This window comes from Amycolatopsis antarctica, assembly GCF_002262875.1.
Classification (GTDB): domain Bacteria; phylum Actinomycetota; class Actinomycetes; order Mycobacteriales; family Pseudonocardiaceae; genus Amycolatopsis; species Amycolatopsis antarctica.
The window spans coordinates 56,885-114,555 of the sequence record NZ_NKYE01000009.1; the positions used below are offsets into that span (position 1 = coordinate 56,885).

32 protein-coding genes and 2 pseudogenes (2 of these 34 running past the window's edge) are annotated in these 57,671 nt (G+C 69.4%); 23 read left to right on the forward strand and 11 right to left on the reverse strand.

The window, feature by feature from the left end; all coding sequences use genetic code 11:
* Positions 1-459: the 3' portion of a glycosyltransferase family 2 protein gene (locus tag CFN78_RS16275; RefSeq protein WP_094863668.1), read on the forward strand. The gene continues 231 nt to the left of window position 1, outside the view; only the last 459 of its 690 coding nucleotides appear in the window; the start codon falls outside the window, past its left edge; it ends in the stop codon at positions 457-459.
* 7 nt (positions 460-466) lie between these two features.
* Here the strand turns inward: CFN78_RS16275 and CFN78_RS16280 are convergent, their stop codons facing one another.
* Together CFN78_RS16280 and CFN78_RS16285 are read right to left on the reverse strand one after the other, a co-directional pair.
* Positions 467-1,396 (reverse strand): glycoside hydrolase family 43 protein, encoded by a 930-nt coding sequence (locus CFN78_RS16280; protein ID WP_094863669.1) that lies wholly within the window; start codon positions 1,394-1,396, stop codon positions 467-469.
* A 172-nt stretch (positions 1,397-1,568) separates the two neighbouring features.
* The gene (locus tag CFN78_RS16285) at positions 1,569-2,639 is read right to left on the reverse strand and encodes a class I SAM-dependent methyltransferase (RefSeq protein WP_094863670.1); all 1,071 of its coding nucleotides are present in this window, start codon (positions 2,637-2,639) and stop codon (positions 1,569-1,571) included.
* A gap of 233 nt (positions 2,640-2,872) precedes the next feature.
* Between CFN78_RS16285 and CFN78_RS16290 the strand changes: the two genes are divergently transcribed.
* Positions 2,873-4,423 carry a helix-turn-helix domain-containing protein gene (locus CFN78_RS16290; protein ID WP_094863671.1) on the forward strand — a complete coding sequence of 517 codons (1,551 nt, stop codon included), beginning with the start codon at positions 2,873-2,875 and terminating at the stop codon, positions 4,421-4,423.
* A 259-nt stretch (positions 4,424-4,682) separates the two neighbouring features.
* Here CFN78_RS16290 and CFN78_RS16295 read toward each other — a convergent pair whose 3' ends face one another.
* Positions 4,683-5,021, reverse strand: coding sequence for a DUF3817 domain-containing protein (locus CFN78_RS16295; protein WP_094863672.1), 339 nt, complete (start codon positions 5,019-5,021; stop codon positions 4,683-4,685).
* A gap of 172 nt (positions 5,022-5,193) precedes the next feature.
* On the opposite strand from CFN78_RS16295, the gene CFN78_RS16300 reads away from it, so the two are divergent.
* Entirely contained in the window at positions 5,194-5,730 is a 537-nt protein-coding gene (locus tag CFN78_RS16300) for a M23 family metallopeptidase (RefSeq protein WP_094863673.1), read from the forward strand.
* Between the two features lie 74 nt (positions 5,731-5,804).
* Here the strand turns inward: CFN78_RS16300 and CFN78_RS16305 are convergent, their stop codons facing one another.
* Positions 5,805-8,696, reverse strand: coding sequence for an AfsR/SARP family transcriptional regulator (locus CFN78_RS16305; RefSeq protein WP_476692355.1), 2,892 nt, complete (start codon positions 8,694-8,696; stop codon positions 5,805-5,807).
* Between the two features lie 746 nt (positions 8,697-9,442).
* On the opposite strand from CFN78_RS16305, the gene CFN78_RS16310 reads away from it, so the two are divergent.
* The 12 genes from CFN78_RS16310 to CFN78_RS16365 all read left to right on the forward strand — a co-directional run bounded on the left by CFN78_RS16310 (position 9,443) and on the right by CFN78_RS16365 (position 27,234).
* A complete protein-coding gene (locus CFN78_RS16310; protein WP_094863675.1) occupies positions 9,443-10,453 on the forward strand; it encodes a multicopper oxidase domain-containing protein in 1,011 nt (336 codons plus the stop codon).
* A 155-nt stretch (positions 10,454-10,608) separates the two neighbouring features.
* Positions 10,609-14,079 carry a ThuA domain-containing protein gene (locus CFN78_RS16315; RefSeq protein ID WP_420807894.1) on the forward strand — a complete coding sequence of 1,157 codons (3,471 nt, stop codon included), beginning with the start codon at positions 10,609-10,611 and terminating at the stop codon, positions 14,077-14,079.
* A gap of 76 nt (positions 14,080-14,155) precedes the next feature.
* The gene (locus tag CFN78_RS16320) at positions 14,156-15,478 is read left to right on the forward strand and encodes an OmpL47-type beta-barrel domain-containing protein (RefSeq protein WP_094863677.1); all 1,323 of its coding nucleotides are present in this window, start codon (positions 14,156-14,158) and stop codon (positions 15,476-15,478) included.
* 257 nt (positions 15,479-15,735) lie between these two features.
* Positions 15,736-16,443, forward strand: a complete 708-nt coding sequence (locus tag CFN78_RS16325) for a TetR/AcrR family transcriptional regulator (protein WP_094863678.1) — start codon at positions 15,736-15,738, stop codon at positions 16,441-16,443.
* A gap of 51 nt (positions 16,444-16,494) precedes the next feature.
* Positions 16,495-18,228: an ABC transporter ATP-binding protein gene (locus tag CFN78_RS16330; RefSeq protein ID WP_094863679.1), complete on the forward strand. Its 1,734-nt coding sequence runs from the start codon at positions 16,495-16,497 to the stop codon at positions 18,226-18,228.
* Positions 18,229-18,299: 71 nt separating this feature from the next.
* The gene (locus CFN78_RS16335) at positions 18,300-20,201 is read left to right on the forward strand and encodes an ABC transporter ATP-binding protein (protein WP_094863794.1); all 1,902 of its coding nucleotides are present in this window, start codon (positions 18,300-18,302) and stop codon (positions 20,199-20,201) included.
* Between the two features lie 180 nt (positions 20,202-20,381).
* Positions 20,382-21,437, forward strand: coding sequence for an RNA polymerase subunit sigma-70 (locus CFN78_RS16340; RefSeq protein WP_094863680.1), 1,056 nt, complete (start codon positions 20,382-20,384; stop codon positions 21,435-21,437).
* On the forward strand, positions 21,434-21,787 hold the full coding sequence (locus CFN78_RS16345; RefSeq protein ID WP_094863681.1) for a cupin domain-containing protein: 354 nt from the start codon (positions 21,434-21,436) through the stop codon (positions 21,785-21,787). The genes CFN78_RS16340 and CFN78_RS16345 overlap by 4 nt, the downstream gene beginning before the upstream one ends.
* Positions 21,754-22,590 (forward strand): alpha/beta fold hydrolase, encoded by an 837-nt coding sequence (locus tag CFN78_RS16350; RefSeq protein WP_094863682.1) that lies wholly within the window; start codon positions 21,754-21,756, stop codon positions 22,588-22,590. The genes CFN78_RS16345 and CFN78_RS16350 overlap by 34 nt, the downstream gene beginning before the upstream one ends.
* Positions 22,591-22,751: 161 nt before the next feature.
* Positions 22,752-23,675: a class A beta-lactamase gene (gene bla, locus CFN78_RS16355; protein ID WP_420807895.1), complete on the forward strand. Its 924-nt coding sequence runs from the start codon at positions 22,752-22,754 to the stop codon at positions 23,673-23,675.
* A 249-nt stretch (positions 23,676-23,924) separates the two neighbouring features.
* The gene (locus CFN78_RS16360) at positions 23,925-25,166 is read left to right on the forward strand and encodes an ATP-grasp domain-containing protein (protein WP_094863684.1); all 1,242 of its coding nucleotides are present in this window, start codon (positions 23,925-23,927) and stop codon (positions 25,164-25,166) included.
* Between the two features lie 40 nt (positions 25,167-25,206).
* Complete coding sequence (locus CFN78_RS16365) at positions 25,207-27,234, forward strand: hypothetical protein (protein ID WP_094863685.1); 2,028 nt, start codon at positions 25,207-25,209, stop codon at positions 27,232-27,234.
* Positions 27,235-27,292: 58 nt separating this feature from the next.
* Here the strand turns inward: CFN78_RS16365 and CFN78_RS16370 are convergent, their stop codons facing one another.
* Positions 27,293-28,195, reverse strand: a complete 903-nt coding sequence (locus CFN78_RS16370) for a trypsin-like serine peptidase (protein WP_240519495.1) — start codon at positions 28,193-28,195, stop codon at positions 27,293-27,295.
* A gap of 254 nt (positions 28,196-28,449) precedes the next feature.
* Between CFN78_RS16370 and CFN78_RS16375 the strand changes: the two genes are divergently transcribed.
* Positions 28,450-30,396: an alpha/beta hydrolase family protein gene (locus CFN78_RS16375; RefSeq protein WP_094863795.1), complete on the forward strand. Its 1,947-nt coding sequence runs from the start codon at positions 28,450-28,452 to the stop codon at positions 30,394-30,396.
* 450 nt (positions 30,397-30,846) lie between these two features.
* Here the strand turns inward: CFN78_RS16375 and CFN78_RS16380 are convergent.
* A pseudogene (locus tag CFN78_RS16380) lies at positions 30,847-31,809 on the reverse strand (IS3 family transposase); the annotation flags it as partial.
* On the opposite strand from CFN78_RS16380, the gene CFN78_RS16385 reads away from it, so the two are divergent.
* Positions 31,693-32,232 (forward strand): DsbA family protein, encoded by a 540-nt coding sequence (locus CFN78_RS16385; RefSeq protein WP_094863687.1) that lies wholly within the window; start codon positions 31,693-31,695, stop codon positions 32,230-32,232. The pseudogene CFN78_RS16380 and the gene CFN78_RS16385 sit on opposite strands and share 117 nt — an antisense overlap.
* Before the next feature lie 167 nt (positions 32,233-32,399).
* Here the strand turns inward: CFN78_RS16385 and CFN78_RS16395 are convergent, their stop codons facing one another.
* Genes CFN78_RS16395 through CFN78_RS16410 form a run of 4 tightly spaced genes read right to left on the reverse strand, consistent with a single transcriptional unit; the run spans position 32,400 to position 38,061 of the window.
* Positions 32,400-33,386, reverse strand: a complete 987-nt coding sequence (locus CFN78_RS16395) for a prenyltransferase/squalene oxidase repeat-containing protein (protein ID WP_094863688.1) — start codon at positions 33,384-33,386, stop codon at positions 32,400-32,402.
* On the reverse strand, positions 33,383-34,072 hold the full coding sequence (locus tag CFN78_RS16400) for a class I SAM-dependent methyltransferase (protein WP_094863689.1): 690 nt from the start codon (positions 34,070-34,072) through the stop codon (positions 33,383-33,385). Before CFN78_RS16400 ends, CFN78_RS16395 begins: the two co-directional genes overlap by 4 nt.
* Positions 34,066-35,349 carry a glycosyltransferase family 4 protein gene (locus tag CFN78_RS16405; RefSeq protein WP_094863690.1) on the reverse strand — a complete coding sequence of 428 codons (1,284 nt, stop codon included), beginning with the start codon at positions 35,347-35,349 and terminating at the stop codon, positions 34,066-34,068. Before CFN78_RS16405 ends, CFN78_RS16400 begins: the two co-directional genes overlap by 7 nt.
* A gap of 27 nt (positions 35,350-35,376) precedes the next feature.
* Positions 35,377-38,061 carry a tetratricopeptide repeat protein gene (locus CFN78_RS16410; protein ID WP_094863691.1) on the reverse strand — a complete coding sequence of 895 codons (2,685 nt, stop codon included), beginning with the start codon at positions 38,059-38,061 and terminating at the stop codon, positions 35,377-35,379.
* 89 nt (positions 38,062-38,150) lie between these two features.
* Here CFN78_RS16410 and CFN78_RS16415 point away from each other — a divergent pair, with 89 nt between their 5' ends.
* Positions 38,151-39,092, forward strand: a complete 942-nt coding sequence (locus tag CFN78_RS16415; protein ID WP_094863692.1) for a hypothetical protein — start codon at positions 38,151-38,153, stop codon at positions 39,090-39,092.
* Between the two features lie 114 nt (positions 39,093-39,206).
* On the opposite strand, the pseudogene CFN78_RS16420 reads toward CFN78_RS16415, so the two are convergent.
* A pseudogene (locus CFN78_RS16420) lies at positions 39,207-40,470 on the reverse strand (IS256 family transposase).
* A gap of 381 nt (positions 40,471-40,851) precedes the next feature.
* On the opposite strand from CFN78_RS16420, the gene CFN78_RS16425 reads away from it, so the two are divergent.
* The 5 genes from CFN78_RS16425 to CFN78_RS16445 all read left to right on the forward strand — a co-directional run.
* On the forward strand, positions 40,852-41,571 hold the full coding sequence (locus CFN78_RS16425; RefSeq protein ID WP_094863693.1) for a type VII secretion system-associated protein: 720 nt from the start codon (positions 40,852-40,854) through the stop codon (positions 41,569-41,571).
* 57 nt (positions 41,572-41,628) lie between these two features.
* Complete coding sequence (locus CFN78_RS16430; protein ID WP_094863694.1) at positions 41,629-42,264, forward strand: helix-turn-helix transcriptional regulator; 636 nt, start codon at positions 41,629-41,631, stop codon at positions 42,262-42,264.
* 149 nt (positions 42,265-42,413) lie between these two features.
* Complete coding sequence (locus tag CFN78_RS16435; RefSeq protein WP_094863695.1) at positions 42,414-42,878, forward strand: YbaB/EbfC family nucleoid-associated protein; 465 nt, start codon at positions 42,414-42,416, stop codon at positions 42,876-42,878.
* Entirely contained in the window at positions 42,863-43,252 is a 390-nt protein-coding gene (locus tag CFN78_RS16440; RefSeq protein WP_094863696.1) for a hypothetical protein, read from the forward strand. The genes CFN78_RS16435 and CFN78_RS16440 overlap by 16 nt, the downstream gene beginning before the upstream one ends.
* A gap of 1,817 nt (positions 43,253-45,069) precedes the next feature.
* Positions 45,070-57,671, forward strand: partial view of a hypothetical protein gene (locus tag CFN78_RS16445; RefSeq protein WP_133116367.1) — the start only. It continues 17,998 nt past the right edge of the window; the window shows 12,602 of its 30,600 coding nt (coding positions 1-12,602); it begins with the start codon at positions 45,070-45,072; the stop codon falls past the right edge of the window.

A 57,671-nucleotide genomic window follows, 5' to 3' on the forward strand; every position in this document is an offset into this window, starting at 1 on the left:
GTGAGCAGGCACGCCGGGATCGCGGCGGCGCTCGGCGGCGCGCGAGCACGAGGGGTGTGGCTGGCGAGCACCGACGCCGACAGCGAGGTTCCGCGCGATTGGCTGACCGCACACCTCGGGTTCGCGACCGCCGGCTGGGACGCCGTGGCCGGCACCGTGTTCGTCACCGACTGGGGGGTGCGGCCCGCCGGCGTGCGCACCCGGTTCCTGCGCGAGTACCACCCGGCCGACGGGCACCCGCACGCGCACGGGGCGAACCTGGGCCTCAGCGCCGAGGCATACGAGCGTGCGGGCGGATTCGCCCCGCTCCCCACCGGCGAGGACGTCGCCCTGCTGGCCGCGGTCGCCGCCGGGGGCGGCCGGGTTCTGCGCACCACCCGCGCCGCCGTCGGTACCAGCGCGCGGGTGCGCGGCCGCGCACCCGGCGGGTTCGCCGGCCACCTGTCCCTGCTGCGCTGACGCGCGGTCAGCCGAGGACCGGCGAGGTGCCCTCGAACCGGATGGGCAGCACGTACAGGCCCCTGGCCAGGCGCTGGCCACCGAGCCAGCCGTGGAAGAAGATGTGCCCGTCGACGACGTCCGCACCGCCGGGGCTCTCGACCGCGCCGCCGAGACCGTCCGTCGACAACAGCGGTGGCTCGGCCTTGACGAACGGGCCGGACAGATCGGGGCCCACGGCGTAGGACGTGTGGTAGCCGCGGCTGAGGAATTCGTCGGCGGAGTAGAACAGCACCGTTCCGCCGTCCACCCGCACCGGGGCGGGTGCCTCCACGACGGCCCGCTCCTCGGGCAGATCGGCCCGCAGCAACTCGGTCCGCGGGCCCGCCAGGGCGAGGCCGTCCGCGGTCAGCCCCTGTGACCAGATGGCCGACGGTGGACCGGGGGAGATGCCGTTGCTCTTGTAGAGCAGGTACCGGGTGCCGTCGGTGGTGAGATGCGTCTGCGGGTCGATGTCGCCGTTGTCCGCGGGATCGCAGATCAGCGGTGCGGTGCCGGTGGGAGTGAACGGCCCGGTCGCGGCGTCGGCGGTGGCCACGCCGACGCACATGAGGCCGATCTCGGTCGACACCGCGGAGAAGTACATCAGGAATCCGCCGCCGGGGCGGGGCGTCACGTCGGGCGCCCAGAATCCGCCGTCCGGATCGGCCCACGAAGGTGCCGCCCCGAGCGCGTCGCCCGCGATCGCCCACGGGCCCGCCGGGCTCGCCGCCTGCGCGACCGGGATCCTGCCGCTGGCGCTGCTGGTGGAGTACGCGGCGTATCCGGAGTCGGTGGCCACCACGTCGGGGTCGGCGAAGTCCTGGTCGATCAGCAGCACCGGTGCCGCCGCACCGGCGGCGGGGGCAACCGGTGCCAGCAGAATGAGCGCCACTGCCACGACGATGCCACGTCTCATCGGCCCCTCCAGTGCGCGTTACCGGTCCCTGGACCGGATGCACCGGACAAGGCGCGCCGAAACCCGCTGTCACCCGGCCGTGGCAGGGTGTCGCGTGCGGACCGAGGCGTGGCGGCCGAGATCAGTACACATGCGACTGTCGCATGTGTACCGACGGCCGGTGCCGGCGAGCTCAGCCGGGTTTGGTGGCGAGGAAGCGGTACGCGTTGGACATGCCGCGATCGCGCCCGATCGGCGCCACAGCCTTGTCGATGAGCATCGCCACCAGCAGCGCGGGCACGGCGAGCAACCACACGACGGTGCACAGCCGTTTTCGTGCGGCGCTGGGCGGCGCCTCGTGCCACGGCCGGTCGTCATCGCTGAACTTGGAGGCCAGCAGCAGGTACAGCGCGGCGACCAGGTCGGAGGACTCGTGCGCCTCCGAACGCTGCTCGGCCACCGGCGTCAGGCCGGAATCGATCGCCGCCCGACGGAGGTTGCGCAGCGGGATCATGTTCAGGTGCTGCGGCTGCAGCCACGGCATCCAGTACCGGCCGACCAGCCGGTTCCAGCGGCACTCCGGGTCGGGCAGTTCGATCAGCAGGTAGCCGCCGGGAGGCAACGCCGCGGCGGCCGCGGCCACCTCCGCGCGCGGGTCCGCGGTGTGCTCCAGGTAGTGGAACATGCTGATCACGTCGTACTCGCCGGCCAGATCCACCGAGCGGTCGACGAAATCGCCGCGATACGCCTTGCGTACCCAGCCCCGTTCCTGCGCCAGTTCCACTCCCGCGCTGATGTCGAGACCGTCGAACACGGTGTCCGGGTGGACCTCCTTCGCCTCCCGGCAGAAGTGCCCGTGCCCCATGCCGACGTCCAGCCAGCACACCGGCGTGTGGTGCGGACTGATCATCTCCGCCCTGGAACGGTAACCCCGCGCACTGGCCTCGAACATCGAGTTCATCTTGGCCTCGCCGAGGCCGTCGTAGATGTCGCGGTAATAGAACTCCAGTCCGTCGCCGTTCAACCGCGGATTCTGGAATATGTGCGCGCATTCCCCGCATTGTTCGAGGATGAAACGACCTGGCTTGTGCTGCAACAGATCCGTGGTGCGCAAGCGCACCGACAGGCGATCCGATCCGCACCACGGGCAGTCCGCTCGCCGCGGTTCGAAGAACCGTTCGACCCCCGCGGCGATCTCGGCGAGGTAGCGGGGCCTGCGTTCGGCCACGGCTGCGGTCACATCCGGCGATTGCTGGTCGGCCATTCGCGGTGCCCTTTCGTAGCGGATGCGCGATCGTAGCGTCTCCCGGTGGGCCGGCGATGCCCACCGAGGGCCCGAATCGGAACACGTTTCCGGTGGCCCGGTGCCGCACGCCGTCGTTCCGCCGACACGGTGCCGGCTCGCTACGGACAATTCGGTACTACGCGGGGGACCGTGCGGCGAGCCGGTCCGCGGCGCCGCTCTCCGGGTGACGGGCGTACTAGGATCTCGTGCCCATGGAACCCAGCGCGCACGGTTCCGCAGGCGGCGACCGGACGGACGACCTGCGCACCCTGACCCGGCTCGCCACCCGACCGGACGCGGTGGAGGCCATCCTCGGCTGGCTCGCCCGCCGGGTGGGCGGTGCGGTGACGCTGCTCGGAACGGACGGCGAGGTCGTGGCACCCGCACCGTCGCGTCCCGGCCGGCAGCCCCCGGCCGGTGCGGTGGACGCCGTCGCCGGGCTGTGCCGTGAGGGCACGCCGTCCACCGTGCTCATCGGTGACGGACAGGAGTACGCGGTGCATCTCGTCCGCCTCGGCCGGGAGGATTCCCCGCCGTATCTGGTCGCCCGGACCGGGGCGCGGGACTGTGGTGACCTGCTCGCCGACGCCGCCCGGGTGCTGGGACCGTGCAGTCAGGTCGCCGAGGCGGCGCGGGAGCGAGCCCGGGTGGAGACGGCGGATGCCCAAACCCGGGAGGCCGTGCTGCACCTGCTGATGATCGGCGCGGTGTCCGCGGCCCGGCGGATCGCCACCACGCTGCGCCCGTCGCTTCCGGACCCGGCCCGCGTGCACGTCGTCGAGGGGCCGCGCCGGGGGCTGTCCGCGGTCGCCTCGCGGATGCGGGACGCCACCGGGGCACGCGCGTGGATAGTGCCGTGTCCGGTCCGGCCGAGCCATCTCATCGCGCTGGCCCCCGTCGCCCGTGGTGACGCGGGGGACCCGGTGCGCCTGGCCAGGGCACTGGTCGCCGAGGCGCCGGGCTACCGGGTCGGCGTCAGCGACGTGGTGCCGCTGCGGGACGCCGCGACGGGCTACGAGCAGGCGTTCCACGCGCTCGCGGTGGCGCGGGGTGCGCCCGAGCGGTACGCCGGTGTCGGCGGGCGGGCGGATCTCGTGCCCTTCCTCGGCATGGCCGGGCACGGCTGGGCCCGCGAGGTACTGCACGCCTGCGTGAGCTTCACCCCCGCCCGGCGGGCCGATCCCGGTGGCGGGGAACTGCTGGACACCCTCAACTCCTGGCTCACCTTCGACAACGCCGCCAGCAGGCATCTCCGGATCCACCGCAACACCCTCGCCTCCCGGGTGCGCCTGCTCGGCCGTCTGCTCGGACTGGACCTGGACCGGGTCGGTGACCGGGCCGCCGCGTGGCTCGCCCTGCGCCTGTACGGCGAACGCGCGTCCCGCGAACTGCCCGGCCCGCTCGTCGCGGCCGAGGGCGCTGTCACCGCCGACACCACCGGTGACACCGCCGCCGACACCGCCGCGGCGGAGCGGATGGTGGTGCTGCGCGGCCTTCTCACCGAAGCGCCGGTGCGTGCCTGGGCCGGTGCGCGGCTGCGCCCGCTCGAACACGGCGGCCCGCCGGGCGGGCTCGACACGGTCCGCGCCTGGCTGGCCGCGGACACTCGGCTGCCCGGGACGGCCACCGCGCTCGGCCTGTCGCTGCCCGGCGTCCGCAAGCGGCTGGTGCGGGCCGAGGAGGTGCTGGGGTGCTCGCTGCTGCGCGCGCCGAGCTCCAAGTACGAGCTGTGGCTGGCCATGCGCGCACTGGGCCACCTCTGAGCGTTCCCGCCTGAACGGCGCGACGGTGCCGCTGTTCGAGCGGAAACCCCCGACGGCGGTCACTGTGCATTCTGGTCCTCGTCAGGCCCACTCGCCGTCACTAGGGTTTCCGCTGCTCCGTGCCGCGCGCGCGGGGGATGACCGGTCCATTCGCGTGCCTGCCACGCGGGGTACCGGCACCGTGCGCGACGGCGGGTGCCGTCCCGGTGCGGACGAGGGGGCCGCGCCGGGACGCTACCCGCGTATGCCGGACGGGCCCTCAGGCGTTCGCGTCCTGCTTCGCGGTGTCGCGCCTGGTGGCGTCCAGCCTGCCGGTGCGTGCGGCCCAGCGTTCGAACAGGGCGGTGCCGAACGGGGGGATGCTCGCCACCAGCGCGAGCACCGTCGTGCGCATGTCCCAGCGCAGTGGCGCGCGGGCCAGCAGCGAGACGAGGACGTAGCCGACGAAGACGGCACCGTGGATCGGGCCGAAGATCTTCACGCCGATCTCGTCGCCGACGGCGACGTACTTGAAGAACATGCCGATCAGCAGACCGGCCCAGGAGATCGCCTCGGCCACGGCGAGCAGGCGGAAGCGTCCGACGGGACTGGTGAGCACGGCGCTCTCCCTTCAGCGGTACGGAGATTCGTCCCATTGTGGCGTTTCTCCGGCCGCGGTCGTCCGCCGGGTGCCCGCACCACCTGGTTTGTACGACTCTTGTACATCCGGTGGGCAGGCTGTCGTGCGGAAATAACCGAACAGCTTCGTCGGCAGATTGTGAGAGATTGTCATGGCAGCTCTGACCACCAGAAGAACGCTTGTCGGACTGATGACCGGTGCCACGCTGATGGCGGGGGCGCTGGTGCCCGCCGCCGCGAGCGCGCAGGAGGCGCAGGCGATCAATTTCCGGACCCCGTTCGACTGCGGTCAGGTGTGGAACGCCAACACCCGGACCAACCACAACCCGCAGGCCTCGGTCGACTTCCAGCGCGACGGGGCACAGGGCAAGAACGTGCACGCGAGCGCCTCGGGCACGGTGAGCACGGTCAAGGACCTGGGGAACACGAGCTACGGCAAGTACATCGTGATCGACCACGGCAGCGGCTGGACCACCCTCTACGCGCACCTGGACTCGTTCAACACCAAGGTCGGCGCCAAGGTCACCACCAACAGCATCATCGGCAAGGTCGGCACCACCGGTGGATCGACCGGCCCCCACCTGCACTACGAACAGCGCTCCGGCGGCACCGTCAAGCGTGTGGTGCTGAACGGGCTGGCCATCAAGTACTACGGCAACACCACCGTCACCAGCAGCACCGCCTGCTGACGCGGATTCGGACAGGCTCGGCACGAACGCCTGCCGCCCCGGCGACGCTCCGGCCTCGCCGGGGCGGCAGGCGTTCAGGCGGGCAGGGCGGGCGAGCCGGCCGGAGGATCCACCCGCCGCGCGGTGCCCGGCCGCGGACGGCCGGCGAGCTCACCCCAAATGGTGCGGGCCCGTTCGCGGTAGGAACGCGAGCGACCTGGCTGGCCGAGGGCCGCGTGCAGCTCGCTCAACCGTTCCGAGACCTCCGCTTCGGAACGGCGGTCGCCGCTGCGCCGGTGCACGCTCAGCGAGTTCACCAGCAGCAGCTTGGCGTGCGGCAGGTCGCCGCTGCGCAGATAGAGCTCACCGAGGCTCTGGTGCGCGTAACCGACGCAGTGGTCGTCGCCGAGCTCGGCGAAGATCGCGATCGCCCGGTCGACGTTCTCCCGTGCCGCACCGAGGTTTCCGCGCCGCTGGTGCAGCATCGCCAGCCACTTCAGTGCGTGCGCCTCCCGATGACGGTCCCCGATGGCCGCGCACAGCTCGTAGGCATCGGTGAACCAGCGGCCCGCCGTGCCGTGGCAGCCCTGGTGCAGCCGGGCGGTGCCGACGGCGATCCGGGCGGCGGCCTCGCCCGCCCGGTCCCCGGCGCCGGTGAACAGCGCGAGCGCGTGGCAGGCGCGGTCGATGGAACGCTCGTGGTGACCCTGGAAGCGCAGGGCCGTTGCCACCCCGGACAGGGCGATCGCGGTGCCGCGCTCGTCGCCGATCCGGTGGAACAGCCGTTGCGCCTGTTCGAAGGCGGCCAGCGAGGCGGCGTAGTCGTCCTGGTAGATGTGCACCTGCCCGAGATTGCGCAGCAGAATCGCCTGCCCGCGCTCGTCCCCCTCCCGCCGGGCGGACTCCAGTGCCACCGCGTGCGTGTGCAGCCAGTCCTCCTGGTGACTGCGCAGGTCGAAGAACGGGGTGTAGACCCCGGTCAGCCGCCAGGCCAGGTCGTCGATGCGATGCCGCGCGGCGAGCGCCACGAGAGCGGTCACGGTGGTTCGTTCGGCGGTGAACCAGTCGGCGGGATCGAGGCGCTCCTCGCCCGCGTCGGCGGGCCGCCTGCACCCGTCCACCTCGTCCGGAACCACGCCGAAGAACCGCACCGGCAGCCGGGCGCCCATCTCGGCGGCCAGCGAGAGGTAGCCCTCGACGACCCTGCGCAGGGCGTCATGGTGTTCGCCGGGGTCGTCCAGGGAGGCCCGTTCGACGGCGTAACAGCGAAGCAGGTCGTGCAGCCGGTAACGCGGCTGCCCGGCCACGTCGGCACCGACGGGTTCCACCAGGTGCGCGTCGACCAGCGCGTCGAGCACCGCGCCCCCGTCCTGGGCGTCGATCAGCGCGGACACCACCCAGCCGGGGAACCGGAGCTGACCGAGCAGGCCGAGTCCGCGGAACGCGAGCGCCGCCTCGGCCGGGAGCTGGTCATAGCTCAGGGTCACGCTCGCGTCGACCGCGAGATCGCCGGCACGCAGCTCGCCGAGGCGCCTGCTCTCGTCGCGCAGCCGATCGGCCATCATCGGCAACGGCCAGCTCGGCCGGTGCGCCAGCCGGGCACCGGCGATCCGGATCGCCAGCGGCAGGTGGCCGCAGGAGCGCACGATGGCGGCGGCGCTGTCCGGTTCCGCCGCGGTCCGTTCGGCGCCCGCCACCTCGGACAACAGCCGGAGCGCCTCGGATTCGCTCAGCAGCCCCACGTCCACCGCGTGTGCCCCGGCGAGGTCCGGCATCCGTACCCGTGCGGTCACCAGTACCGCGCATCCGCCCGTGCCGGGTAGCAGCGGCCGTACCTGTGCGGCGTTCGCGGCGTCGTCGAGTACGAGGCAGATCCGGCGGGGGGCCAGCCGGGAGCGCAGCAGCGCGGCGCGCTCGGCCGGTGTACGGGGCAGGGCGCCGTCCGGCTCACCCAGCGCCCGCAGCAGTTCCGCGAGTACGTCTCCGGACGGCCGCGGCTCCGCCGAGGTGCCACGGAGATCGACGTGCAGCTGGCCGTCCGGGAATCGTTCACGCACCGCGTGGGCCACCCGCACGGCGGTCGCGGACTTGCCGACCCCCGGCGGACCGGAGAGCGCGACGAGCGCGGGTGCGGACCGGTCCCGCCGCAGCAGGCCCACCAGTTCGGCGACCAGACGGTCGCGGCCGGTGAAGTCCGGCAGGTCCAGTGGAAGCTGGCACACCGGGAACACCGGGGCCGCGGCCGCCGGCGAGGCGGGTTCCTCCCGGCCGGCGAGCAGGCGGGAGCGCAGCTCGCGCAACGGTGGCCCCGGCGCGGTGCCGAGTTCGGCCGCCAGAATCCGTTCGGCCTGCCCACAGGCGTCCAGCGCCTCGGTCGTGCGGCCGTCGATCTCCAGTGCCCGCACCAGTTGTTGCCACAGTTCCTCCCGCAGCGGATGGGCGGCGACCAGTCCGCGCAGCTCGGCCACGGCCGTCGGGATGTCACCGAGCGCGACCAGAGCATGTGCTCGTTCCGCCTGCACGGACAGTCTCAGTTCGGCGAGCCGGGCCAGTACCGAGCCCCAGGCGGGACTGTGTGGCAGACCGTCCAGCACCTCGCCGCGCCACAGCGCGTCCGCCTCGTCCAGCAGTGCCAGGGCGGTGCCGGGGTTGCCCTCGCGCGCGGCCCTCCGTGCGGCCGTCGCACGCTCCTCGAACACTTCCGCGTCCAGCTCGCCCGATGCGGTCGCGACCAGGTAACCGGTGGGGCAGCTCCGGATCCGGTCGGGCAGTTCCCGTCGCAGTGCGTGCACATAGGTGCGCAGGTTCGCCGCGGCCGAGCGCGGGGCACCGTCGGGCCACAGTACGTCGACGAGGTGGTCGGCCGGCACCGGATCGTTGGCACGCAACAGAAGCGCGGCCAGCAGCAGGCGCGGTTTCCGGCCACCCAGCGGTACCGCTCGTCCGGCCGTGGTGACCTCGAGCGGGCCGAGAACGCGAAAAGACACCGTTGCCACAGTTACCGCCAGTACGCAGGGACCCGGGTGGCGACCCCGCTGGCGTGGAGGCGCCCTGCCCGCGTCGCGGCGCGGGTCCGGCCACGGTAACCGTTCCGGTTTCCTCCGCGCAGCCGAATCGGGCATTTCGCCGGGAGCCTTCGGTGTGGGATCGGTTGTGACGCAGTGGTTCCGCGGTCCTTTCGCGGCGGCTCGCGGTCGCGGCCGGTGACGAGCCGCTACCGAGCGCACCGACGCGCCCGGTGGTGCCGCGGGGTGCGTTCGACACCGTGCGTTACCGGCGCGAGGTGAGAAATCGTTGTCCCCACTGGGAAATATCGACGAAAACCGGCATCGGGGGCGTTCCGGACGGCGGAGGTACGTAAGTCCGCAAACGGCGGAAGATACTCCAATTGGCCGCTAGCTTAAGTACGCGAGAAGCATAAGCTCGTTCCGAAGTAACCAAAAGAAGCTCCGTCCACGTCAAAGGTGACCGCCCGGTGCTCGACGGCCCGGGCCGAAAGGCGCGGCAGCGTGACACGGGTTCGCATCGTGGCGGCGAGAGCGGTGGTGGTGCGCATCGGCGACCCGGTCCGTGCGGCGATCCGCGTCCGCGACCTGCCGGTGTCCGCCCGTGTCCGCGTTGGATCCGTCGCCGCGGTCCCCGTCCCTCGCACGGAAAGTTCCGTCCCCACCCCGGAGCCCCGTCGTGCTCCCGCTCTTCCTCGCTCACTCGTGGCCAGAATTGGAGATCCACCATGCACGAGCGTCCTCCGGCCGGGCGGTTGTCCCGGCGCTCGATTCTCGCCGGCGCCGCCGCCGGGGTCGTCGCACCGATCGCGGTCTCGGCCCTCGCCCCGCCCGTCGCGTCCGCGGCTCCGCGCGTGGCCGGTGTCGGCGGGACGACCCGGCAGATCACCATCTACGCGGAGGCCCTGCCCAACGGCGAGGTGGCGTACGGCCTGAATCCCGGACAGGCCACCATTCCCGGTCCACTGCTGGAGATCTGGGAGGGCGACACCCTCGAGATCGAACTGGTCAACACCACCGACCAGCGGCTGTCGATCCACCCGCACGGCGTGAACTACGACGTGGTCTCGGACGGCAGCCCGCACAACGACTCGTACAACGAGCCCTACGAGACCCGTACCTACATCTGGCGCAGCCAGACCGCGTACCAGGCCGACGGCCGCTGGATGCCGGGCAGCGCGGGGTACTGGCACTACCACGACCACGCACTCGGCACCGACCACGGCACGGGCGGTGTCACCAAAGGACTCTACGGCGGCCTGATCGTCCGCCGGGCCGGGGATCTGTTGCCGGACAAGCAGTTCACCGTCGTCTTCAACGACATGGCGATCAACAACCGGATGGTGCCCGACACACCCATGTTCGAGGCGCGGCAGGGGGAACGGGTCGAGTTCCTCTGTGTCGGCCACGGAAACAACCCGCACACCTTCCACCTGCACGCGCATCGCTGGGCCGACAACCGGACCGGCATGTTGCAGGGACCCGACGACCCGAGTCACGTCGTCGACAACAAGAACCTCGATCCCGGCAACTCGTTCGGTTTCCAGGTGATCGCGGGCCAGGAGGTCGGCCCGGGCGCGTGGATGTACCACTGCCACGTCCAGTTCCACGCCGACGGCGGCATGGCCGGGCTTTTCCTGGTCCGCAATCCCGACGGCAGCATGCCGCCCGGCGCGCAGGAAGCGATCGACCGCTTCAACAACCACCAGCACCACCCGCATACCGGCGCCCACGGCTGATCCGCAGGCTGATCCGCCGCCGGCAGCCGAGGAAACCACCGCAGAAGGAGTGAGGGATGAGACCACGAGTGTCCGCACGCTCGTACGGATCCAGAACCAGACGAGGGGCGTGGGTGGTGGCCGTCTGTGCCGCGCTCACGCTCGGCCAGAGCATGATGCCGGTGTCGGCGGCGCCCGTCGAACCCGTGGCGCAGCAGCCTTCGGACGCCCAGCTCACCGCCGCCGCCGGTGTCTCGGTGCTGGTGTTCCACGGCGACGCGGCGGCCCAGCAGGACCCGGTCGCCAGGGCCGCCGAGGAACTCCGGCGGATCGGTGAGGCGAACGGGATCGCCGTCGAGGTCTCCTCGGACCCGGCCGTGTTCACCGCGGAGAAACTCTCCGCCCACCGGGCCGTCGCCTTCCTCGCCGCGGACGGGGTCACCCTGAGCGAGCCGCAGGAAGCGGCCCTGCAGAAGTACATGCGCGCGGGCGGCGGCTTCGTCGGCATCTCCGACGCGGCCCGCGCCCAGCTCGACTCCGAGTGGTTCACCGGCCTGATCGGCACCCGCCCCGCCGGTGAGCGGCCGGCGGAACCGGCCGAGGCGGTGGTCGACCTCGTCGACCGGCAGCACCCCGCCAACGACGGCCTGCCGTTGAACTGGAAGCGTTCGGACCGCTGGCAGAACTGGGAACCAAACCCGGTCGGCACGGTGCACACGGTCGCGCAGGTCGAGGAACGCCACTACGAGCCGGGGGAGACGGCCAACGGGCCGTTCCACCCGATCTCCTGGTGCCACGACTACGACGGCGGACGCTCCTTCTACACCGGCATGGGCGGAACCGAGGGCAGCTACGGCGAAGCCGGGTTCCGCAACCACCTGCTCGGTGCGCTCAAGTGGACGACCGGCCTGGTGCGCGGCGACTGCCAGGCGACCATCGCGGCCAACTACAAGGTCGAACGGCTCACCACCGAGAACAAGGAAGGTGAGCTGGACCAGATCGGTGAGCCGCACGGGATGACCATCGCGCCGGACGGCGGGGTGTTCTACGTGGGCAAGGGTGCCTGCCCGAGCGGTCCGGTCGCGGACTGGGAGGACCCGAACGTCGGCCTCGGCTGCGGCACGATCCACCGCTGGGACCCGGCCACCAAGCAGACCACACTGCTCAGCACCCTCGAGGTGATGGGCAACCGGGGCAGCGGCAGCGAACTGGTCAAGAACGAGGAGGGCCTGCTCGGCATCGCGCTCGACCCGGCGTTCGCCGACAACGGCAGGATCTACGTCTACTGGATGCCGCACGAGAACATCGACCGGGAGAACCGGATCGGCAAGCGGACCATCTCGCGGCTGACCTACGACGCGGCCGCGCAGTCGATCGACCTGGCCTCGCGCACCGACCTGCTGTCCTGGGACGCACAGATCCACAGTTGCTGTCACGCGGGTGGCGGCATGACGTTCGACTCCAAGGGCAACCTCTACATCGGTTCCGGTGACAACAACTCCTCGCAGGGGTCGGACGGTTACTCCGGCAACAACTGGACCGAGGCCTACAACGGCGTCTCGTTCCAGGACGCCAGGGCCACCTCCGGCAACACCAACAGCCTCAACGGCAAGATCCTGCGGATTCACCCGGAGGACGACGGGTCCTACACGATCCCGGACGGCAACCTGTTCCCGGAGGAATCCGACCCGGCGAACAAGACGCTGCCGGAGATCTACGTGATGGGCGTACGCAATATTTCGCGCCTGGCCATCGATCCGGCCACCGACTGGCTCACCGCCGCGTGGGTCGGCCCGGACGCGACCTCGCCGAGCCCGGAACTCGGGCCGGCGAAGTACGAGACGGCCACCGTCATCACCTCGGCGGGCAACCAGGGCTGGCCGTACTGCATGGGCAACCGGCAGCCCTACCGCGACCGCAGCAACACCGACGCCGAGATCCTCACCGGCTGGTACGACTGCGACAAGCCGCAGAACACCTCGCCGCGCAACACCGGGCTGGTGGACCTGCCTCCGGTGCGGGACAACATGATCTGGTATTCGCCGGACGGTGGCGGGCCCGTCTTCCCCGACCGGCTCGACGGTACCGACGTCCCGACCTACAACGCGGACGACGCCACCTACACCCAGCCGTACCTGACCGGCGGCGGGCAGGCCGTGATGTCCGGGCCGACATATCACCGGGACCGGGTGAACACCAACAGCGGTGTCGCCTGGCCGGAGTACTGGAACGACAAGTGGTTCATCGGTGACCAGAGCAATTCGGACAACCGGATCGCGGTGACCGTCGACCCGACCGGGGTGGAGCGGCAGGCGCCCCCGGCGTTCGCGGAGACCCTGAGCCGGATAATCCCGGCGGGCTCCGGTGAAGGGCAGTTGCAAAGCTGGATGGACGCCAAGTTCGGTCCGGACGGCGCCCTCTACATGCTCGACTACGCGGGAGGCTTCTTCAGTCTCGATCCGAACCAGAAGCTGATCAGGATCACTTATCAGGGCGGCCAGGCGTCCCCGGCCCCGACCGCGTCCTCGGTCGCGGTCCAGGACGAGGCGCTGACCTACGCCTTCAACGGTGCCAGGTCCGGTGGACGTTCGTACCAGTGGGACTTCGGCGACGGTGGCACGTCGACGGAGATGAACCCCCGGCACCGGTACGACCGGGCGGGCACCTACACCGCCCGGCTGACGGTGACCTATGCCGACGGCGAGCAGGCGACCACGCGGACGGCCGTGCAGGCCGGCTGTGCCGTGCCGGACACCGCGGACACCGTCCACTTTGACGAGTCCGACACGACGGTGCCCAACCGGCAGACGGGTGGCGGCTGCACGGTCGACGACCTGATCGACGACGAGAGCACCTGGCCGAGCAACGAGGCCTTCACCGCGCATGTCGGTGAGGTGACCGGCGGACTGGTCGAGCTGGGCCTGATCACCCCGGAGCAGCGCGACACGCTGAACCGGGCGGCCGCGGACTCGGCGATCGGCACCCCCGGGCACACCGGGTACGAGTCGATCTTCAACGGCACCGCCGACTCGCTGGACGGCTGGTCGCAGGCGCCCTCGGGTGAGTTCTCGATCCAGGGCGACGGTTCGCTGCGATCCGGTGGCGGTCTCGGCATGCTGTGGTACGCGGACAAGAACTTCGGGAACTTCTCGATGAAGCTGAAGTTCCGCGACGTGGCCCCGGAGGGCGCACGGTCGAACAGCGGTGTCTTCGTCCGTTTCCCGAACCCGGACACCCCGCTGGACCAGCGTCCGCCAGGATGCGGGACGACCGGGTCGGCGAGGACCTCGGCCGCGTGGGTCGCGATCTACTGTGGACACGAGATCCAGATGTACGACGGGGACACCGGTGAGACGCAGAAGACCGGCTCTGTCTACAACTTCGACCCGGTGACGCTGGACCAGTCGGGCGCCACCCCGAAGGGCACCTGGAACGAGTACGAGATCCGTGTCGTCGGCCAGCACTACACGATCATCCGCAACGGCGTGGTGATCAACGAGTTCGACAACACCCCGGGTATCGAGTCGTCCCGCGAGGGCGACCCGCCGACCGATCTGCGGCAGTTCGCCGACGGGTTCGTCGGGTTGCAGAACCACAGCGACACCGACCTGACCGAGTTCCGCGACATCCGGGTGCGCGAACTGTAATTCCCTCCGGACGGCAGGCGCCCGCACACCGCGGGCGCCTGCCCACCGGGGTTCCCCGACTTCAGGAAGGCAAATCGTGTCCAGATCTCTGGTCGCCGCGCTGGCCGCGGCGTTGACGATGCTGGGGCTGGTCCTCGCCCCGGTGTCCGTCTCGGCGAACACCGGGACAGCGAACACCGAGGCGGCGGCACAGGTGCTGACCTGGACCGCGGGCAACAGCGTCACCGAGTACACCTCGGCGCCCACCGAGGCGGTGGCGGGCGAGACGACGATCGTGTTCGAGAACAGCGAGGCCACCGGCAACACCACGAGCATGCCGCACACCTTGACCTTCGACACCACCACGCCCGGCTACAACCACGACGTCGACACCGACCTCCTAGCCAACCCCTCCGACGCCAATGGCGGCAGGCACGAGACGACGGTGACCCTGACGCCGGGCAAGTACCGCTACTACTGCGCGATTCCCGGTCACCTGCAGATGACCGGCGAGTTCGTGGTGACCGAGGACGGCGGTGGCGGCGAGGACACCACGCCGCCGACCGTCTCCGCCGAGGCCGCCGGCGAACAGGACGCGGACGGCAACTACATCGGCAGCGCCTCGGTGACGGTGAACGCCACCGATCAGGGGTCCGGTGTGGACAGTGTGGAGTACCAGCTCGACGGTGGGGAGTTCCTGCCGTACAGCGAGCCGGTGGTGGTGGATTCGGTGGGTGAGCACATGGTGCACTTCCGGGCCACCGATGTGGCGGGCAACGTGTCCGAGGAGGGCATGCTCTCGTTCGCCGTGGTCGAGGGCGATGCCGGCGACGTCACCCCGCCGACCGTCTCCGCGGAGGTGACCGGGAACCAGGACGGCGAGGGCAACTACCTCGACGCCGCCACGGTCGCCATCACCGCGCAGGACGAGGGGTCCGGTGTGGACAGTGTGGAGTACCAGCTCGACGGTGGGGAGTTCCTGCCGTACAGCGAGCCGGTGGTGGTGGATTCGGTGGGTGAGCACATGGTGCACTTCCGGGCCACCGATGTGGCGGGCAACGTGTCCGAGGAGGGCATGTCCTCGTTCGCCGTGGTCGAGGGCCCCGACATCGAGGGACCCACGGTGACGGCCGTGGTGTCCGGCGACCAGAACGCGAACTGGGAGTACCTGGGCCGGGCGTTCCTCTCGCTCTCGGCGGTGGACGACAAGTCCGAGGTCGCCGTCCTGGAGTACGCGCTCGACGGGGGTACGTGGACGAGCTACACGAAGCCGGTCATGGTGAACACGCTCGGCAAGCACATCGTCCGGTACCGGGCCTTCGACAGCGAGGGCAACGCCTCCGAGCAGTCGAGCGGTTCCTTCACCATCGTCGCGGCGGGTTCCGCCGCCGTGCACACGAGGGCGGTGCGGGTGCTCTAGAAGCGCGACCGATCATCGAGGTCATCACCGTCTCCGCCGCCGCGCGGGGGTCTCCGGAACCCGGAGCCCCCGCGCGGCGTTCTTGTCTGGTGGCGCGCGGGTCGGCCCGATCATCCGGGTGACGCGAGCCGGACGGCATGCCGTGCGGGGTTCGCGGGCATACCGTGGTCTCAGTCGGCTCGCCCGATCTCACCCAAAATTCTGCTGAATGAGAAACGGTTTGCGGATTCCGCAAGTTTTTCACTACAGTGCGGCAGATGAACCTCCCATCGGCTTCCGGGGCGGGCAAGCCGGAACTCGGTCTGCGGGAGTCCAAGAAACGGGCCGCCCGGCACGCGCTGAGCTGGGCCGCCGTACGCCTGGCCACCGAGCACGGGCTGGACCGCGTCCGCGTCGACGACATCGCGGCCGAGGTCGGGGTCTCCCCGCGGACCTTCAACAACTACTTCTCCAGCAAGGAGGAGGCGATCTGCTCGTTCAGCATCGAACGACAGGAACGGCTCCGCGACGCGCTGCTGGCCCGGCCACGGAGCGAGCCGCTGTGGACCGCCGTCGTCAACGCCGTGGCCGAGGAGCACTCGGCGGACGGAACCCCGCCGAAGGAGTACATCGCGCGGATCCGGCTGCTGGTGCAGCATCCCTCGCTGCGGGGCGAGTTTCTGAAGGCGCACTCCGTGGTGGAGGCCATCCTCGCCGACGCGATCTCCGAGCGCGCCGGACTCGACCCCGGTGACCCCGCCGACGCGACGGACCACCTGCACGCACGCATGATGGCCGCCGTCGTCGGCAACGCGATCCGGCTGGCGATGGAGCACTGGCTCGCCACCGAGGGCGTGACCTCCTTCGTCCCGGTGCTACTGGAGATGCTGAACCAGGCCGCCCGCGGACTGCCCTCGCTGACCGCGCGGGCCGATCGCACCACCGGCGAGCGGGGTGCGGTGCCCGCGCCGTCGCACGCGCACTGAGCCCGGCCCCCTACCCGAACTCCGAACAGACCACCACTGGGAGACGACGTCGTGCTGGTTCGCCTGCTACGCACCTATCTTCGGCCGTACAGCCGGGACCTGGGCCTGATCGTCCTGCTGCAGCTCGTGCAGACGCTGGCCGCGCTCTACCTGCCGACCCTGAACGCCGACATCGTCGACAACGGCCTGGTCAAGGGGGACACCGGGTACATCGTGCGGATCGGCATGGTGATGCTGCTGGGGACCCTCGCCCAGATCGTCTGCTCCATCGGCGCGGTCTACTACGGCGCGCGGACCGCCATGGCACTCGGCCGGGACCTGCGGGGAGCCGTCTTCCATCGTGTCCAGGACTTCTCCGCGCGCGAGGTCGGCCAGTTCGGCACGCCGTCGCTGATCACCCGCACCACCAACGACGTTCAGCAGGTGCAGATGCTGGCGCTGATGAGTTTCATCCTGATGGTGTCGGCGCCGATCATGTGCGTCGGCGGCATCCTGATGGCGCTCAACCAGGACGTGCCGCTGTCCTCGCTGCTGCTGGTCGTGGTGCCGGTGCTGGCCGTGTCGGTGGGGCTGATCATCGCCCGGATGCACCCGGCGTTCCGGCTGATGCAGGAACGCATCGACAAGATCAACCAGGTGCTGCGCGAGCAGATCATGGGCATCCGCGTCATCCGCGCGTTCGTCCGGGACACCCAGGAACGGGCACGCTTCACCGACGCCAACCAGCGCCTGCTCACGGTGTCGCTCCGGGTGGGCAGGCTGATGGCGTTGATGCTCCCCATCGTGATGCTGGTGATGAACGCCTCCAGCGTCGCGGTGCTGTGGTTCGGCGGGCAGCGGATCGACAGCGGCAGCATGCAGATCGGTGCGCTGACGGCGTTTCTGGCGTATCTGATGCAGATCCTGATGTCGGTCATGATGGCCACCTTCATGTTCATGACGGTGCCCCGGGCCGAGGTCTGTGCCGAACGCATCTGCGAGGTGCTGGACACCGAGTCGAGCGTGACCCTGCCGGAGAACCCGGTGCGCCCGGGCGAAGTCCGCGGCACGCTGGAACTGTCCGGAGTGGAGTTCCGCTACCCCGGTGCGGAGGAGCCCGTGCTGCAGGGAATCGACCTGCTGGCCAGGCCGGGCGAGACCACCGCCGTCATCGGCAGCACCGGCAGCGGGAAGACCACCCTGCTGAACCTGATCCCACGTCTGATGGACGCCACGGACGGCACCGTGCGGGTGGACGACGTGGACGTCCGGCTGCTCGATCCCGTGGTGCTCTCCGGCGCGGTGGGACTGGTCCCGCAGAAGCCGTACCTGTTCGCCGGCACGATCGCGACCAACCTGCGCTACGGCAATCCGGACGCCACCGAGGAGCAGCTCTGGCACGTGCTGGACGTGGCGCAGGCCAGGGACTTCGTCGAACGGATGCCGGAGGGCCTGGACGCGCCGATAGCCCAGGGCGGCACCAACGTCTCCGGCGGACAGCGTCAGCGGCTCGCGATCGCGCGGATGCTGGTCAGCCGCCCGGAGGTCTACCTGTTCGACGACTCGTTCTCCGCGCTCGACTACGCCACCGACGCCGCGCTGCGCCGGGCGCTGGCGGCCGAGACCGCCGAGGCGACCGTGGTCATCGTCGCCCAGCGGGTCAGCACCATCCGGACCGCGGACCGCATCATCGTCCTGGACGCGGGCCGGGTGGTCGGATCCGGCACCCACACCGAACTCATGGACACCAACGACACCTACCGGGAGATCGTGCTCTCCCAGTTGACCGAGCAGGAGGCGGCGTGAGTACCTCGACACCGACCGCCGGGGAACGCTCCGTTCCCGCACGCGGACCGAGCCCGCAGGCGCGCGGTCCGATGTCGAGCGGCGTGCCGGCGGAGAAACCACTGGACTTCCGCGGCTCGATGCGCCGCCTGCTCGGTCTCCTGCGACCGCAACGGCTGGTCCTGGCCGGCGTTCTGGTCCTCGGTGCCGCGAGCGTGGCGCTGACCGTCATCGGACCGAAAATTCTCGGCAAGGCAACCGACCTGATCTTCGCGGGTGTGGCGAGCAGCGGGCTGCCCGCCGGGGCGTCGAAGGAGCAGGTAATCGCCGGCCTGCGCGCCGATGGCCAGGACACGCTGGCGGACATGTTCACCCCGATGCAGATCGTGCCCGGCAGCGGGATCGACTTCGACGCCGTCGGCCAGGTGCTGATGCTCGTCCTCGCGCTGTACATCGGCGCGTCCTTCTTCGCGCTGGCACAGGCAAGGCTGACCACTAACCTGGTCCAGCGGGCCGTTTTCGACCTGCGCGAACAGGTGGAGGCGAAGTTCGCCCGGCTGCCGCTGAGTTACTTCGACCGCCAGCCGCGCGGCGAGGTGCTGAGCCGGGTCACCAACGACATCGACAACCTGGCGCAGTCGTTGCAGCAGACCCTGCAGCAGATCGTCACCTCACTGCTCACGATCACCGGTGTGCTGGCGATGATGTTCGTCATCTCGCCGCTGCTGGCGCTGGTGGCGCTGTTGTCGGTGCCCGCGTCGGTGTTCATCGCGGCGAAGATCGGCAAAAGGGCGCAACCGCAGTTCATTCGGCAGTGGGCGACCACCGGAACGCTCAACGCGCACATCGAGGAGATGTACACCGGTCACTCGCTGGTCAAGGTCTTCGGCCGCCGCGAGGAGGCCGAGAAGACGTTCGCCGAGCACAACGAGACCCTGTACACCGCCAGCTTCAAGGCGCAGTTCATCTCCGGGCTCATCCAGCCCGCCATGATGTTCGTCGGCAACCTCAGCTACGTACTCGTGGCGGTGATCGGCGCGCTGCGGGTCGCCTCCGGAAACCTGTCACTGGGCGACGTGCAGGCGTTCATCCAGTACTCCCGGCAGTTCAGCCAGCCGGTCACCCAGATCGCCGCGATGGCGAACCTGTTGCAGTCCGGTGTGGCCTCCGCGGAGCGTGTCTTCGCCCTGCTCGACGCCGAGGAGCAGGAGCCCGAACCGGCCACCCCGGCGCGGATCGACCGGGTTCGCGGCCAGGTCGGCTTCCACGACGTGTCCTTCCGCTACCTCGAGGACACCCCGCTCATCGACGACCTGACGCTGGACGTCGACCCGGGTCAGACGGTGGCCATCGTCGGCCCGACAGGTGCGGGCAAGACGACGCTGGTGAACCTGCTGATGCGGTTCTACGACCTCGACGGCGGGCGGATCACCCTCGACGGCGTGGACATCGCCGAGATGGACCGGGAGGACCTGCGCGCCAAGACCGGCATGGTGCTGCAGGACGCCTGGCTCTTCGGCGGCACCGTCGCGGAGAACATCGCCTACGGCGCGGACGGCGCCACCCGCGAGGAGATCATCGCCGCCGCCGAGGCCATGCACGTGGACCGGTTCGTGCGCACCCTGCCGGACGGCTACGACACGGTGATCGACGACGAGGGCGGCACGGTCAGCGCCGGGGAGAAACAGTTGATCACCGTCGCCAGGGCGTTCCTGGCGAAACCGGCGATCCTGATCCTCGACGAGGCGACCAGTTCGGTCGACACCCGAACCGAGGTGCTGATCCAGCGGGCGATGAACTCCCTGCGACAGGGAAGGACCAGCTTCGTCATCGCACACCGGCTCTCCACGATCCGCGGCGCCGACGTCATCCTGGTGATGGACTCCGGACGGATCGTCGAACAGGGCGACCACGAGACCTTGCTGCGTTCCGGCGGGGCCTACTCGCGCCTGTACGCCGCCCAGTTCGCGGAGGCGTTCGCCGAGACGGACTGACCGCGAGCCGACTTCTCCCATTGTGCTCAGTGGCCGCCGGACCGGTGCCCGAACCGGTGGCTCGTGGCTACGCTTTCCTCGACGGGCTCCGGATCGGCCTGCGGAAACAGTTCGATTCCTTTCGCCGGCGCCGCCCGTCTCACCACTGTCGGTGGTGCCAGGGACGCGAAGGAGGCGGCGGTGGCGGACGACGAGGGCGCCGTGCTGGTGGCGGCGGCGCGCGAGGGCGACGAACGGGCGTTCGCCGAACTCGCCGAGCGGTACCGGTGGGAGCTGCGCGTGCACTGCTACCGGATGCTCGGCTCGTACGACGACGCCGAGGACGTGGTGCAGGAGACCTTTCTGCGGGCGTGGCGGCGGCGTGAGACATACCAGGGACGCTCCACTTTCCGCGCCTGGCTGTACCGGATCGCGACCAACGGCTGCCTGGACCTGATCGAGCGGAACAAGCGCACACCGGGCCCGTACCGGGTGCCGCCGCTGGCGGAGGCCGCCTCGGGTGTCCGCCCGCCGCCGGAGGTGTCCTGGCTGCAACCCGTTCCGGACGGCCTGCTGGACCCGGCCGCGGATCTCGCCTGCGAGCCCGCCGCGGCGGCCGTCGCCAGGGAGACGATCGAACTGGCGTTCCTGGTGGCGATCCAGCAGTTGCCCGCGCGGCAGCGGGCGGTGCTGATCACCCGGGACGTGCTGGGCTGGCCCGCCACCGAGACGGCCGCGCTGCTGGGCGCCAGCGTCGCGTCGGTGAAGAGCGCGCTGCAACGGGCCAGAGCCACACTGAAGGAGCACCTGCCGCCGCGGCGCGAGGACTGGGCACCCGCGGGCGAGCCGAGCGCGAGCGAACGGGTGCTGCTGCGCCGGTACGTCGACGCGCACCAGAACGCCGACCTCGGTGCGCTCACCGGGCTGCTGGCCGAGGACGTGCGGGTGACGATGCCGCCCTACCCGGCGTGGCTGGTGGGAAAGCAAGCGCTGCTGAACCTGACCGAGCAGGTTTTCGACCCGGAATCCGAGTGGTACCACGGGAACTGGCGCAGCGTCGTCACCGGCGCGAACCTGCAACCGGCCGTCGCGCACTACGTCGCGCACCCCACCGCCGAGGAGACGAGGGACCTCTCGGGAGAGTTCCGCGCGCAGGTACTCGACGTGCTCACCATCGACCGTGGCCGGATCACCGCGGTCACCTCGTTCAGCCCGCGGCACTTCGCCGCGTTCGGGCTCCCGCTGGTGCTGTCGTGAACGCCGGCTTCCGCCGTCGCGAGATCGTGCTCGGGCCGGGCGAGTACCGCGCCTACCGGGCGGCCGAGTGGCGGGACGCGATGATCGTGGTGGCCGAAGGCGAGCTGGAACTCGAGACCACGGACGGCGCGTCGCGCGGCTTCGGCCGCGGCGCGATGCTGTGTTTCGCCGGGCTTTCACTGCGCGTGCTGCGCAACACCGGCCACGAGCCGGTCACGCTGATCGTGATCAGCCGGGACGCGACCGATTCCTTTTCGGCGGAGACGCCGTCTCATGACCAACCAGACCGCGAAACATCGGAAACGGAGCAAAGATCATGTCTGCAACCAGTCACACGGCGACACCGGTGAACACGACGGTCGTCTCGGCGGACGGAACGAAGATCGCGTTCGAGCAGCACGGTTCCGGGCCCGCGGTCATCCTGGTCGCCTCGGCACTGGCGGACCGGTCCGACACCAAGAAACTCACCGCGCTGCTGGCCGAACAGTTCACCGTCATCAACTACGACCGCCGCGGCCGGGGTGCCAGCGGAGACGCCGCCGCCTACGCGGTCGATCGCGAGATCGAGGACATCGCGGCGCTTATCGAGCACGCGGGCGGTTCGGCGTCGGTTTTCGGCAGCTCGTCCGGTGCGGTGCTCGCACTGCGGGCCACGGCCGCCGGGCTGAACGTCGGGCGGCTGGCCCTTTACGAGCCACCGTTCGTCGTCGGCGACGGCGATTTCGGGCCCCCCAAGGGTTTCGCGAGCCACATCGGTTCGCTGCTCGCCGACGGCAAGCGCGGCGACGCGGTCAAGTACTTCATGACGAAGGCACAGGGAATGCCCGCCTTCATGGTGAACATGATGCGGATCGTCCCGGGGGAGTGGTCGAAGCTCAAGCAGCTCGCGCACACGCTGCCGTACGACATCGCCGTCATGGGCGACACCCAGCAGGGCGCACCGCTGCGGGCGGCCCAGTGGTCGGGCGCCGCCGTGCCCACCCTGGTACTGACCGGTGGCAAGAGCCCGGACGGATTCCACAACGCCGCGCGGGCGACCGTCGGTGTGCTGCCGAACGCCACCCACGACACGCTGCCCGGGCTGAACCACGGCGCCGTCGTGATGGCACCGAAGAAGATCGCTCCGGCGCTGAGCGCTTTCCTGCGCGGCTGATCCCCCGGTGGTGTGGCGGGGTGGGCCGGGAACCTCCGGCTCCGCCCCGCTTCCGGCTGCTTCCCGTTCACGTGTCGCGCTCGGCGAACGGCTTCTCCCGTGGGCTTGCTATCTTCGGCGAGGCACCGGGGAGGGAATCCTTGACACCAGAGCGTTCGGCGATCACCCGGCGTCGTTTCCTGACAGTGGCGGCACTTCTGCCGTTGGCCGGATGCTCGGCGCCCGGGCGTCCGGCGTCCGATGTTCCAGCCCCGGCCTCGTCGTCGAGCACCCCGTCCGCGCCGGCGTCCGTGCCAGAGCCAGGGAACGGCCGGGAACGGCTGGCCGAGCTGGAGCGGCGGTTCGACGCCAGGCTCGGGTTGTACGCGCTGGACACCGGCAGCGGGTCCGCCATCGAGTACCGCGCCGACGAGCGGTTCGCATTCTGCTCGACGTTCAAAGGCCTTGCGGTGGCGGCGGTGCTGAGCCGGAACCCGCCGTCGCATGTGGACACCGTGGTGACCTACACCGAGGATGATTTGCTGAAGAGCGCCGTGGTCACCGAAGAGCACGTGGCCACCGGGATGACGATCGGCGGGCTCTGCGACGCCGCGATCCGGTACAGCGACGGTACGGCGGCCAACCTGCTGGTCCGCGATCTCGGCGGCCCCGCCGAGCTGACCGAGTACGCGCGCGGTCTCGGCGACACGGTCACCCGGATGGACCGGATCGAGCCCGCCATCACCGAGGCCATCCCCGGCGATCCGCGTGACACGACCTCGCCGCGTGCCTTCGCCGCCGACTACCGGGCGATGGTGCTCGGCGAAGCGCTCCCGGCAGGCAGTCGCGACTTCCTGCGCGACCTGCTGGAACGCAACACCACCGGGGCGAAGCGCATCCGGGCCGGCGTACCGGACGACTGGGTGGTGGCCGACAAGACCGGGACCGGCGACTACGGCACCGTCAACGACATCGCGATCGTGTGGCCGCCGGGCTCCGCCCCGCTCGTCATCGCGGCCATGTCCAGCAAGGCCACCAGGGACGCCGGGTACGAGGAGGCGCTACTGGCGGAAGCGGCCGCACACGTCGTGGCCACTCTCACCTGAGCGGGATCGGGCCCGATCGCTGGTCCGTCCGGGTGGCCACGCGGGAGGCTGTTCGCGACCCGGAACGGCCGAGGTGCCAGCTCTGGCGGTGCCACCGGGCTGACCGGTAGCGAAACCCTCGGTGCAGGGCCGGCAGCGGAACGTCATCACCCGGTTCCGGTCAGCACGCAGGGGAAACACCCCGGGGGTACGGTTGGTTCCGCCCGCGCCGCCGACACCGGACGCGCCCGAACGATGGAGGAACGGTCTATGCCGCAGCCCGAACCGGCCACCAAGAACCCGGACAAGGGATACGTAGCGCTTCTTGGCTGGAGTCTCAACGCGGTGGAGGCTCTGGACCGGTTCGACCGGCGATATGTCGTCGTGGCCCCGGACTGGGCCGAGGAGTACTGCTCCGAACACGGCATCCCGTACGTGCCGTGGAACTTCGAGCGGCTCAACGACCGCTCGATGGAGATCGCCGAGACGCTGCAGAAGGAGGGCGTCGACGTCGCGATCCCGTTGTTCGAGGAGACCGTGGAGTGGGCCGGGGCGATCAACTCCGTCCTGCTGGACAACCCGCGTCTGTTCGGCCAGGCGATGTTGCTGCGGGACAAGGCGCTGATGAAGCGCAGGGCACAGCTCGGCGGCATCCGGGTGGGCATCTTCGAGGAGGCCCACGACCGGGACGACGTGATCCGCTTCCTCAAGCGCGTCAACCAGACCCTGCTCAAGCTCGACGGCGACCCGAACGACCCGATCCATCTCAAGGCCTTCGACAAGGCAGGCTGCCTCGGGCACCGCGTCATCCGCACCCCGGACGAGGTCGACACGATCCCGGACGAGGAGTTCCCCGTCCTGATGGAGTCGCACCTCGACGGCTGGGAGTTCGCCGTCGAGGCCTGGGTGCACAACGGGAAGATCAAGTTCCTGAACATCTCCGAGTACGTCACCCTCGGGTACTCGGTGTTCGTGCCCGCCACCCCGGAACTGGAGAGGTACCGGCCGCAGATCACCGCGCAGATCGAGAAGCTCATCAAGACCTTCGACATCGAGTTCGGCTTCGTGCACCCGGAGTACTTCGTCACCAGCGACGGGGAGATGTACTTCGGCGAGGTCGCCTACCGGCCGCCGGGCTTCAAGGTTTTCGAACTGCTCGAACGGGCATACGGTTTCAATGCCTATCAGGGGCTGGTGCTGGCCTTCGACCCGAAGACCACGGAGGAGGAGATCGACGCCTTCTTCCCGCAGGAGGTCGTCGGCGCGTCCGGGGTCGCGGGCTGTTTCGGCGTCTACCCGCGCCGCCGGGTGGTCAGCGAACTGCAGATCCCGGAGGAGACCGAGGACGACGACTACTACGATTCGCACGACCTCTCCGCGCCACTGGAGGAGACGGTCACGAAGAGGACCGCGTTCGGCACTCACTGGGGTCTGCTGTACTTCTTCGGCGACGACCCCTACCGGATGCGTGACCTGCTGAAGAAGCAGGAAGAGCTCGACTTCTACGTCTGACGCCCGGCGTGGACGCAGGAGACCTACCCGAGGAAAGCCTTTGAAACCGACCGCCGACGTCACCACCGAGGCCACCACCCTGGACAAGAGGGTGGTCTCGCTCGACGACGCGACCCGGGCCATGGCCGAGACCCGCGACTTCGGCAAGCACGCGAAGCTGCGACGGGTACTGGAGGCTCTGCGCCGGGTGCTGTTGCAGCCGGGTGGCGCCGCGGCGGTGCAGGCGCGGGCGCAGGCGCTGGAGGAGGCCGGTCTCTTCCAGGAGACGGACTGGGCCTCGCCGGAGATCCTCATCCCCGCGCTGGTCGGCCCCGGGCTGCGCAGCGGTGACGCGGACACCGTCGTGATGGAGGCGACGAGCGAACTGCGGATGCTCGCCGTCGCCCGGGGCGACTTCGCCCACCCGACGCTGTCCGCCGAGGACGCTCGCCAGTTCCTGTCCCAGGTGCTGGCGATGAACCTGGAACTGCTGTTCACCCCGCCCAACGAGGCGGAGCGGACCCGGCAGGGCCGGATCGCGCAGCTCATCCGCGACCTGTTCCGCCACCTCGCCGACGAGATCGGCTACGACACCGTCCTGGACAAGCTGGTCGACGAGATCTGGCGGATCCTGCGCCAGCGTCCGATCCAGGTCGAGGCGGTGCAGTCGCTGATCACCCGGATCGCGATCTACCGCGGCGATCCCGACATCGATCTGGGCGCGTCGTCCGGGCAGGGCATCGACCGGCTCATCACCAGCCTGTTCGGGACCACCGAGGCGTGCCGGGAGGACCCCGGCATGGAGGTCTTCCGTTCCCGGCTGGAGGCGATGGACACCGGTGGCCTGCAGTACGAGGCCACCGGGTTCGCCAGGGCGATGCACGACACCGGTCTGGTGTCGCCGTACCACGCGGAGCTGCTCCGGTTCCTGCGCGGCGAGAGCGACTATCTGCTCGGCGAGGCGCTCGGCCTTTCCGACACCGGCCGGAACTGCCTGCTGCGCTTCAGCGATCTCGTGCACCGGCTGATCGAGGAGGCCGTGCATCCGGAGACGGCGCAGAGCGTGTACGGCCTTGCCTTGCTGCTCGACCGCGGCATCCTGTACGAACCGCCGGTGGCGCCCGCCCTGTGGCGCCAGCTCGCCCTGAAACTGTCCCCGGCCGCGCGGGAGCGGTTGATCACCGGATTCGGCGACCAGCCGGGGCCGGAGGCACGGCTCATCGCGGGCGTGCTGTCGATGCTCGGGCAGCCGCTCGGCGTGGGGCAGGGCGACAACCCGACCTGCCAGTCCGCCCGCGCGCTGTCGATGTGGGCGTACAACGACCCGGACTACCTGCTGCAGATGGTGGTGTGGGCGGCCCGGGACGACGAGATCATCATGCACTTCGAAGGACAGCCGATCTCGTCGAAGGACAGCGCGGCCGGTGTCGCGACCTCCTTGCCGACGGATCTGGACCCCGTCTCGCTGCTGGTGGTGCCGCACCTGGACCGGATCTACGCCGAGATGGGACGGCGCTGCGTCGGCAGGCCGGGAGACCCGCACCGCTGGGTCAACCCCGAGTTCCACGGCTGGTGGGCCTCGCGTGGGTTCCGGATCAACGTCGACGTCGAGACCGGCAACCTGATCGACCTCGACGGGTTCCTCCGGGAGTTCCACGCGAGTTACCACCCGTCCTACAACGGTGGGCAACCGCTGGTCCATCCGCAGCCCGCCGGAGTCGCCGTCACCGACAGCGCGGCCCGTTACGTCGGCTGGCACGCGATCACGATCCTGCGCGTCGCGCCCGACCCGCAGGACGTCATGCGGGTGTACTTCTTCAACCCCAACAACGACAGCGGTCAGGACTGGGGCGACGGCGTGGTGGTCTCCACCGCGGGCAACGGCGAGCGGTTCGGCGAGGCATCGCTGCCGTTCGACCAGTTCGCCTCGCGGCTCTACATCTTCCATGTCGACCCGCTGGAACGGGCGGAACCGGAAAGCGTGCCCGCCGAGGACATTGCTCGGATCACCGGCTACATCGAGCGAAGCTGGGGCGCCGACCGGCTGCCCGCGGGAAGCCTGCAGGCCGCGAAGCAGCCGCAGGGCTGAACCGGCCGTCCCGGTGGAGGCCCCGCGGGCGGAGCCGCCGCGGAGCCTCCACAGCGGATCAGAGCTGTCCGGACCGTTCGTAGAGACCCCGCACGGCGTCGGTGAACGCGGCCGAGTTGAGATCCTCGGTGGTGCCGTCCGAGTTCACCGTCCCCTTGCTGGTGACGGAGAAGATCGTGCCCTTGCCGGTGGCCGGGTCGAAGTCGCGCAGCCACGGCCCGCCGCTCGAACCGCCCGCCATGTCGCAGTCGGACCTCCACGAGGAGTAGACCGAGTTCGACCTGAACGTGGCGGGCAGCGCACAGGACACCGGGGACTCGCCGCGGGCCAGCCGCGACACCGGGTAGCCCACGATGGTGCTGTCCACCGGCGAGGGCACCTCGTCGAAGGAGATGTCCTGGGTGCCGACGAGGTCGGCGACGTGCTTGCCGTCCACCGGATCGACGGCGATCACGGCGTCGTCGTCGGCCGATGCCATCGGGCCGCCGTAGGTGTCGGGCCAGGCGAACGCCCGCACCGGGAAGATGCCGTGCGGCGCGGTTCCGTCGTCGAAGGCGGGCGCGAACACGACGTTGGTGATGTTCACCGGTGTGTCGTCGGGCATCAGCCCGCCGTTGAGGCAGTGGCCAGCGGTGAAGGCCACGTCGTTCGTCGGGCTCGGCACGACGGTGGCGGTGCAGGACCCGTCGGCACCCGGCTCGGAGGTGTAGAGAAGCCGGCCGAGACCCGGGGGAGGGGCGCCCTCCCACTCCGTCGCGATCTTCTCCGCGGGAGCCAGACGCTCATCGGCGCCCAGTTGCTTGATTCGTTCCGGTGTCCAGTAGTCCACGGCGGCGGCCCGGTCGGCTTCGCTCACCTCGGTCACCACGTCGGCGTTCGCGCTCGCCGGGACGGCCGTCATCGCCAGTGCGGCACCGGCCGCCGCGATCGTCGCTGCTGAACGTACGAGTATCGATGTCATGTCCGGAAGGACGCGGCGACCCGAGGCGGCGTTGTGCCCGTTCGTCCAGGATCACCTGGCCGGGTAGCCGGAATCCCGGTGCACGTGCCGAAACGTGCCGTGTGGACGTCTGATCGCCGGCTTTGCGGACGACGAAACCACCTGTACGTGGCCGAGGTCACCGGGGCGCCACGGTTGACCCTGCCGCGACGGCAGGGTGTTCGATCGGTGATGAGAAGCGTGTGTGCCGGAGCCGAGTGGAGCGCAGAGTGAACATGACCGGACGACCGACCGACCAGCGACCGCCACTGATCGACCTCGAGGCGTTCTTCGCCGACCCGCGGTTCGCGAACGCGTCGATCTCGCCCGACGGCACCCGCATCGCCTACCTCGCCCCGCACCGGGGCCGGCGCAACGTCTGGATCCGCGGCATCGACCAGTCCCACGAGGACGCCGTCCCGGTCACCCACGACGCCCGCCGCGGGATCACCACGTATCACTGGACCGACGACCCCCGTTGGCTGCTCTACCTCCAGGACACCGACGGCAACGAGGACTGGCACCTCCACCGCGTCGACCTCGACGCCCCGGACGCACCCGCCGTCGACCTCACCCCGATGGACCCCGGTTCACGGGTGGTGGGTGCGGAGCCGCTGCCGTCGGTTCCGGGCACCGTGCTGGTCACGATGAACCAGCGACCGATGTTCTTCGACACCTTCCGGATCGACGTCGCCACCGGTCAGACGAGCCTGCACCGGGAGCAGGACGACCCGACGGCCGCTTTCCTGCTCGACCGTCGTGGTGAGCTCAGGTTCCGGACCGAGCTCGCCGCGGACGGCACCGTCGAGGTCTCCGCGATCGACGCCACCACCGGGCGGGCACGGCTGCTGCGCCGCCTCGGCGGGGCCGAACACCCGGTGGGCGTCCAGCCCCAGGAGGTCACCGCAGACGGGAAGGGCCTGCTCATCGGGTCCTACCAGGACGGCGACGACCTGCGACTGGTCCGCATCGACCACGAGACCGGCGAGGAGACCGTCGTCGCCGCCGTCGACGGTCACGACCTCGACATCAGCGGCACGGTGCTGCCCGGTGTGCTGCCGCCCCCGGTCTACACGCACCCGCACACCGGCGAGATCCTCGCCGCCCGCTTCGTCGCCGACCGCCCGCACATCGAGGTCCTGGACCCGCACTTCGCCGAGGTGTACGCCCGACTGCGGGAGCTCTCCGACGGCGTGCTCGACACCCTGTCCTGCGACGACTCGGGACAGCGCTGGATCGCCACCTTCACCCACGACCGCGACCCCGGCGTCACCTGGCTCTACGACCACACCACCGGGGACGCCAGGCTGCTGTTCCGCGCCCACCCGGACCGCGACCCGGAGACCATGGCAGCCATGGAACCCGTCGGTTTCCCCGCCCGCGACGGGCTGCCCCTGCACGGCTTCCTCACCCTGCCGGTCGGCGTCGAGCCGCGGAACCTGCCGCTCGTGCTGGTGGTGCACGGTGGGCCCTGGTGGTACGACGCGTGGGAGTACAGCAGCGAGGTGCAGTTTCTCGCCAATCGGGGCTACGCGGTGCTGCAGGTGAACTTCCGGGGTTCGCTGGGCTACGGGAGACGGCATGTCACCGCCGCGATCGGCGAGTTCGCAAGGGCGATGCACGACGACCTGATCGACGCCGTCGACTGGGCCGTGGCCCGTGGTTACGCCGATCCCGATCGCGTCGGCATCTTCGGCGGGTCCTACGGCGGGTACTCCGCTCTCGTCGGCGTCACCGTGACCCCGGACCGCTTCGCCGCCGCCGTCGACTACGTCGGCATCTCCGACCTCGCCAACTTCATGCGCACCCTGCCGCCGTTCACCCGCGCCTTCAACGTCAACAACTGGTACCGCTACGTCGGCGATCCCGACATTCCCGAGCAGGAGGCCGACATGCTGGCCCGGTCGCCGATCACCATGGTCGACCGGATCCGCACCCCGTTGCTCGTCGCACAGGGCGCCAACGACGTGCGCGTCGTGCAGGCCGAGTCCGACAACATCGTCGCCCGCCTGCGCGAGCGTGGCGTACCCGTCGAGTACCTGGTCGCGGAAGACGAGGGCCATGGTTTCGAGAACCCGGAGAACCAGATCCTGTTGCACCGCGCGATCGAACGGCACTTCGCCCGGCACCTCGGCGGCCGCAGCGCGGAGGTCTCCCTGACTGCGGACTCGCCGGTTAGCTGAGAACACGCGCCGCGGGGCGTGGTCCACCCGAAGGGCCGCGCCCCATCGAGCGCCGCCGATGCCACCCACCTCGCCAGTACTGTCCTGACAGGACTGGGTTCCCCGGAAGCTACGGCGGTCGCTCTGTCGTCGGCTACGACGCCAGGTCAACTTGGTGCCCCCGGTGCGACTCGAACAGCATCCGCACGAAACCGGGGGCTGCTGAATGACTCTGTGACAGCAGGTCAGGCCGCCGTTGTGGCGGTCTGGGTCATGATGGCTTTGTACTCGATGGGGGTCAATCTGCCGAGTCGTGTTTGGCGGCGTCGGCGGTGGTAGGTGCGTTCGATCCAGGTGACGATCGCGATTCGGAGTTCCTCGCGGTTGGTCCAGCGGTGGCGGTCGAGAACGCCTGCGTTGCAGGAGGCTGAAGAAGCTCTCGATGGCGGCGTTGTCTCCGGCGGAGCCGATTTGGCCCATTGAGCCGCGTATCTGGTGGCGCCACAGCGATTGCTGCAGCGTGCGTGAGCGAAACTGACCGCCTCTGTCGGAGTGCAGCGTGCAGTTCGCGACGGTCCCGCCACGTCGGGCGACTGCGGGCTCCAGCGCGTCGACCGCCAACTGGGCGCTCATGCGGTCGGCGATGGAGTAGCCCACGATCCGGTTGGACCACACGTCCTTGGCCGCGCAAATGTAGAGCTTGCCCTCGCTCGTCGGGTGTTCGGAGATGTCGGTCAACCACAGGCGATTCGGCTCATCCGCGGTGAATTCGCGACACACCGAATCTTCGTGCGCCGGCGTACCGACACGGCCCTTCCTGCCACGACGCTTCTTGCCGAACACGCACCACCACTCATTCGCCGAGCGGATTTTCCACACCGTGCGGTCGGACACCTTGTGACCGGCTGCGGTGACCTCGTCGAACAACAGCCGGTAGCCGAACTCGGGATCATCGCGATGGGCAGCGAAGATCGCGTTCGCCAGGTAAGCCTCGGCCAGTTCGGCGGCGGTCACGGGGTTGTCCAGCCAGGCGTAGTAGTGCTGGCGATGGAGTTTCAACACCCGACACGACACCGCCACCGGCACTCGGACGCGGGCACCGGCGGCGGCTAACTCCTTCACGAGCGGGTAGAGCCTCTTCCCGGCAGCTGAGCCTGCGACAGATACGCCGCCGCGCGGCGCAGGACCTCGTTCTCCTGCTCCAGCAGCCGATTGCGGCTTGAGTTCCCGCAACTCCCGCGCCGCATCCGAGGTGACACCAGGCTTGACGCCGTCTTCGACATCGGACCGGCGTAACCACTTCTGCAACGTCATCGGATGGACACCGAAATCGTGCGCGACCTGCTCGATCGTCACACCCGGCCCACGACTCCGCGCGACCCGCACGACGTCCTTACGGAACTCACGGGGATTAGGGCTTGGGCACGGCGACATCCTTCCAGTCTGCGCGTCAGCAAGCGATCTCAGCTGTCACAGATCCCTTCAGCAGCCCCGCAGCCGGAGTGGGGTGAACAGAGGGTCTCGCACCAGGACACCTTCCTCGGCTTTGCCTGCGAACTCGGCCTGGACGTGGCCGCCTTCGAAACCGCACTCGACGCCCGGGCCACCCGCGACCGGGTCAGGGCCGACCACAACGACGGCGCCAACGCCGGCGTGCGCGGAACCCCCACTTTCTTCATCAACGGCACGAAGTTCACCGGCAAACCCTCGTACGAGGGCCTGAAGCCGGCGTCGACGCAGCTGGCCCGACGACCGTCCCCGCCAGTGAGCACGCCCGGGCCAGGACACCGTTTCCGGCCCGGGCACTGCCCTGGATCCTCATCGTCGGCGGCGCGATCGGCCTGGCCGCCGCCCTGATCCTGACCATCGAGAAGATCGCGTTACTGCGCGACCCGGACTACATCCCCAGCTGCAGCATCCGGAGTTCGACTGCCAGCTGCTGGTCCTGATTCCTGATTCGCCGGTCGAGCGGCAAGCGCCGCCGAGCACTGCCGTCGGCCCGAGCAGGTGAATGGGTTCACAGTCTACGAGACACTATTGACAGATCGGACTCCGAAAGTTCGACAGGTGGAGTGATGGCCGGTGATGGCGGCATGCGCGAGTAGCGCAGCTCCAGAGGTCCAGGTGGTTCTCTCGAGGGGCCAGAGGTTGTCGGTGGAGTAGTTGTGGCCAGTCCAGTAGTCGCCGTCCGCGGTGCGTAGCCGCTGGAGGGTGGCGAAAACCTGGCTGGCGCGGTGTGTGTCGCCGCGTACTGCGAGTGTGAGTGCGAGTTCCGCGGTTTCGCCTCCGGTGACCCATGGCTCGTGACGAACGCATCGGACGCCATGACCTGGAACGACGAACCGGTTCCAGCCTACGGCGAGGTGTGTCGTCGCGGCCGCGTCTTCCAGGACGCCTCCGAGTACGGGGTAGTACCAATCCATCGCGTGTGGTTTTGGGGTGAACGAGTCCGGCTGTGTGGTGATCGCGTTTTGCAGTTGATCCGCTGATTCGGTCCATTGTGGACGTCGGTTTCCGGTGATGTCGGCGAGTGTGGACGCTGACCTCAGTGCGTGATGGATGCTGCAGTTTCCGGCGAGAAGGGTGGTGTCGCGGAGTCCGTGTTCGGGGGACCATCGCCAGGCGAACTCGCCGGATTCCCGTTGGAGCGTCAGCACGAACGTGATCGCACGGTCGACCGCCGGCCAGAGGTCGGCAAGGAACGTCATGTCGCCTGTGGTCAGGTAGTGGTGCAGGACTCCGACTGCGATGTACGCGGTGAAGTTGGCGTCGAGGTCGGCATTCACCGGCTCACCGTGGCGGTACTGGGAATACCACGATCCGTCGTTGTTCTGCAGGTGCCGCAACCACAGATATGCGCGAGCCGCGGCGTCGTGTCGGGCGGCGACATCGAGTCCCATCGCCGCTTCGACGTGGTTCCACGGGTCCAGTCCGCCTTGTTCGTCGTAGGGGATGGCACCGTTGGGCCGCTGCAGGGCGAGGATGGTGTTCGCGGTTGCCTCGGTATTCATGTGGGGGTATCTGGTTTGCGGGCGTAGAGGACGAGACTCTTGCCCAGCACCACGTTGAGCATGCGTTCGATGCGTGGATTCGGCCAGGGTCCGTTGGTGATCTCGTGGCAGAGGAAGTCGTGGTAGCGGTGAACGAGTGCGTTGTCATGGTCGATTCCGACGAGGCATTTCAGCCACCAGTATGGTGAATGCAGGGCGTGCGCGTGGTGTGTCCCAAGCGGATGTAGCCCGGTTTTGGCTACCTGCTTGAGTAACTGGCTTCTGCGGTAGATGCGTATGTGGCCGCCGTCGACCTGGTGGTAGCTGCGGGACAACGTCCAGCAGACGCGTTCGGGAAACCAGCGGGGCACGCTGATCGAGAGAAGACCGCCGGGAGCGAGGACGCGGGCGGCTTCGGTGAGGAGCGCCCGGTCGTCGGGGACGTGTTCGAGTACTTCGGATATCACGACGTGGTCGAAGGCGTTGTCGGTGAACGGCAGCATCCGGCCATCCGCGCGTACCGTCGCCAGTCCGGGGTGCTCCGTATCGTTGTGAATCCCTTTCAGGGCAACGTCATCCATGTCGAGAGCGGTCACGTCGGCTCCCGCACGGTTCGCCGCGTAGGCGTGTCTGCCGTCGCCGCAGCCCAGGTCGAGCAATCGCTGTCCGGGGCGCAGCGCCAGTTTGTCGAAGTCGATGGTCAGCAACTCAGGGACGCTCCACGTGAACGGGTCGGGTTTGCCTGGCCTCGATGCCGTAACAGGCTCCGATAGTGAGCTTCAGTCTCTCGGGCGGTCGCGTGCCAGGTATACGGCGCCGCGCGGGCTACCCCACGATCTCCGAGTCGATCGCGCAGCGCGGAGTCCTCGAGAAGTGTTGTCAGCGCTGCGGCCAGGGCACCTGAGTCCGCAGGGTGTACGTGTAGCGCGGCGTCGCCGTGCGGTCCGGTGACTTCTGGAATGGCGCCCGCCGTGGTGGTGACCAGGGCGGTGCCGCAGGCCATCGCTTCCAGGGTGGGCAGGGAGAAGCCTTCGAACAAGGACGGCACGCACGCGACCTGGGCGCCGCGAATGAGGTCGGCTAGTTCGGTGTCGGACAGGCCGGAACGAAAGCGCACGTGGGCGGTCAGGCCGAGTTGGTCGATGAGTTGTGCGGTCGGTCCGTCGGGGCGTGCGCTGCCGACGACGACCAGTTCGGCTGTGCGTTCGCTGCGGACGAGTGCGAAAGCGCGCAGCAGGACGGGGAGCCCCTTCAGCGGGACGTCGGCGCTGGCGGTGGTGACGATTCTGCCGGTGATCTTGTGCGTTGAACGATCTGGGCGGAACATTGTGTGATCGACGCCGACCGGTACCACGTCGACATTGTCGGCAGCCACGCGCATATGTGCGGTGATCGCGGCCTTGGACGCGTGCGAGACGGCGAGAACGGCCGGCAGAGTGCGGGCGACGCGATGCTGCATCGCGGTGAACTGGTACCAGCGGCGCAGTTCCGCCTGACGACGTGGGGTGACGTTGCGGAGTTCGAGGTCGCGGTCGATCGCGATCGGATGGTGGACGGTGGCGAGCGTGGGTAGCCCGAGGTTGAGCAAGCCGTAGCCGAGTCCTTGGTTGTCGTGCACGAGGTCGAACTGATCCCGGTAGCGGCGTAGGTAGCTCCGCGCGCGAAACGAGAACGCCAATGGCTCGGCGAATCTGCCGCGTCGCATGCCAGCGAACTCGACCCAATCCGGGATGCGTCGTAACTCGGATAGTGCGGGGGTGCGGAACGGGGTCGGCTCCCCGAACAGGTCCAAGCCCGGGAGCCGGTGCAGCCGCACCCCGCGGTCGACGACCGGGTACGGCGGGCCGGCGATCACGTCGACCTGGTGTCCGAGCGCGTGCAGTTCGCGGCTCAGGTGCCGGACGTAGACGCCCTGGCCGCCGCAGTTCGGTTTGCCGCGGTAGCTCAGTAACGCGATACGCAACGGGGAATCGGGTGGCCTCATCCGGTCAGACCACCGTTGACCGAGTGGCTACGGCGCCGAAAGGTACTGAGGCCAGAACGCCAACTGCGTCCGGATGCCATCGGGGACCCGGTTCCGCTCGCCGAAGACCCTGACGGCTTCGGGTAGCAGGGCTTGGAACTCGGCGAGGGCCTGGCGGATGTTGGTCGACTCCATGGTTTTCGCGAGGAACAACGCCGCGTGGTAGCGGGCGGTAATCGTTTCGGGATGATCCTCCCCGTAAGTGTCGAGCAGAGTGGTGACCAACTGCGGATAAGAAAACGCGACGGGGGGGGGGTAGCCGTTTTCTGCCCTGTCGTAGAGCAGGTTCTGTTGGGTACGGAGAGTGTCGAGGTGGGTTGCTCCCAGTACCCGTTCGCGTGAAGGCAGAACTTCCTCCCACAACGCGATCGCCTCCGCGTGCCGCCCACATTTGCTGAACATGAGTGCCAGGTGGTGGCGCGCCATCAACGTGAGTTCGTCATCCGCCCCGAGGCGATCGGTGCAGTCGCTGACCAGGTCGCGGAACTGGCTCAGGCCGGAATGCGGGTCATCAAGGCCGGACCAGAAGGCGATGTGCTCGCGGACGATCAACGTCTGCCGGTCGGTCCGGCCGAGTTCACGTTCACTGTCCGGCAGCAGGCCCCGGAGAAGGTCCAGTGCACCGGCCCGGTCCCCGGCCTCGGCGGTCCACCGCCCCAGCCACGCGCGAGAACGGATAGCCAGCGACGAGTTCGCGCCGAGTTCCTCGGCGATTCTGCGACTCCACCGGCCCCACCGTGCGCGATTGTCCGCCGGGATGTTCGAGCTCCGGCGCTCCACGCTCAGAACCGCCGCTTCGAACGCTCCGATGCGCCACAGGTGCTCGGCTTCGGCCACCGCCGCGTAGTGGTGACACGGATCGTCGGGGTGATGTTCGGCCATCGGCGCCAGCTCGGCGATGGCATCGGCCAGCGCCCGGTGCGCCTGATTGGCGTCGATCCCGCCGATACGGTGGCCGCGCAAGTAGCTCGCGACCGTCGGGTGCATCAAACTCGCGGTCTCCCGTTCGGTCCCCGCGCGGGCTCGCGAGGTCAGGGTATCCAGCCGCACGAGCACGTCGTGTACTTGTGCGGCTGTACCCGGGCCGTCGAGCTTGCCACTGGCGAGGCAGAGCAGCGGCAGCGGAAGCGGCTGCTCGGTGGCGGCGAGGACGGCGAGCACCGGTGCCGCGGGGCTGGCCGTCGTCATCGCCCCTGCTCGCCGCAATACCGCGTGGTAGGTGGCGCTGAGATCGGCGGACAGCGCGCGGTGGTCTCCGGGCTGCTGTACCCAACGGTCCGCTTGCAGCGTGGCGACCAGCCAGTTTCCCGACGCGCTCCGGGCCAGTTCCTCCGCGTCCTGATCCGACATCCCGCGTCCGGTCGCATAGGCCTCGAGGTCCTCGTGCCGGGCACCGCTCACCACGAGCACCGACATGTGCTGCACGGGCTCGGCAATCTTACCGCTCGCGATGACGACCTGTACCGCCATCGCTGGATCCGGCTCGATCAACCGCTCCAGACCGGACAGGTCGCCGGCGTCCACCACCAGCCGTACCGGATCAGCGTCACCGCCACGGTCGCGCAGCGGGCCGAGCACCAGGCGTTCCAGCGCGTCGGCAGCCAGCCACTCGGCCTCCGACGCCGCATCACGGAAACGCCGGGCGGAGTCAGCGAAATCGGGAACGGTCCTGATGAGCTGATCTGCGATGTCGCCCGCAAACCGGTCGATCGTCCCATCAGCGCCGAGGAACACCGCGGCATGCGGACGGTGCCGAGCTTCGGTGAGGTCGGGTCTGGCCAGCACAGCGAGCAGGGTCGACTTCCCGGTGTGCGCCGCTCCGGTCACCGCCACGCACCGCACTCCCGAATCGATCAGTGCACGCAGGTCGTCCAGCGCGGCGGTCGGGTGGTAGTGGCAGGTCAGCCGGAGCGCTTCGTCCACGTACGCCGTGCCGGCCAATGGTGACCGGAGCCAGTCGGCGTCGACGTTGCGGGCGATCCACAACGCGCTGTCCCCGGACGGAAGCGGTGCGCCGCCGTAATACGCCATCCCAGTGGCGACCTGCCGAGGGCACAGTTCGTTGATCGGATCTCGCAGGTGCGCGGACCCCAACCGTTCCACTGGCTGCGTTCGGCCGTTGCGCACCAGGTAGACGAGATTCTTGGTGAAACAGCCCCCGGCCGCGGGCCCATCTCCGGTGGCGGTGAGCAACTCGAACCGTTGCCCGGACTGGCGGACGGTCTCGACCCACTGGCTGCCGGCCCGGTCTGCGGCGACCCCGGAGCCGCAGGTGTCCAGCAGCAGGATCAGTCCGTCCATCGCGGAGTACTCCCGCAGCAGCTCTTTGAGGCGTTGTCCTAGCAGGAATGCTCCGCGAGAGTTGGGGGTGGCGGGCGAGTCCGTCGCCATCAGGTAGAAGTCGTCGTCGACGACAGCACCGTGCCCGACGAAGCTGAGCACCAAGGTCGACCCGTCGTCGGCGGCCGTGCGGAAGGCCTGCTCGATGGCACTGTCCAGCTCTGCCGCGCTCCGGTCCAGCAGCACCGGGCCACTTTCGAGCACGGGCGTGCAGCCGCCCGCGCCAGGATCTGTCAGGACTGCGGCCAGGTCGTGTACGACCGTGGGCAGGAACGACAAGCGGTTCAGTGCCGCGCACTGCGAGCCGATCACCAGCATCGTTCGTCCACTCATCGAATCCAGCTTGCTCGGTAGAGATCGTCTGGGCAAGGTGTTGGACTACGAAGAGTTGAAGTTCACCCACCGCTGGTGAAGGGGGATACGTGGCAGAGGTGGTGTTGGTGCATGGGATCGGTCAGCAACAGCAGACCCCCGACTCGCTCGAACAGGCTTGGTTGCCCCAGCTCGCCGGTGGCGTCCGGCTTTTCGGATGCCCTGATCTAGCCGACCAGCTGTGGCGAGCCTCCCGACCCGGGGAACTCGACGTGCGGATGGCGTTCTACGGCGACCTGTTCGTCAAGGACGATCAGCAAGGTGACGCCGATGACGCCGACCTGCCGGAGCGGGCGCAGCGGATCTTCGACACGCTCGAGGTCGAAATCGCACAGCACGCCGCCGAGCGAAGCACCGACCCGCACGATCGCCGGGAAGCCGAACGAGCGCTCGCCGCTCTCGTAGATCAGGCAGACCAGCAGGGGATCGGTGCCGGTCTGCGGCCGGTGCTCAACAGCCTCGTCCGCATCCGTCCCTTGGCAAGACTGGGCACGGCCTTCGCCGGATCCGTGCTGCGCACGGCCCTGCGTCAGGTCAGCCTGTACTTGTCCGACGACGTCCTGCGCGAGCAGGTGCAGGCCAGGGTCGCCGCTCACCTCACTCCGGATACCGCAGTGTTGATCGGCCACTCGCTCGGTTCCGTGGTGGCCTACGAGGCCGCACACCGGCTCGGCCACCCACTGCCGCTGCTGCTCACCCTCGGCTCACCCCTCGGACTACGCAACATCGTCTACGACCACCTACGGCCCCAACCACCCACTGTGCCGCCACAAGTACGTCGCTGGGTCAACGTCGCCGACCGAGACGACATCGTCGCCGCCAGCCTCGACCTCACCTCCCGCTTCCCGGGCGACCACGGGGTTCTGGAGAACACCTACACCGTGGACAACGGTGCCCGGCCCCACGACGCGACCTTCTACCTGAACAAAAAGACTGTCGCCCAGGCCATAACTGCCGCCCTCGCCACGTCGCGCCCGATCGACGTGGGGTAGGTGGGATACCCGGCCTTCTTCGTGCTTTGAGCGCTGCGAAGGTCGACCTCGGATCAGCGCAGACTGGCAACTCGGGGACTGTCCGAATAACGGTGGATCTGGCTTGGTTTCCGGTTAGTTCGCGCTCGGGGTGATGCGGTCTTCGAACGTGATGGCGAAGGCGTTGAGCGCGGGTTTCCACCTCATGGCCCATCGTGCGTTGCCGCGTCCGGTCGGGTCCAGGGACCGGGTGGTGAGGTAGAGGCATTTCAGGGCGGCTTGCTCGGTGGGGAAGTGTCCGCGGGTGCGGATCGCGCGCCGGTAGCGGGCGTTGAGGGACTCGACGGCGTTGGTGCTGCAGATGACCCGGCGGATCTCCACGTCGTCGTCCAGGAATGGCACGAATTCGGATCAGGCGTTCTCCCAGAGCCGGATGATCGCCGGGTATTGGCCGCCCCACTTGTCGGTGAACTCGACGAAGCGTTCCTTGGCGGCGGCTTCGGTCGGGGCGGTGTAGACCGGCTTCAGGTCGCGCGACATCTGCCCCCAGTACTTGCGGGAGGCGTAGCGGAAGGTGTTGCGCAGCAAGTGAATTACGCAGGTTTGCACGATTGCCCGCTCCCATACCGTGGTGATCGCCTCGGGTAGACCTTTCAGCCCGTCGCAGACGGTGATGCACACGTCGCCGACCCCGCGGTTCTTGATCTCGGTCAAGACGGCGAGCCAGAACTTGGCGCCCTCGCCACCGTCGCCGGCCCACAGGCCGAGGATGTCCCGCTCGTCATGGACGGTGACACCGATCGCGACATAGATCGGCCGATTGGTGACCTGCCCGTCGCGGACTTTCACGTGGATGGCGTCCACGAAGATCACCGGATATACCGGATCGAGCGGCCGGTTGGCCCATTCGGCCATCTCCGGCGAGGACCTTGTCAGTGATCCGCGAGATCGTGTCCTTGGAGACACGAGCGCCGTAGACGTCGTTGAAGTGCGCGGCGATCTCGCCGGTGGTCAGACCCTTCGCAGACAGCGACAACACGATCTCATCCACTCCGCTCAACCGCCGCTGCCGTTTCCGCACGATCTGCGGCTCGAACGAGGAGTCGGTATCGCGCGGCACCTCGATCTCCACCGGGCCGATCTCGGTCAACACCGTCTTCGACCGTGTGCCATTACGAGAGTTGCCACCGGTCCGCCCGGCCGGGTCGTGCTTGTCGTATCCCAGGTGCTCGGTCATCTCCGCGTCCAGCGCGGTCTCGAGCACGTTCTTCGTCAGCCGGTTGAGCAGCCCGTTCGGGCCCACCAGATCGACACCCTGCTCCTTGGCCTGCGCCAGCAGCTGCTCGGCCAGCCGCTGCGGATCCACATCCTCAGTCACAGGCTCCAGTGTTTCGGTCATGAACGATCCCTCCCGCCAAGCTCACGCCCGGCGTGTCAGACCAAGACCAGATCCACCGTCCATCGGACAGTCCCCTCGCCTCGACGGCGTGCAGCAGCGCAGGTTCCCGGCGGCTGCCCGCCTGCGGGGTCTCGATCGTGTCGGCCTTGCGAATCAGTTCGATCGGTGAACGAGGAAACTGACCTCTCGATGGGATTTCGACGAACGACGGCGCACCACGGTCAAGCCAGATGTGACCCGGAGTCCGGCCAGGCTGCCTCTTTGGTCTCATTTCGCGAAAGGTGCAGATCCTGCGGGAAGACCGGGCATTCGGGAGTGCTCCGTGCGCCAGCCGGCTCTGCGCGGTGCACCCTGGTCGTGACCGCGTGGAGGGAGTTATCGGTGAGTAACAAGAAGGCTGGCCAGTCGCCGAGAACGCCGACGCCTGCGAACGGCGAGCTGAAGTCGGCGGCGGAGGGAGACGGCAGTGAAGACGGGCCCCAGGACCACTGGCTGTTCCTGGTCGATCCGCTGTGGGAGCCACCGGAGGACGACCGGGGCGCCCCAGCCGCGACTGAGACGGACGAAACCTATGCAGCCGCGGTGGCGATCGAGGGCGAGGAAGACGGCGAAGTGCAGATGCCTCCGCAGGAGGCCGTCGTCGGTGGGTGGCTGGTGGATGGGGACGGCAACACCGGCCGGTTCCACCCCAACCCGGACTACGTACCGTCGTCGCCGGAATCCCCGACGGATCCGGTCGACGCGGCGTTGCTGCGAGTGGCCGACGGGGAATCGCCGGTGGACGAACTGCTGGAGGTGCTCGCTGGCGGACGGTACGGCGTCGCGGTGAACGAGCAGGACCAGCCGCTGCGGCTTTCTTCCCCGGACGACGTCATGTCGCTGCTGGTCACAACGGCGCCGGCGCGGAGGTTCGGCGTCGCCGAGGTCGAGCACTGGCGCGACGTGACGGCGTCGGAGCTGGCGGAGCTGGTCGGCGAGTATCAGGTCGATCTGCTGGTCAACCCGGCTGGGCCCGCGACGATCCGCTTGCTCGGTGAGGTCTTCGTCGCGCAGGTGACCGAGACCCCGGCGGAGCGTCCAGAAATCGTGGAGGATCTGTGAAGTCTCGTGCGGAGACTGACGGTGTCATCACCGGCTCAGCCCACATGAGGAGGCCTCGTGGAATCCGTCACCGTTGCCGTCGACGCCCTTGATCCGATCACCCGGTCCGGGGTGCCCGCGGTGCTTACCGGAAACCCTTACCTCCGGCTGCTGCCCGACGCGGAGAAGGGCTCGGCGGACGTGCTCGTCTTCGTCCGCCCGGTGGTGACCGACGAAACGCTCGTCGAAATCCGTGATGCCCGCGACCGGGCGACGGTGGAGGGGGGACAGCGGATCGTGCTGGTCACCAACCACTTCAGGCGTACCGACCTAATGATCGCCATCGAGAGCGGAGTGCTGGCCATCCTGCCTCGGCGAGAGGCCGTCGCGGCCAGGTTGATCCCGGTGATCGTCCACGCGAAGCAGGGCGTGGCCGATCTGCCGCCGCAACTGCAGGGGCAGTTGCTTACCCAGCTGAACAGGCTCCGCCGCGAGGTCCTGGAACCCATCGGGCTGACCCTGTCGGGCCTGGCCGAACGCGAGCAGAGCGTAATGCGACTGGTCGCCGAGGGCCTCGGCACCGCGGACATCGCCGAGCAACTGCGGTACTCCGAGCGCACCGTGAAGAACATCCTGTACGGCATGATGAACCGCCTGAACTTGAGCAACCGTGCGCACGCGGTGGCCTATGCCATCCGGGTCAAGGCGATCTGAGCTGCGGGTTCGCGCCGTCTCGTCAGGGAACTTCTGTACCAGGGTGCGAGTAGGGCCGGGCAGCGTTGCGTGTTTGGAGCGCAGGGGTTGGCAGAGACTGTGGACATCATGTTGCGAAACGTCTTCGACCTGGCTAGACGGGAGGCTTGATGTCGTACGAGATGAAGATCCGAGAGCTGATGGCCGACTATCACCGGCAACGCGCCTCGCTCGCCGAGATGCAACACCGGATGAAGGAAACAGTCGGTACGGCCGTCGCGCCGAGGCAGGCCGCGAAGGCCACGGTCAACGCGAACGGGGAGCTCGCTGAACTCACGTTTCCCACCAACGCCTACAAGAGCATGGCGCCGAAGGAACTGTCGACGATGTTGCTGAAGGTCATCGGCGATGCTCGTGTGGACGCGATGAGGTCGGTCACCGGGATGATCGGTGCGCAGCTCGGCGACGGCAGCGAGACCATTTCGGACCTGCTCGGCCCCGATGCCGACATCACCAAGCTGATCACGAGCGACTCGTTGATGGCACCGGAGGTTCGCGAGTACCTGGGTGGCGACGCGGTGCGGCTCGACCAGGAGGCGGCGAGCGCGGAGGAGGAATCGTGGCCGAAGAAGTAAGGGTCGACACGGACCGGCTCGCCACCGTGCCGGAGGCTCTTCGTCAGGCGAACGCGCTGGTGCAGGACTTCCAATCCGCGGTACGGCGGCTGGCCGCGGGCACGACGGCGATGTTCGGCGCGGAGGGCACGATGCGTGCCGCCCAGGACAAGTACGACGAGGCCTGCGCGAGCTTGGCTGAGGTCGCCGAGAACCTGGAGGCCGTGGTCAACGAGTCCGCGCGCCGGATCAACGACGTTCAGCGCAACTACGTGCGGACGGACGCCCAATCCGTCGCCTTGGCCGACGACGCGGCGCGCGGCATTGCCGACGCGACACCGGGCGTCGACGGCCCCAACCGCGGCGCTGTCAACCCTGGCCGCGTCACGCGGTAAACACGGATCGTTTCTCGCGTCCCGGCGGCGTCACCCCTCGACGCCGCCGTAACGCGTCTCTCATCGATGGTGGGGTGTGAGTGGTGTCGGGTCCAGTGGATGGGGGTGGTGGTTCTGAGTGGGGGTGGGCGCAGCCGTTTTTTTTGATGACGATGGGTCAGCGGTTGCCGGAAGGTTCAGTGGGGGAGTTGCGGCGTCGTGGGGTGGTGTGGGGTGAGTTGGTGGGTGGGCTGGGTGGGTTGGTGGGAGTTGCAGATGTGACGGATGGGGTGTTGGGAGAGGCGTTGGTGGGGGATGTGGGGGATGAGGTGCGGGGGTTTGTGCGGCGCTTGGGTGAGGTGGGTCCTGGGTTGGTGGGGGCGGTGGGGGGGTTGGGGAGGTTGTTGGGTGAGGTGGCGGTGGAGTTGGAGCATGGTTTGTGGGCCTTGTTGGTGGAGTTGATGTTGTTGGCAGTGGAGGTGGCGCGGGCGGTGTCGATGGCGGTGGCGACGTTGGGAGCGAGTTTGGTGGGGTTGGGGGCGCGGGTTGCGGCTGCTCGGGTGTCGATGATGGCGGTGTTGCGGCGGATGGCGTTGGTGGGAATGGGTGAGGTGGTGGAGGAAGTGGTGCTGGATGTGGGGGTGCAGGTGGCGCAGTTGTTGTCGGGTGGGCGTTCGGGGATGTCGGGGCAGAGCGTGGGGATGTCGGCGTTGGGTGGTGGGTTGGGTGGTGGTGTTGCTGGTGGGTTGCGGGATGTGGTGGGTCGGGTGGTGGGTCGGGGGTTGTCTGGTCGGTCGGGGGAGGTGGTTTCCAGTGCAGTGACGGAGGCTGGGGCGGAGGTTGTTGCTGGTGGGGTGTTGGGGGGTGGTGATGTGGGGTGGGGTGCGGTGTCGGGGGTGACGACGGGTGCTGTGGGTGGTGTTGCTGGTTGGGGAGACCTGCGCGACATCACCGTCCCCGACGTCGACCTCCCAGACACCACCAGCACCAACGACGCTGAGGGCGCGACAACAGCGACCGGCACCACCGGAATCGCAGACACCATCGCAGGCAGCGCTACGGCGGCTGCTCTCCCTGCTGGCCGGACATCCGGTGATGGAGCCGCCAGTCCAGCCACCACGCAGCACGCGACCGCGCGCACACTCGGGGCGGCACAACACACCGGTGCATCGCAAGACAGCGAAACGTCGCAAGAACCGAGGGCGCCACACGAGGCGGCCGGGGTACAGGAGACCGGGAGTCCGATCCGGCAGACACCTTCCGCCGAAGCCACCCACCGACAAGCAGCCACGATCCCCGACACAGCCTTCACAACCTCCGAAGTGACGAACTCCTCGGTCACCTCGGACACCGTGTCGGAGCGGGGGTTCGAGTGGTCGGGCTCCAAAGCATCGTCGGAGCCGACTGACGCCTCGTCGATGCGCACGCCCGTCGACGAGGTACCTGACGAGACCATCGGCCAGGCGCCTGAGCGTCTGAGCACCGCCGTCTCGACCGCCGCACCCGAAGACGTAGCGGACCAACGACCGGAGCCGCAAGAAGACAGCGCCGTTCGCGACGGCTCACATCACCGCGACGTCCGCGGCGCCGTCGTCCAGGACGTGACCGACGCTCCGGTCGTGGGCGCGTTCGCTGGCACGCAGCCGGGCCAGGTGGGATCGACAGCACCGCCGCCGAACACCGTGGCCCCGGCAGGCGCACCGCAGGCATCCACACCGCAGGCATCCACACCGCAGGCGGCGGCGCCGCAGGAGCCAGGTTCATCGCGCAACACGGCGTTGCCCGGGTCGGTCCGCACGACGCGGGACCGGGCCAGCGTGGACAGCTCGACGCGTGTCGTGACCGACTTCTTGTCGACGGAAGCCGACGCGCCGGACGCGACGACAGTGGGCAAGCACGAGAGCCCGGCCGTCGAGGATCTGGTTTCGACGGCGGCGGCCATCCCCAACCGGGCAACCCCGGGCGAACGAGCCGACGAGCGGGAGGCGATCAGCGAGCCGAACTGGCCCAGCCAGCAGCCGGACGCCGCACGAGCCGGTGGCGACCGGACCCCGATCGACCTAAGCGGGTTGTCCCTGGAGTCGGGCGAACCGGCCCGACCGGTCTCCGTGGCGCACGGGTTCACCGCCTTGACCGACCTGCGCGGGCGCGTGATCGGTGCGGTGCGATCCACCCGCGGTGACAACCAGTTCGTGGTAGCTGCCCAGCGGATGTTGCGCAACCCGCCGGTCAGTCTCGCCGTCCGAGTCCGCGGCCCGAGGGGGGACCGCGAGAGACATCGACCGTTGCAGCCCGACGCCTTCTTCCTCGTCTTGGACGAGGACACGTCCATGGGCGCTCGCGCGCTCGCCGATGGTCTTGCCGCGCAGGCGAATCCGCCACTACGAGCATTTGGTTCCGTCGTGCTGATGCGCGCCGCCGCAGGCATCGACGCGGGGCCGTACGGATTTGCCAGGTCGTTCCAGCGGGCGTTGGCGCTCCTGCACGGCGTGAATTTGCCGGTGTACGCGCCTACCGAGTCCCTCGGACCGGATGGCGGCACGGTGCTGGAGCGCGGGCGGTGGCGTCGATTTGACCACGGGGCCGAGACGCGTGCCGAACAGGAGCGGCTGAGTTCGGTGTCGCAGCCCGGGCTGACCTGGCAGACGCAGCGGCTGGAAGGCCCGGACGGCCGTCGGTCCGGCCTGTTGTTCTACGCAGAGGCGGACTCACGCACGGCCGGGGTGGTCGATATCGCCTCTGGCTACCGGTATGGGCAGACGGGCGAGCCAGGGGGCCTGCGGTCCAACGCGTTGCTGGTGTTCGTGGACGTGGACGAGTACGGCAGGTTCTTGGTGCACACGCCTGCGGGCAGTGTCGTTCCTCAGCCGGGCGGGGCGTTCGCCGACATCGTGATGGAGCATGATCCGGATCCGGAGCGGATCTGGGACGCCATCGTTCTGGTCGCCCCGTACGCCGCCGACATCGCGAACTCCGGAGTCTCGGAGTTTGCCCACGTTTACCACACCGTCTACGGCAGGACGGTGGACGTCGTGGCGCCTTCCGGCCCGGTCGGCCTTGACGTCAACGCTGGCCGCATGGAACTGAGTGACACCGAATGGACGATGGTGTCCGCAACGCCTGCGAAGGCCGACGATCGGCGTCTGCGGGTTACTCCGGTGCACGACGCCGCGGGCCGACAAGTCGGCGCGTACCTGCACGTACACGGCGACTACGCCGTGTACGACGCTATGGTCCGATCGCGAGCGTCTGACGAAGTCCAGCCGTGGCGCACCATGCCCGGGTATCCGCCCCAAGCTGTCGTCGGGTACGCGGAAGCACGCCTTGACAGCATCGCGGAGCGACGCCGAGCGCCCTGGGTCAACGATCTCGGGACGGCCGACCCGTACACCGTCGCGTTCCGCGGTGACGTGGTGCGGTTGGAAGTGGTCGACTCAAACGGCACGTCGATCGCGCAGTTGACCGGCGGCAGTCTGGCCGGGCTGCTGCGTGAACGCGGGATGCTCTTTCACGCGGACGCCCGGAAGGCGCTGGCCCTGATTGCGGCCAACAGTCCTCGGATGGGTGGTGATCCGGAGTACGCGGAGGCGGCGCAGTTCCAACGGGCACTGGCGGGATATGGCATCGACCGTCCGGTCTATGTCGCCACGTCATACGCGCGGATCTCCAGCACACACAACGTCCGGCTGTTGTTCACCGGCCCCGGTGTCTTCCGTCGTATGCACGCCGCGGACGCCGACCGTGCCCGGCAGGCACGGCAGGGTCTCACGGTGGCTCGTGGGTTCCCTGACGCCGCCAGTCTGCGTACTACGGTCAGGTCCCTCGTCGCGCAACTGAACCCGACGGACCCGAACGTGTTCGGTTCCTATCTGGGGGAGGTCGGCTCGGTTCTCGGCGACTCCGACGTCGCCCGCCGTCTACCGGACATGCTGCGTTCCGGCGGAACCGTCGTCCGGCTGCAGGCCGTGCCACCTGATCCGCTGACCGACCTGGACCTCGTCGTCGAGGTCGTCGGAGTGGGTGCGCCGCGTCGTGCTCAGGCCGACCAGTCGCACAAGGTGAGCGAACACGAGCTGTGGTCACCACGCGGTACGCAGGAGACAGTCACGCTGACCGAGGGGGCCGGCGGACGCATCGTCCAGGCGCACGACGTGCGGTTCCGGGTCAGGATCGCGTCGGTCGGCGAGCAGGACAGACCGGTCCAGGTCCGGGAGGCCGAGGCGACGGTCCCGATGTGGCTGTCGCACGTCGAGCGGCGTGCGGACCCCGGCGAGTCCCCTCAGTTGCGATCCTCGACCGTGGTTGGCACCGAGGTCGCCGGGCTCTCCCCGTTGTTCGGTGCGTTGTCGATGGCGCTGGACCTGACCGATCCGACGGCTATTGCCGCGGTGAGCCACTGGCTGGCCGGGATGGAGTCCGGCAGGCGAGCACGCGACCTGCTCGAGGGCCACCCCGTCAGCGAACGTTTCGGGCCGCCTGAGCAGGCCAGTGGAACCATCAGGATGGCCTTCGCCCCGAACGTGAATCCGGAGCAGGGTGGTGCCGTGACGGCGGCGACCGCCACACGAACCAGCCACACGATGACCGGACACGACGGCGCACACGCCGTGGGCTGGGTCGGGCCGGTGGCCCTCGCACGGCACAGCCAGCGGTTTACCGCCATCTTCCATGTGACGCCGGTGGGTTCGGAGCAGTCACAGGAGTTGCGCGGGGCCGTCGAGGGCGTCGCCTGGCAGGCGGTCCGACGGCGCAGCTCCCCGCCCGCGCCTACCACCGTCATCGCGTCAGACCTCGATGCGCTACGGACCGAGGCCGCGTGGGTCCGAGCACACCACGTCGGCGTGGTGAGCAGCGTTGGTGTAGCGGAACGCGAACTGCGCAGAATCGTCGTATCGGCCCGAATGACGCCCGTTCAGGCCGAGACCGTCGTGCGTGAGCTCGCGGATGCGATGCCGCGGCTGGTCAACGCCGACGGGGTGGCGGTGGCGGTCGGCAACCTCCGGGTGATTCCGACGGTCATCCCGGCCGCGAGGCCGCACCAAGCGCCCGCGCGGGATGAGTTCGTCGCCTATACCGACGTCGCTCGGGCGACCAGAAGAAGGTTCGGGGCCCAGCGGTGGACCTACGACCTGACGGTAGACGTACTGGCCCCGGGAGGGACGGCCAGGATCACGGTGCCGGACGCGGTCGAGATCGTCGCGCCACGACGGCACGAGGTCGAGCCGTTGATCGTCGCCGAGGGCGAGCCAGGGTGGCCGAGCGGGTCGGCGCGGCCGGTCGACTCGCCGCCCCGGCCGCCAGCGGAATCCTCGGGCGTGGATGTCCGCCGCGCCGACGGCGAACGGGTGCTGGCCGACGAGTCCTGGCGGCACAGTGACCGGACCGTCGACGACCCGGCGGCGGCGTGGGCACGGCACCCGCGGCCGGTGGACCCGGCGCGGATAGACGATGTGCGCGACCTGATGGAGCCAGCCCGGCACACCGCCGAGGCGGGCGGACTGCGCGACGACAGCGAGATCCAGGTCACCACGGACGGTGCCCGCCCGCGGCTGCGGCTCCGAGGCTGGCGAAGCCCGGTGGCTTTCGAGGTACGCAGGCTGGAGTTCCCCGGCCAGGGCGATGAGCCGGGCACGGTCGTGCAGGACCGCACCTTCCGACTGTATGTACACAACCCCGACCGCCTCGACCTCACGACGTTCCGGGACGCGGCCCGCGAAGGCGCCGCCCGGATCTGGAACAACGGCTATGCGCTGCCGCGCGGCGACCAGTTGAACGTCCACATCGCGTTCACCGACGACCCCGACGAGGCGACCGGAACCATCACCGCCACGCGGCCCGGCACGGCGGTCAGCCAGACCCGGATTCCGGTCGACGCCACGCCGGCGCAGTTCGCGCACGAGATCGCCGGGCACTTCGGCGGACTGGACGACACGTACCTCGTCGCCCGGCCGGACGCGCCCGTCTTCCAGCACAGCAGAGGCAGGGTCGTCCGTCACCTCGACGGCGAGGTCGAGGTCGTCGGCCGGGGCCGCGTCGTGGACGATCGGGGGATCATGGGCGCGCGGGCCGGTCACCCGAGCGCCGCGGTCACCCCGGCGAACCTCTGGCTGCTGGACAAGCGCGGCCCCAGTCCTCAGTTCATCCGGCCCACGGTGATTGACCCGGACACCGGTCTGCCGGGCGAGCAGCCGGTGAACCCCAACGGCGGCGGCTCCCTCCGTTCAGCGCATGCCGCCGATCTGGTCGAAGACGGTCCCGAATGGCCCGGCGACGCTGTCGGCACCGTGCTGCTCGACGCCGACGGACGGCTGCACGGGGTGCATTTCTACCCGCCGGACAGCCGTGCGGCCCATGCGGCACGCAACCACTCCGTCACGTCGTCCGAGTCGATCTACGTGTTCGCGGGCGAGCACCACCTGGGGTTCGCGGTCCACGGGCCGGACGGGATGGTTGGCCAGGACGGCGCGCGGTTCGCGCACACCGTCATGGCCGCGCTGCCCAGTGGCGCCGGCGGCCGGCCGCTGGCGCTGGTCGTTCAGCGCGCAGGCACCGGCCGCGACGCCGTCCTTCCGTCGCCGGCGGAGGATTTCCAACGGACGCTGGCGACGTTCTACGCCGACGACCGGCAGGTTTCGGCGCTTGACGACTTTGACGTGTGGCAGTCGTTCTCGCAGAGATTCCCCGAGAGCGGGGCCGCGGTCTCGCCGCTGTACGCGCGAGGCAGGGCGGCGGGAGCCGTCTATCACGGCCGCGGTGCGGTGGCAGACCGGGTCGCCGCGATGCGCCTGGTGCAGGCCGCACCGAGCCGGCTGATGACCTTCGCGGACGGCGACAGCGGTGAGTCGGAGGTGACTGCCGCGCCCTGGGGCCCGGGCGATGATGCGTTCTTCGTCTTCGTGCAGGCCGAACGTCCGGCCCGGCAGGGGCTCGTCGCGCCAGGCGCGGTCGTCGCGAGGCACATCGATCGAGTGGCTGGTGCGACGATCGCCGAGCGGGGTTCGGTCGTGCTGTGGCACGACAGCCCCGACGGGTACCAGGCGGTCCGGTCCTTCGCCGGGGACTTCCAGCGCGAACTCGATCGGCTTACCCGCCGCAACCGTCCGGTGTACGCGCCATCGAGCGGGGCGCGGTTGACAGTGCGCCACGGTACGGGCGGTGCCGCAGCCGTCATCGACGGTGGCGGCATCATCCGCAGGTTCGACCACCGTGCCGAGGACCAGGCGCTGAGTGCTCGTGAAGCCGCCTTCTTCGCCGACAACGCCTCGACTGGCAGGCGAGACTGGGAACTGCGCACGCGGCTCGGGTGGTTCGTCGGGTACCGGCTGCAAGCGCCGGACCACGAACGTGACGCACGCCTGATTCGCTACGTGTCTTCCGTCTCGGGCTTGGCGGTGTTCGCCGACGTGGACGATCACGGCAGGTTCCTTTTCGACACCCCACTCGGCACGGCGGTGTACACCGGGACAGAACTGGCGACCTTCGTCGTCCGGCAGGTCCGTCAACGGCACGCGCTCAACATCCCTCAGCGGATCTACCTGGTCGCTTCCCGCTCAGCCCGTCTGGACCATGGCGGCGCCACGCAGTTCGCCACGACGCTGCAGGGGGTCTTCGGCTGGGATGTCCCGGTCATGGCGCCGACCGGTGTGGTGCCGACGGACGGCAACGGTTCGACGGGGCTCTCGTTCGACGACGGCGGGTGGGCGAGCGTCCTGCCTGCGGAGACGGACCCACGCCGGTGGTTCCCGGTGGCCATGCACAACGCGGCGGGCCGGGTGGTCGGCGTTCTCCTGACCGCCTACCGCCAGGCGGGAAGCTCCGACTTCCTCGGCGAGGTCGGTGGGGGACACTGGCCGCCGACCCGCGGCCCGGAGGTCGAGACGACGTTCGGCAGTTCCCTGCGGCACGACTTGTCGAACCATCGTTTCGACCGCGGGAAGCAGGCGCGCTGGGTCGACTCATCCGGCAGGCCGAACACGTTCTTCGTCGACGTCCACGGGACGGGGGGCACGCATTTCACCGTGCCGGGCTCCGGGCGGTGGACCGGCCAGGACCTCAGCAGAGTCCTGGCCGACCAGGGATGGCTCGGGCATCTCGCGAACTTTCCGTCGGTCACCTTGCTCGCGTGTGGTGTGGGCGGGCTGAGGGCAGATTCGGCTGCACGGACCTTCGCGGAGGCCATCAGGTCGATGGGGCTCAGTCGACGGGTCCACGCGGCGGACACCTACGTGGCGATGATGCCGACAGTGCGGATACCGTTCACGTCGGTCAAGACCGCCACCTTCGCGGTAGGCCCCTCGGCCCCTGGGTCGTTCCGCACGTTCGATCCGCAGGGCGCCGAGGAAAGGGCGACCGCTGACCTGGTGCGGCCGTCGCCGGTGGGAACCGTCGACGCGTCGCCTCTTCGTCGCGAACTGGCCGCGGTGCTCGACGACGGCCGGGGATGGCAGGCGCGCGTACCGGTCAGCGAGGTCTTCTCCGATGCCGCGGTCACGGCGTCGTTCGACCGCATTCTCGACTACGGCGGCTACGTGGTGCTGCTGGGTGGAGCGAACCGTGTGCCGAGGGCCCAAGTGCAGGTCGCGATCGTGCAGATGCGCGCGATGGGCGATGGCCAGACACAGGCGATGGTGCGATTCCGGGTTCGGTGGCCGGACGGGACGCCGAGTACGTCACGCGTCGTCGACGGCGAAGCCGACCTCGTGGTCCGCTTCGAACGGCCTCGCTCAGGCGCCGTGCGGAGTGTCCCGGTGCCTGGGCCTGCCGGCTGGGCGTCCGCGCGGATCACCGGTTGGGCGGCGCTGCCGGAACGGCTCCTGTCGGATCGGAGCGACGCGAACGACGCCGCGCTGACGCGCCGGGTCGTGCGGTGGGTCGAGTCGCTTGGCGCCGGGGAGCCCGCGACGGCACTCGTCGGCGGCGCCGAACGCGTCACGCGCCTGACCGGTCGCCATGCCGACATCACAGCCACCGTCGCACTGACCCTCGGTCCGAACGCCTGGGGTGTGACGTTGCCAGGCGGGGAGGTCCACGGCGGGCGGACCCTCGGCGGCGAGCACGACATCGTGTGGAGGCGGGCGGACAGGCATCGGCGAGTCGTCTACGGAACGGCCACGGTGCACGTACGGCCCACGTCGCAGCCCGATGTGCAGCCGCGGCGTATCACCATCGACGTCGTGGTCGCCGCGGACGCGGCCGTACCACCTGCGAGGTCCGTACGGGAGGTCTCCGACGCCGAGGCCGAATGGGTGCGCGACGCGCAGATGGGCGTCGCGGTCGGCGCAGGTCATCTGGACACGGTCCGGCAGACGGCCGTGGACCTGCTGGCCGAAGCCGGGCTCTCGCGCCCGGCCGTGACCGCGTTCGAGCAGGAGTTCGCGGCACGGCGGTCGCGGCTGCGGCCGCTGGATTCGCGCTCGGTGGAGTTGCCGGTGTCGTGGGACGGCGGCGAGGCGACAGTGGTGATCGGCGCGACGGCGACCCCGGCGACCGCTGCGTACCGCGGCGAGTTCGCCGAGGACCGGATCGTCCTCACCCCACGGTTCGGCGACCCGGTCGAGCTTCCCGCGCATCGGTGGGCATTCGACCTGTACCTGCGCGTCCGGCTCGAGACGGCCAGCGCGGCGCCGGTCGACCGCATCGTGTCGCTGACCGACGTTATGTTCGCCGCACCGCGTCGTGACAAGGCACGCGATGCGGGGCTGGACCCGCTCGCGCGCGCGAACCCGATCCTCATCCCGCGGTCCGAAGCAGCCGCCGTGCACAGCATGTCGTCAACCGACGAACCGGACGTCGAGATCGACGCGGACGCGGCATCTTTGACAGCGGTCTCGATCACGTCCAGCGCCATGGAGCTGGCCGAGGACCTGGTCGCGACACCCGTACCGATCGATGGCATCACGGGCGTCCTGATCCGTGACGACGACGGCCTGCTGCGGGGTGTGCACTTCCACCCGCCGACCAGTGCGGAGGCCGAGGCGGCGCGGCAGGCCGCGACGGGCGAGTCCACCGACCCGGACGAGCCGATCCTGGTCTTCGCGGGTGAGGACGACGTCGGATTCGCCGTGACGGGGCCGGACGGGACGGTACGGCAGACCGGCGCGCGGTTCGCGCATGTCGTAATCGGTGCGCTCGGCGTCGAAGGCGGCGGTTCGCGGCCGGTGGTGTTGGCCGTCCCCCGCGCCGCCGAGACCCGCCAGGGCATGCCCTACTCGCCCGCCGAAGAGTTCCAACGAACGCTGACGACGTTCTACGCCGACGACCGACTGGTACTGGCGACGACCGCGGTCACCGTATCGGCGGACGACACGGAGTCGTGGCGGACGTTCGACGTGCCGATGGCCGCCCATGCCGTCGCCTTCTCACGGCTGTACGCCAACGGCCGACTGGCTGGCGCGGTGTACCACGGTCGCGAAGGCGTGGCGGACCGGCTGCGGGCGATGCGCCTGGTCGAGGCCGAGCCAGGACGGGTCATGACCCACGTCGGTGACGGCACCGGCCCGGTGACGGAGCAGGCCGCGCCGTGGGGTTCCGGGAGCGCGGCGTTCTTCGTGTTCGTCCAGACCCCGCTGCCCGCGCGGGAGTCGCGGGCCGCGTCCGGCGCGCAGCTGGCAGATCTGATGCACACAGCAGGTTTCGGGGAGTACGACGACACGGTTGACTCCGTGGTCCTGTGGCGGGACAGCCCCGACGGGTACCGGCAGGTGGATACGTTCGCGGGTGCGTTCCAGCGGCGTCTCGGAGACCTCGGCGGCCGCGACCTGCCGGTGTTCGCGCCGTCCTCGGGCGCCCGGCTACAGGTCGTCGACGGCGTCGACGGGACCTCCTCCGTCGTCGTGCACGGCGGCGGCACAGTGCGTCGGTTCGACCAGGTGGCGGAGGAACAGGCGCTGCTCGCCAGGGAGGCGGCGCTGTTCCCGGTGGACCGACCGGTCGGTGACCCCGACTGGGAACTGTTCGATGCCGGGGGACACCTGCGTGCCCATCGGCTGTGGGCACCGGATGCCGAGCTGGACGCACGTCTGGTGCGCTATGCGGTGGGCGAGCCGCTGGCCTTGCACGTCTTCGCCGATGTCGACCCGCACGGCCGATTCCTGGTCGTGACGCCGAGCGGCACGGCCGCATACACCGGCACCGAACTGGCGATGTTCGTCCAGGACCGGTTGGGAAGCTTCGTCGTGGACCGGGTTCGTCTCGTCGCGTCCCGCTCTGCTCGTCCCGACCAGGGCGGGGCCCTGGAGTTCGCGAGTCAGCTCGACGCGGTGCTCGGTTGGGACGTCGAGGTGCTCGCGCCGACGGGCGTCGTGCGGCTGCCCCGGTCGGACGCCGACACGGTCTCCGTCGACGACGGCGAGTGGGAGGTGATGCGTCCGGCCAGAAGCAGCTCGGACGAGCGTACGGACGAGTTGTTCACGGTACCGCTGACTACCTCGGCAGGCCGGGTTGTCGGTGTCGCGCTGACCGGCCGCCGGGATCAGGTCACGCGGCTCGCCCTCGAAACGACAGGCGCGGGCCGATGGCCCCCGAACTCCCGGCTCGAGCGATCCTCGGTCATACACGGTGAAGCCGCGCTCAGCCAGCGGCAGGCGCGATGGGTCGACGCCCTCGGCAGAGTCGACACCTTCTTCGTCGTCGTGCACGGCAACGCCAGCCGCGTCAGCGGCTCCGCGAACTGGACCGGCGATCAGTTCGCCCGGGTGCTCGCCAATATGGGGTGGTTGACTCAGGCCGCGCGGTTCTCGTCGATGACCCTGCTCGCATGCTCCACGGGAGCACTGGACACCCCCGGGTCGGTAGCCGTGTCGTTCAGCACCGCGCTGCACGAACTGGGGCTCGACCGCCGAGTGCACGCGCCGAGCACCGTCTTCTCGATGGGACCGGACTTCTGGGGGCCGGAAGCGCCGGGCGTTCTGCGCACCTTCCACCCGTCGGCGTTGACCACGGCGAACCGTGCCAGAGTGGACCTTCCTGCACTGGTGGAGCCGATGAATGCCGCCCCGGTGCGCCGCGAACTCGGCGAACTGCTGTCCGGCATCGACGGTGCGGACAGCCTTCGGCCCGACTGGCTGGCAGCCTTCTCCGACGAGGCAATGACGGCGGCCTTCGACCAGCTGCTGGACGTGGACGGACGTCTGGTGCGGCTCGGCGGGCAAGACGGCGTGCCACGGGCTGAGGTCCTCGCCACCATGCGGTTGCTCCGGGACCTGGGGACAGGCCGGTACGAGGCCACCTACCAGCTGACCGTCCGATGGCCGGATCTGCCACCAGATGCGACCCGTATCGTCGAAGGCGAGGCGGATGTGCCGGTGCGGCTCAGCTGGCCGACGCCGGCCGCGCCCGGCGGCGTTCCACCGGACGACGACGGCTGGACGTCCGCACGGATCATCGGCTTGACACGGCTACGCGGCCTGCTGCTGAACGCCGAGTCCGACCAATACCAGCCGGCGTTGACCCAGCAGGTCGACAACTGGATCGACGGCCTGCGCTCCACCGATTCCGGCCGAGCGCTGGTCAGCGGTCTGTCTCGGCAAACCACGTTGGCCGGACAGGACCTGACCGATGTCATCGTTCGGCTTCGGCTGTCCGGCGATTCTGAACTATTCGCGGAGCAGGGCGCCGAGTCCGTCAGCGGAACGGCCTTCGACGGCCGCCACCAGGTCGTCTGGCAACGACCAGGCAGGCGACGGCTGTACGTCGACGGGACGGTCGAGCTGGAGATGACGTCCTTCCTGCGCGACGGCCCGCCGCAACACGAAAGCGTCCCGGTGCGCGCCCTCTTCGAGCGAGCCGCGCCGACGCGCACCTGGCAGGTGAGCGGTGCCGAGGCGCGCGCCGAAGCCGAGTGGCTCCGGGACGTCGGTCTCGGTATCGCGGAGAGTTCGGTGCACGTCGACGACATCTGGGACGCGGTGGTAGCGGCGAGCGACGAAGCCGGACTCCCACCCGAGGCCATCGCGGAGTTCGAGGAGGGATTCACGACTGCGTCCCGGTCGATCCTGCGGCTGCCGGGGGTCGGCCCCGTGGCGGAGTTCCCGCTGTCCCGCAGTGGCACCGAGGCGGCTGTCGTCGTCTGGGCGAGCCTGATCCCGGCGAACGAGCCGCATCGTGGCGCCCTCGCCGAGGATCAGGTGATGGTCACGCCGCCCAGCGGTCAGGTCATGTCGCTGGCCGCGCACCGGTGGGCTTACGACCTTCACGCGACGGTCACCGTCACCACCGCCGTAGGCGCCAGGCACGAGCGGACGGTGCGGGCTAGCGAGGTCATGGTCGTCGGGCCACGGCGTGCGGACGCCGGGGTCGCCGGGCTGTTCCTCAACGACCCGCGCACGGTGCTGCGACCGGTCGACGGCATCACCGGCGAGTTGGTCCGCGACTCCGACGGCCGGGTGCGCGGGGTTCACTTCCACCGTCCCGACAGTCGGTACGCCGAGGACGCGCGGTCGCGCGCGCTCGCATCATGGCCGGGGCTCGACGACCCCATCCTGGTGTTCGCGGACCTGTCCGACGGCAACTTCGTGGTCGCCGGGCCTGCGGGCCCGGTCCGGCAGGACGGCGCACAGTTCGCGCACACCGTCATCGGGACGCTGGCCGACGACCGTGGCGACCGGCCGTTCGTGCTGGCGGTTCCTGGTGCCGCAGGCTTGCCCGCCGTGTGGTTCCAATGGACCCTGACGTCGTTCTATGCCGACGACCGTCTGGTGCTGGCGACCTCGTCGGACACCGTCTCCCCGGCGAACCTCGAGTCCTGGCACAGAATGGAACGCCGACTCCCGGACGGATCCGACGCGGTGTCGCCCCTGTTCGCTCGCGGCCGGATATCAGGCGTGGTGTATCACGGTCGCGACGGCGTGCAGGACCGACTGCGCGCTATGCGGCTGGTGGAGGCGGAGCCGCGGCGGCTGCTGACCCTCGAGGGCGAGACTGGATCACCCGCGGCGGACAATCCTGTGCCGTGGGGTGGCGCGGACGAGGCGTTCTTCGTCTTTGTCCAGACCGATCGGCCCGCAGCACACGGACCGATGGGACCCGGTGCGGTGCTTGCCGATCGCCTGGGACCGGTCATCCCGCCCACGCGAGACGTCGTCCTGTGGCAGGACAGCTCGGACGGCTACCGGGTGCCCGATTCCTTCACCGCTCAGTTCCAGCAGGCTCTGAGCGAGTCCGCCGAGCGGAACGTGCCCGTGTTCGCGCCGTCCAGTGGCGCCCAGCTCGGGGTCCACGTCGGTGCGGGCGGTCCGGCGATGGTCGTTCACGACGGCGGCACGGTACGCCGGTTCGACCACGCCGAGGAACGGCTGGCCGTCGCTGCCCGCATGGCGGCGCCGCCGTTGGCTGTCGAACCGGACTGGGCGTTGCGGACCCCTGACGGGCGGCTGGTCGGACTGCGGTTGTCCGGGCCGCATGCCCGGAGCGACGCTTGGCGAATCCACTACGCGGCAACAGG

Coding starts and splice junctions, on each gene's coding strand:
- CFN78_RS16280 (WP_094863669.1), bottom strand. CDS start 1,396: ATGAGACGTGGCATCGTCGTGGCAGTGGCGCTCATTCTGCTGGCACCG.
- CFN78_RS16285 (WP_094863670.1), bottom strand. CDS start 2,639: ATGGCCGACCAGCAATCGCCGGATGTGACCGCAGCCGTGGCCGAACGC.
- CFN78_RS16290 (WP_094863671.1), top strand. CDS start 2,873: ATGGAACCCAGCGCGCACGGTTCCGCAGGCGGCGACCGGACGGACGAC.
- CFN78_RS16300 (WP_094863673.1), top strand. CDS start 5,194: ATGGCAGCTCTGACCACCAGAAGAACGCTTGTCGGACTGATGACCGGT.
- CFN78_RS16310 (WP_094863675.1), top strand. CDS start 9,443: ATGCACGAGCGTCCTCCGGCCGGGCGGTTGTCCCGGCGCTCGATTCTC.
- CFN78_RS16315 (WP_420807894.1), top strand. CDS start 10,609: ATGCCGGTGTCGGCGGCGCCCGTCGAACCCGTGGCGCAGCAGCCTTCG.
- CFN78_RS16325 (WP_094863678.1), top strand. CDS start 15,736: ATGAACCTCCCATCGGCTTCCGGGGCGGGCAAGCCGGAACTCGGTCTG.
- CFN78_RS16335 (WP_094863794.1), top strand. CDS start 18,300: ATGTCGAGCGGCGTGCCGGCGGAGAAACCACTGGACTTCCGCGGCTCG.
- CFN78_RS16350 (WP_094863682.1), top strand. CDS start 21,754: ATGTCTGCAACCAGTCACACGGCGACACCGGTGAACACGACGGTCGTC.
- CFN78_RS16360 (WP_094863684.1), top strand. CDS start 23,925: ATGCCGCAGCCCGAACCGGCCACCAAGAACCCGGACAAGGGATACGTA.
- CFN78_RS16370 (WP_240519495.1), bottom strand. CDS start 28,195: ATGACATCGATACTCGTACGTTCAGCAGCGACGATCGCGGCGGCCGGT.
- CFN78_RS16375 (WP_094863795.1), top strand. CDS start 28,450: ATGACCGGACGACCGACCGACCAGCGACCGCCACTGATCGACCTCGAG.
- CFN78_RS16385 (WP_094863687.1), top strand. CDS start 31,693: ATGGACACCGAAATCGTGCGCGACCTGCTCGATCGTCACACCCGGCCC.
- CFN78_RS16395 (WP_094863688.1), bottom strand. CDS start 33,386: ATGAATACCGAGGCAACCGCGAACACCATCCTCGCCCTGCAGCGGCCC.
- CFN78_RS16405 (WP_094863690.1), bottom strand. CDS start 35,349: ATGAGGCCACCCGATTCCCCGTTGCGTATCGCGTTACTGAGCTACCGC.
- CFN78_RS16410 (WP_094863691.1), bottom strand. CDS start 38,061: ATGAGTGGACGAACGATGCTGGTGATCGGCTCGCAGTGCGCGGCACTG.
- CFN78_RS16435 (WP_094863695.1), top strand. CDS start 42,414: ATGTCGTACGAGATGAAGATCCGAGAGCTGATGGCCGACTATCACCGG.